The sequence below is a fragment of the Gordonia gummivorans genome, assembly GCF_022513585.1.
GTDB lineage: Bacteria > Actinomycetota > Actinomycetes > Mycobacteriales > Mycobacteriaceae > Gordonia.
Genome location: NZ_JAKWBF010000002.1, coordinates 114,233 through 171,641 on the forward strand (window position 1 = coordinate 114,233; position 57,409 = coordinate 171,641).

General features: G+C 66.2%; 54 protein-coding genes and 1 pseudogene (2 of these 55 cut by a window edge). 12 read left to right on the forward strand and 43 right to left on the reverse strand.

Translation table 11 applies throughout. The features are described from left to right. Positions 1-1,795, forward strand: partial view of a glucose PTS transporter subunit IIA gene (locus tag MKW15_RS02395; RefSeq protein WP_240855777.1) — the 3' portion only. 329 nt of this gene lie to the left of the window's left edge; 1,795 of the gene's 2,124 nt are visible here — the last part of the coding sequence; the start codon falls outside the window, past its left edge; its stop codon occupies positions 1,793-1,795. Positions 1,796-1,800: 5 nt separating this feature from the next. On the opposite strand, the gene MKW15_RS02400 is transcribed toward MKW15_RS02395, so the two are convergent. After that, entirely contained in the window at positions 1,801-2,208 is a 408-nt protein-coding gene (locus MKW15_RS02400; RefSeq protein WP_240855779.1) for a YchJ family protein, read from the reverse strand. 203 nt (positions 2,209-2,411) lie between these two features. On the opposite strand from MKW15_RS02400, the gene MKW15_RS02405 reads away from it, so the two are divergent. Both MKW15_RS02405 and MKW15_RS02410 read left to right on the forward strand, forming a co-directional pair. After that, positions 2,412-2,633, forward strand: a complete 222-nt coding sequence (locus tag MKW15_RS02405) for a dodecin (protein WP_240855780.1) — start codon at positions 2,412-2,414, stop codon at positions 2,631-2,633. A gap of 62 nt (positions 2,634-2,695) precedes the next feature. Then, entirely contained in the window at positions 2,696-3,538 is an 843-nt protein-coding gene (locus tag MKW15_RS02410; RefSeq protein WP_240856033.1) for an MBL fold metallo-hydrolase, read from the forward strand. Positions 3,539-3,555: 17 nt separating this feature from the next. Here MKW15_RS02410 and MKW15_RS02415 read toward each other — a convergent pair. Next, positions 3,556-4,391: pseudogene (locus MKW15_RS02415) on the reverse strand (SDR family NAD(P)-dependent oxidoreductase). Between the two features lie 47 nt (positions 4,392-4,438). Then, positions 4,439-5,284: an alpha/beta fold hydrolase gene (locus tag MKW15_RS02420; protein WP_240855783.1), complete on the reverse strand. Its 846-nt coding sequence runs from the start codon at positions 5,282-5,284 to the stop codon at positions 4,439-4,441. A gap of 70 nt (positions 5,285-5,354) precedes the next feature. Between MKW15_RS02420 and MKW15_RS02425 the strand changes: the two genes are divergently transcribed. Then, on the forward strand, positions 5,355-5,960 hold the full coding sequence (locus MKW15_RS02425) for a TetR/AcrR family transcriptional regulator (RefSeq protein WP_240855785.1): 606 nt from the start codon (positions 5,355-5,357) through the stop codon (positions 5,958-5,960). Here the strand turns inward: MKW15_RS02425 and MKW15_RS02430 are convergent. The 6 genes from MKW15_RS02430 to MKW15_RS02455 all read right to left on the reverse strand — a co-directional run bounded on the left by MKW15_RS02430 (position 5,942) and on the right by MKW15_RS02455 (position 12,631). Continuing rightward, positions 5,942-6,616 (reverse strand): TetR/AcrR family transcriptional regulator, encoded by a 675-nt coding sequence (locus MKW15_RS02430; RefSeq protein WP_240855786.1) that lies wholly within the window; start codon positions 6,614-6,616, stop codon positions 5,942-5,944. The two genes, MKW15_RS02425 and MKW15_RS02430, sit on opposite strands and share 19 nt — an antisense overlap. 250 nt (positions 6,617-6,866) lie before the next feature. Beyond that, positions 6,867-8,012: an acyl-CoA dehydrogenase family protein gene (locus tag MKW15_RS02435; RefSeq protein ID WP_240855790.1), complete on the reverse strand. Its 1,146-nt coding sequence runs from the start codon at positions 8,010-8,012 to the stop codon at positions 6,867-6,869. A 22-nt stretch (positions 8,013-8,034) separates the two neighbouring features. After that, positions 8,035-9,258, reverse strand: a complete 1,224-nt coding sequence (locus MKW15_RS02440) for an acyl-CoA dehydrogenase family protein (protein WP_240855796.1) — start codon at positions 9,256-9,258, stop codon at positions 8,035-8,037. Next, positions 9,255-10,955 (reverse strand): class I adenylate-forming enzyme family protein, encoded by a 1,701-nt coding sequence (locus MKW15_RS02445; RefSeq protein WP_240855798.1) that lies wholly within the window; start codon positions 10,953-10,955, stop codon positions 9,255-9,257. The genes MKW15_RS02440 and MKW15_RS02445 overlap by 4 nt, the downstream gene beginning before the upstream one ends. A gap of 105 nt (positions 10,956-11,060) precedes the next feature. Beyond that, entirely contained in the window at positions 11,061-11,810 is a 750-nt protein-coding gene (locus MKW15_RS02450) for an SDR family NAD(P)-dependent oxidoreductase (protein WP_240855800.1), read from the reverse strand. A 29-nt stretch (positions 11,811-11,839) separates the two neighbouring features. Next, entirely contained in the window at positions 11,840-12,631 is a 792-nt protein-coding gene (locus tag MKW15_RS02455) for an enoyl-CoA hydratase-related protein (RefSeq protein WP_240855802.1), read from the reverse strand. 1,648 nt (positions 12,632-14,279) lie between these two features. On the opposite strand from MKW15_RS02455, the gene eat reads away from it, so the two are divergent. From eat to eutC, 3 genes are read left to right on the forward strand one after another with little or no spacing between them, the layout of a single operon-like run. Beyond that, positions 14,280-15,722 carry an ethanolamine permease gene (gene eat / locus MKW15_RS02460; RefSeq protein WP_240855804.1) on the forward strand — a complete coding sequence of 481 codons (1,443 nt, stop codon included), beginning with the start codon at positions 14,280-14,282 and terminating at the stop codon, positions 15,720-15,722. Then, positions 15,719-17,128, forward strand: a complete 1,410-nt coding sequence (locus MKW15_RS02465; RefSeq protein WP_240855806.1) for an ethanolamine ammonia-lyase subunit EutB — start codon at positions 15,719-15,721, stop codon at positions 17,126-17,128. The genes eat and MKW15_RS02465 overlap by 4 nt, the downstream gene beginning before the upstream one ends. Next, positions 17,125-17,895, forward strand: a complete 771-nt coding sequence (gene eutC / locus MKW15_RS02470; protein WP_240855808.1) for an ethanolamine ammonia-lyase subunit EutC — start codon at positions 17,125-17,127, stop codon at positions 17,893-17,895. The genes MKW15_RS02465 and eutC overlap by 4 nt, the downstream gene beginning before the upstream one ends. Positions 17,896-17,954: 59 nt before the next feature. Here eutC and MKW15_RS02475 read toward each other — a convergent pair whose 3' ends face one another. Next, entirely contained in the window at positions 17,955-18,269 is a 315-nt protein-coding gene (locus MKW15_RS02475; protein WP_240855810.1) for an SHOCT domain-containing protein, read from the reverse strand. Positions 18,270-18,329: 60 nt separating this feature from the next. Then, the gene (locus tag MKW15_RS02480; protein WP_240855812.1) at positions 18,330-18,776 is read right to left on the reverse strand and encodes a DUF6325 family protein; all 447 of its coding nucleotides are present in this window, start codon (positions 18,774-18,776) and stop codon (positions 18,330-18,332) included. A 210-nt stretch (positions 18,777-18,986) separates the two neighbouring features. Between MKW15_RS02480 and MKW15_RS02485 the strand changes: the two genes are divergently transcribed. Continuing rightward, entirely contained in the window at positions 18,987-19,712 is a 726-nt protein-coding gene (locus tag MKW15_RS02485; protein ID WP_240855814.1) for a DUF998 domain-containing protein, read from the forward strand. Here MKW15_RS02485 and MKW15_RS02490 read toward each other — a convergent pair. From MKW15_RS02490 to hisD, 23 genes are all read right to left on the reverse strand, one after another. After that, positions 19,670-21,505 carry an AMP-dependent synthetase/ligase gene (locus tag MKW15_RS02490; protein WP_240855815.1) on the reverse strand — a complete coding sequence of 612 codons (1,836 nt, stop codon included), beginning with the start codon at positions 21,503-21,505 and terminating at the stop codon, positions 19,670-19,672. The two genes, MKW15_RS02485 and MKW15_RS02490, sit on opposite strands and share 43 nt — an antisense overlap. A gap of 518 nt (positions 21,506-22,023) precedes the next feature. After that, entirely contained in the window at positions 22,024-23,958 is a 1,935-nt protein-coding gene (locus tag MKW15_RS02495) for an ABC transporter ATP-binding protein/permease (protein ID WP_308221002.1), read from the reverse strand. 164 nt (positions 23,959-24,122) lie between these two features. Further along, positions 24,123-24,701: a hypothetical protein gene (locus MKW15_RS02500; protein WP_240855817.1), complete on the reverse strand. Its 579-nt coding sequence runs from the start codon at positions 24,699-24,701 to the stop codon at positions 24,123-24,125. A gap of 65 nt (positions 24,702-24,766) precedes the next feature. Beyond that, positions 24,767-25,642, reverse strand: a complete 876-nt coding sequence (locus MKW15_RS02505) for an acyl-CoA thioesterase (RefSeq protein WP_240855819.1) — start codon at positions 25,640-25,642, stop codon at positions 24,767-24,769. Positions 25,643-25,756: 114 nt separating this feature from the next. Further along, the gene (gene pyk, locus MKW15_RS02510; RefSeq protein ID WP_240855825.1) at positions 25,757-27,190 is read right to left on the reverse strand and encodes a pyruvate kinase; all 1,434 of its coding nucleotides are present in this window, start codon (positions 27,188-27,190) and stop codon (positions 25,757-25,759) included. A 131-nt stretch (positions 27,191-27,321) separates the two neighbouring features. Next, a complete protein-coding gene (locus MKW15_RS02515; protein WP_240855826.1) occupies positions 27,322-28,827 on the reverse strand; it encodes a glutamate synthase subunit beta in 1,506 nt (501 codons plus the stop codon). Next, a complete protein-coding gene (gltB, locus tag MKW15_RS02520) occupies positions 28,820-33,391 on the reverse strand; it encodes a glutamate synthase large subunit (RefSeq protein ID WP_240855831.1) in 4,572 nt (1,523 codons plus the stop codon). Before gltB ends, MKW15_RS02515 begins: the two co-directional genes overlap by 8 nt. A gap of 453 nt (positions 33,392-33,844) precedes the next feature. Further along, positions 33,845-35,680, reverse strand: coding sequence for a prolipoprotein diacylglyceryl transferase (gene lgt / locus MKW15_RS02525; RefSeq protein ID WP_276614534.1), 1,836 nt, complete (start codon positions 35,678-35,680; stop codon positions 33,845-33,847). Positions 35,681-35,782: 102 nt separating this feature from the next. Then, complete coding sequence (gene trpA / locus MKW15_RS02530) at positions 35,783-36,583, reverse strand: tryptophan synthase subunit alpha (RefSeq protein WP_240855842.1); 801 nt, start codon at positions 36,581-36,583, stop codon at positions 35,783-35,785. Then, positions 36,580-37,893: a tryptophan synthase subunit beta gene (gene trpB / locus MKW15_RS02535; protein WP_240855845.1), complete on the reverse strand. Its 1,314-nt coding sequence runs from the start codon at positions 37,891-37,893 to the stop codon at positions 36,580-36,582. The genes trpA and trpB overlap by 4 nt, the downstream gene beginning before the upstream one ends. Before the next feature lie 55 nt (positions 37,894-37,948). After that, complete coding sequence (gene trpC, locus MKW15_RS02540) at positions 37,949-38,767, reverse strand: indole-3-glycerol phosphate synthase TrpC (protein WP_240855846.1); 819 nt, start codon at positions 38,765-38,767, stop codon at positions 37,949-37,951. Between the two features lie 193 nt (positions 38,768-38,960). After that, positions 38,961-39,779, reverse strand: a complete 819-nt coding sequence (locus MKW15_RS02545; protein ID WP_240855848.1) for a TIGR02234 family membrane protein — start codon at positions 39,777-39,779, stop codon at positions 38,961-38,963. Next, on the reverse strand, positions 39,776-41,392 hold the full coding sequence (locus tag MKW15_RS02550) for an anthranilate synthase component I (RefSeq protein ID WP_240855850.1): 1,617 nt from the start codon (positions 41,390-41,392) through the stop codon (positions 39,776-39,778). Before MKW15_RS02550 ends, MKW15_RS02545 begins: the two co-directional genes overlap by 4 nt. Then, positions 41,389-41,568 carry a tautomerase family protein gene (locus MKW15_RS02555; protein WP_240855852.1) on the reverse strand — a complete coding sequence of 60 codons (180 nt, stop codon included), beginning with the start codon at positions 41,566-41,568 and terminating at the stop codon, positions 41,389-41,391. Before MKW15_RS02555 ends, MKW15_RS02550 begins: the two co-directional genes overlap by 4 nt. Positions 41,569-41,700: 132 nt before the next feature. Further along, positions 41,701-42,051: a phosphoribosyl-AMP cyclohydrolase gene (gene hisI, locus MKW15_RS02560; RefSeq protein ID WP_240855859.1), complete on the reverse strand. Its 351-nt coding sequence runs from the start codon at positions 42,049-42,051 to the stop codon at positions 41,701-41,703. An 18-nt stretch (positions 42,052-42,069) separates the two neighbouring features. After that, positions 42,070-42,843, reverse strand: coding sequence for an imidazole glycerol phosphate synthase subunit HisF (gene hisF, locus MKW15_RS02565; protein ID WP_240855865.1), 774 nt, complete (start codon positions 42,841-42,843; stop codon positions 42,070-42,072). Beyond that, complete coding sequence (locus MKW15_RS02570; protein WP_240855867.1) at positions 42,840-43,688, reverse strand: inositol monophosphatase family protein; 849 nt, start codon at positions 43,686-43,688, stop codon at positions 42,840-42,842. The genes hisF and MKW15_RS02570 overlap by 4 nt, the downstream gene beginning before the upstream one ends. Further along, positions 43,685-44,428 (reverse strand): bifunctional 1-(5-phosphoribosyl)-5-((5-phosphoribosylamino)methylideneamino)imidazole-4-carboxamide isomerase/phosphoribosylanthranilate isomerase PriA, encoded by a 744-nt coding sequence (priA, locus tag MKW15_RS02575; RefSeq protein WP_240855872.1) that lies wholly within the window; start codon positions 44,426-44,428, stop codon positions 43,685-43,687. The genes MKW15_RS02570 and priA overlap by 4 nt, the downstream gene beginning before the upstream one ends. Positions 44,429-44,478: 50 nt before the next feature. Beyond that, positions 44,479-44,751: a hypothetical protein gene (locus MKW15_RS02580; RefSeq protein ID WP_240855873.1), complete on the reverse strand. Its 273-nt coding sequence runs from the start codon at positions 44,749-44,751 to the stop codon at positions 44,479-44,481. Further along, positions 44,748-45,386: an imidazole glycerol phosphate synthase subunit HisH gene (gene hisH, locus MKW15_RS02585; protein ID WP_240855879.1), complete on the reverse strand. Its 639-nt coding sequence runs from the start codon at positions 45,384-45,386 to the stop codon at positions 44,748-44,750. Before hisH ends, MKW15_RS02580 begins: the two co-directional genes overlap by 4 nt. After that, positions 45,383-46,006 (reverse strand): imidazoleglycerol-phosphate dehydratase HisB, encoded by a 624-nt coding sequence (gene hisB, locus MKW15_RS02590; RefSeq protein ID WP_240855880.1) that lies wholly within the window; start codon positions 46,004-46,006, stop codon positions 45,383-45,385. Before hisB ends, hisH begins: the two co-directional genes overlap by 4 nt. Further along, positions 46,003-47,142, reverse strand: a complete 1,140-nt coding sequence (locus MKW15_RS02595) for a histidinol-phosphate transaminase (RefSeq protein ID WP_240855882.1) — start codon at positions 47,140-47,142, stop codon at positions 46,003-46,005. Before MKW15_RS02595 ends, hisB begins: the two co-directional genes overlap by 4 nt. Beyond that, the gene (gene hisD, locus MKW15_RS02600; protein ID WP_240855884.1) at positions 47,139-48,464 is read right to left on the reverse strand and encodes a histidinol dehydrogenase; all 1,326 of its coding nucleotides are present in this window, start codon (positions 48,462-48,464) and stop codon (positions 47,139-47,141) included. The genes MKW15_RS02595 and hisD overlap by 4 nt, the downstream gene beginning before the upstream one ends. A gap of 189 nt (positions 48,465-48,653) precedes the next feature. On the opposite strand from hisD, the gene MKW15_RS02605 reads away from it, so the two are divergent. Both MKW15_RS02605 and MKW15_RS02610 read left to right on the forward strand, forming a co-directional pair. Beyond that, positions 48,654-48,887, forward strand: coding sequence for a type II toxin-antitoxin system Phd/YefM family antitoxin (locus MKW15_RS02605; RefSeq protein ID WP_240855886.1), 234 nt, complete (start codon positions 48,654-48,656; stop codon positions 48,885-48,887). Further along, on the forward strand, positions 48,884-49,285 hold the full coding sequence (locus MKW15_RS02610; protein ID WP_240855888.1) for a type II toxin-antitoxin system VapC family toxin: 402 nt from the start codon (positions 48,884-48,886) through the stop codon (positions 49,283-49,285). Before MKW15_RS02605 ends, MKW15_RS02610 begins: the two co-directional genes overlap by 4 nt. Positions 49,286-49,387: 102 nt before the next feature. Here MKW15_RS02610 and nadC read toward each other — a convergent pair whose 3' ends face one another. From nadC to MKW15_RS02625, 3 genes are all read right to left on the reverse strand, one after another. Next, positions 49,388-50,287, reverse strand: a complete 900-nt coding sequence (gene nadC, locus MKW15_RS02615) for a carboxylating nicotinate-nucleotide diphosphorylase (protein ID WP_240855890.1) — start codon at positions 50,285-50,287, stop codon at positions 49,388-49,390. Further along, positions 50,280-51,341, reverse strand: a complete 1,062-nt coding sequence (nadA, locus tag MKW15_RS02620; protein ID WP_240855892.1) for a quinolinate synthase NadA — start codon at positions 51,339-51,341, stop codon at positions 50,280-50,282. The genes nadC and nadA overlap by 8 nt, the downstream gene beginning before the upstream one ends. A gap of 783 nt (positions 51,342-52,124) precedes the next feature. Next, on the reverse strand, positions 52,125-52,385 hold the full coding sequence (locus MKW15_RS02625) for a helix-turn-helix domain-containing protein (protein WP_240855894.1): 261 nt from the start codon (positions 52,383-52,385) through the stop codon (positions 52,125-52,127). Positions 52,386-52,468: 83 nt separating this feature from the next. Between MKW15_RS02625 and map the strand changes: the two genes are divergently transcribed. Then, a complete protein-coding gene (map, locus tag MKW15_RS02630; RefSeq protein ID WP_240855896.1) occupies positions 52,469-53,230 on the forward strand; it encodes a type I methionyl aminopeptidase in 762 nt (253 codons plus the stop codon). 38 nt (positions 53,231-53,268) lie between these two features. After that, on the forward strand, positions 53,269-53,982 hold the full coding sequence (locus MKW15_RS02635; protein ID WP_240855897.1) for an NUDIX hydrolase: 714 nt from the start codon (positions 53,269-53,271) through the stop codon (positions 53,980-53,982). A 43-nt stretch (positions 53,983-54,025) separates the two neighbouring features. On the opposite strand, the gene MKW15_RS02640 is transcribed toward MKW15_RS02635, so the two are convergent. The 6 genes in view from MKW15_RS02640 to MKW15_RS02665 are tightly spaced (at most 44 nt apart) and all read right to left on the reverse strand, a layout consistent with a single transcriptional unit that may run on beyond the window. Next, complete coding sequence (locus MKW15_RS02640; protein ID WP_240855898.1) at positions 54,026-54,244, reverse strand: GNAT family N-acetyltransferase; 219 nt, start codon at positions 54,242-54,244, stop codon at positions 54,026-54,028. Between the two features lie 11 nt (positions 54,245-54,255). After that, on the reverse strand, positions 54,256-54,915 hold the full coding sequence (locus MKW15_RS02645) for a DUF2567 domain-containing protein (RefSeq protein ID WP_240855900.1): 660 nt from the start codon (positions 54,913-54,915) through the stop codon (positions 54,256-54,258). A 2-nt stretch (positions 54,916-54,917) separates the two neighbouring features. After that, positions 54,918-55,157 carry a biotin synthase auxiliary protein BsaP gene (gene bsaP / locus MKW15_RS02650; RefSeq protein WP_240856037.1) on the reverse strand — a complete coding sequence of 80 codons (240 nt, stop codon included), beginning with the start codon at positions 55,155-55,157 and terminating at the stop codon, positions 54,918-54,920. 44 nt (positions 55,158-55,201) lie between these two features. Further along, positions 55,202-56,239 (reverse strand): biotin synthase BioB, encoded by a 1,038-nt coding sequence (gene bioB, locus MKW15_RS02655; protein ID WP_240855901.1) that lies wholly within the window; start codon positions 56,237-56,239, stop codon positions 55,202-55,204. Continuing rightward, the gene (gene bioD, locus MKW15_RS02660) at positions 56,236-56,985 is read right to left on the reverse strand and encodes a dethiobiotin synthase (RefSeq protein WP_240855905.1); all 750 of its coding nucleotides are present in this window, start codon (positions 56,983-56,985) and stop codon (positions 56,236-56,238) included. Before bioD ends, bioB begins: the two co-directional genes overlap by 4 nt. An 11-nt stretch (positions 56,986-56,996) precedes the next feature. After that, positions 56,997-57,409, reverse strand: the 3' portion of a protein-coding gene (locus tag MKW15_RS02665) for an 8-amino-7-oxononanoate synthase (RefSeq protein ID WP_240855907.1). Its footprint extends 853 nt past the window's final position; only the last 413 of its 1,266 coding nucleotides appear in the window; its start codon lies off the right edge, out of view; its stop codon occupies positions 56,997-56,999.

Here is a 57,409-nt window from a genome sequence, read left to right on the forward strand (position 1 = left end):
GTTCGAGTACCTGTCCGATTCCTTCCGACCGATCCTCGGCGCTCTGCTCGGCGCATCGCTGTTCATCACGTTCATGTCCCTGATGAGCACGCTCGACGTGATCCCGAACTGGTCGAATCCCGATGAGGCATCGCAACTCTCACCGTCTTGGCAGTTCGTCAACCTGTGCTGGCAATGCGTTTTCGTGTTCCTGCCCCTGATGATCGCCTACAACGCGTCGAAGAAGGTCGGCGCCGACCCGTGGGTCGGTTTCTCGGTGATGGCGGTGCTGATGCTCCCGCAGTTCGCCAACCTCGAGCAGTACACGCACAAGGTGACCGTCGCGGGACAAGAAATCCAGATCGTCGACGTCTTCGGGATCCCGCTGACCTTCTTCGACTACAGTTCGCAGGTGTTCCCGCCGTTGATCATGGCGGCAGTTCTCGGCTACCTGACCCGCTTCTTGAAGAAACTGATTCCCGACAATGTCCAGCTGATCTTTGTTCCGTTCCTCGCGATGCTGGTCATGATCCCGTTGACGGCATTCCTGATCGGGCCGTTCGGCGTCTACGTCGGTGCCGGTCTGGCGGACATCTTGAAGTCGATCAACGATTTCTCGCCGTTCATCTTCGCGATCGTGGTGCCACTCGCCTACCCGTTCATGGTTCCGCTGGGTCTGCACTGGCCGATCAACGCGATCATGCTGCTCAACATCCAGCAGCTCGGCTACGACTACATCCAGGGCCCGATGGGTGCATGGAACTTCGCCTGCTTCGGCGCGACGGCAGGCGTGCTCGTGCTCGCCTGGCGCCAACGTGACCGGCAGATGAAACAGACCGCGACGGGCGCGCTGGCCGCCGGTTTGCTGGGTGGCATCTCGGAACCGTCGTTGTACGGCATCCACCTGCGATTCAAACGGATCTACCCGCGATTACTGGTGGGCTGCTTCGTCGGTGGACTCATCATCGGCATCGGCGGCGGTGTCACGACCAACGCGTTCGTGTTCACCTCGCTGCTGACCATCCCGGCCTTCGACAGCGTGGTTCTCTATGGGATCGCCGTTGCCGCGGCGTTCTTCACCGCCATGGTTCTGGTGATGATCTCTGGTTTCCGCACACCCGAACAACAGGCCGAGTTCGAGGCCATCCGCGACGCGGAAGAGCAGGAACGAGCCGAAGCCAAGGGGACCTCTCCGGTCTCAGGACCGGACGGTGGAGGCGGTGGCGGCGCCGGGCTGGCGGCGGGAGCTGCGGCCGGGGCGGCAGCGACCACAGCGGTGATCGACAGGCCCGACAGCGCCACAGCGACGCTGTCCAAAGCAGACGCCGACACCAAGGTTGCCGGACCGGTGACCGAGATCGGCGCGCCACTCGAGGGTGAAGCGGTACCCATCAGCGACGTCCCCGATCCCGTCTTCGCCAAGGGCACGATGGGGAGTGGTGCGGCGATCAAGCCTTCCGGCGACACGGTGTACGCGCCCGCCGACGGCATGGTGGTGGCCGCACAGCCGACGGGTCACGCCTTCGGTCTCGTCCTCGACGGCGGAATCGAGTTGCTGATCCACGTGGGCATCGACACCGTGCAGATGAAAGGCGACGGCTTCGACGTGAAGGTCAAAGCCGGCCAGAAGGTCACCGCCGGAACACCATTGGTGACGTTCGACAAGGCCAAGATCGCGGCGGCCGGGTACTCCGACATCACACCCGTCGTCATCATGAACACGAAGAAATTCCCGTCGGTCACCCAGATCGGCACCGGCCAGGTGTCGGTGGGCGATCCACTCATCGCCGTCGAAAAGCCGGCGCCGAAGGAGTAGCCGGGTCAGCCGACCTTTCCGTCGACGTAGTACCAGCGCCCGGACACCCGCGTGAACCGACTGAGTTCGTGCAGGGTGCCCGGGCCGTCTGGCGTCCGGTAGTAGGCAGTGAATCCCACTTCACCCGCCGAATCGAAAGGGGTTCCGGCACTGACCGATTCGACGTCCAGTCGGTACCACCGCAGGTCGTCGGCGAGGTCGAGTTCCCTGGGCCGGGTGTCGGGGTGCCAGGTGTCGAGCAGGTAGTCGCGATCACCGCGGGCGAAAGCGGTGAAACGCGAACGCATCAGGGCCTGTGCGGTCGGTGCCGGCCGCACCCGGCTCAACAGTGGTCCACAGCATTCCCCGAAAACCAGTCCAGAGCAGCACGGACACCGCAGCGAATTCGGGTCGGGCCGATCGGTCGCGGTCATCTCGTGATCTTAGTGGTGCTGTTCATAAATTCGTCCGGGGTATTTGGACGGGGCCACTTGGGTCCGGCCGACGCCCGACCTCGCACTGCCGACATCGCGCAGCCGATTCGACGGCCATCATCGGGCCGACCTGGTAGACAAAATTCAGGAGTATCGAACAGGAACCGGATCGGGGCCGGCCGAGAAAGGAAGGCGGAATACCCATGGGAGACCACGTCTACAAGGTCGTGGAGATCGTCGGCTCGTCGACGTCGAGCACCGACGACGCCATCCGCAGCGCCATCGCCCGCGCTGCTGAGACACTCGACCACCTGGACTGGTTCGAGGTGACCGAAACACGCGGTCACATCGCGGACGGACAGGTCGCGCATTTCCAGGTGACCCTCAAAGTCGGCTTCAAGCTCGGGACCGCCGACGAGTCGTGAGCCAACCAACCCGACCGTCCGCCGGGTACGTCGAACATCGCTACGGCGGTGTCTCGGTCCTGATGGCCGACAACGGCGGAGCCGTCCCCTACGGCAACTCGGTCGTCGTGCATGGTTCGTCGGGGACGCTGGTGATAGATCCGTCGCTGGCACTGGACCGCGACCCGGTGGGCGCCGACGCGGTGCTGATCAGCCACGCACATGAGGACCACATCGCCGGGGTGCGCCATTTTGCGGCACCCACGTACACGCACGGACTCGACGCCGCTGCCGTCGCATCGCTCGAGGTGATGGTGGATCAGTACGGTCTCGACACGCAGGCCCGCGCTGAGATCGAGCAGTACATGGCCGACAGGTTCGAACTGGCACCCACCCGGCGGGTCGAGGGCATCGACGGCGGACACGTCTTCGACCTCGGTGACCGCACCGCGAGGGTGATCCACCTACCAGGGCACACCCCTGGTCACAGCGGAGTACTGGTGGAGCCCGACGGGTTCTTCTATGTGGCCGACATCGACCTCACATCGTTCGGGCCCATGTACGGCGACATCGGCAGCAGCGTCGACGACTTTTTGGCCTCCATCGCGGTCGCCGACGCGGTGGACGCCCGTTGGTTCGGGACCTTCCACCAGAAGGGTGTGATCGACGGCCGCGCCGAGTTCCGGACGCGGCTCGCCGCATATCGGGACAAGCTCCTCAGTCGCGAAGAGCGTTTGCTCGAGTTCCTGGACGAACCACGCACGATGGATGACATCGTCGGCCACCGACTTGTCTACCGCCCACACGTGCAGGCGCCCTACGTGCAGGCCGTCGAGACACGGACGGCGCAATTGCACCTGGAACGGCTGATCGGTGCCGGCGCGGTCGCCGAAGCCGAGCCCGGCGTGTTCCGGCGGGTGGCGTGACCCTGATCCGTCGGCGGTCAGATCCCGGCGGCCGCGACAAGCCGGTCGGCCAGCCGCGGTGACACGGCGGAGACCGCACGCAGCAAGCCGGCGTACGCGGGATACAGCTCGACCGGGCGAGTCGCGATGGCCCGCTCCACCCAGCGTGCGGCCTGGTCGGGAGTCAAGGTCGGCAGCGCGTCATAGTCGGCGGTCGGTGCGATCATCGGGGTTCTGACCAACGGAAAACCCAAGCTGGACACCGAGATCCCCGACTCGCGTTCTTCAGCACCGAGACTGCGCCCAACGCCGACAGCGCCGCCTTGGAAGAGTGATAGGCCGAGAACTTGGGCATCACCCCGCTGTGGTTCCCCACGTGCTGATGTTGATGATGTGGCCGGCTCCCCGTGCCCGCATCGCAGGCAACAGACCCAACGTCAGACGCACGGGGCCGAAGTAGTTGAGGGCCATCGTTCGCTCATAGTCGTGCACACGATCGGTGGCATCCCGGGCCCGTCGCCGTATCGATCGCCCTGCGTTGTTGATCAGGACGTCGGGTGAGCCGAACCGTTCGCCGATGGCGGCGACCAGGGCATCGATCTCGTCCGGTTTGGTCAGATCACAGGAGAACCACGATGCGGTACCACCATCGGCATTGATCGCGTCGCCACGTCGCAGTCAGTTTGTCGGGGTCACGCGCGACGAGCAGCAGCGTTGCGCCACGTGCGGCGAGTCGATGCGCGATCGCCTCGCCGATCCCGGAGGAAGCTCCCGTCAACACAATGGTGGTGCGGTTGAGTCGCGGTTCGCCACGAAATCCGGACAACATCGATCTCGGCGACGGGAGTGGGTTCAGAGCGAGGTCTTCGAACACCACCCCACGGTACGGGTCGACACCGCGTGTGCTCGGCGTCGGCCTCCTCAGGACGACGACGTCGGAATGGCGCTGAGGAACCTGCTCATCTCTTCCGCGACGATCTCCGGCTGATCGAGCATCGAGAGGACGGCGGCGTCGGGCACCTCGCGATACTGCGCCCCGGGGATGAGGCCGGCGAGACGGCGGCCGTGGTCGAGCGGCATCACCTTGTTGGCCGACCAGAGCACGAGGGCACGTCCACCGAAGCCCGCGAGTGCTTCCGTTTGGCGTACGAGGTCGGCGGCGTCGAACCTGGTGCGGAGGTAGGAACGCACATCGCGGCGGATCAGCTTGTCCCGCAGCACCGGGTCGGTCCATCGGCGCATCAGTGCGTCAGGTAGCGGGCTCGACGCCATCTGTCCGTACAGGACGGGCAGCCGACGCAGCCAGCTCACCCGCAGCGGTCGGATCCCGATCACCAGGCCACCCGGGATGCGCCCGGCGAGCGCGACCAGTCGACCGGGCAGCCCTGGCGGGAAGTTCTCGAATGCCTCGCACGGCAAGATGACCAGCTGGGCCACCCGGTCGTCTCGCCCCATCGCCGTCAGGAACAGACCACCTCCCCAGTCGGTGTGCACCAGGGTGACGTCGACGAGGTCGAGTGCCTCCAGAAAGTCGGCGACGAGTCCGGCCATGCCGGTCATCGAGAGATCCGCGTCCGCATGCATGGGGAGTCGGTGAGAGCCGAACGGCAGAAGCGGTCGGATGTACCGAAACCCGCTCGGCAGCAACGGCATCACCCGATCCCACAACGACTGGTCCATCAGAAGTCCGTGGAGGAGGACGACCGGCGGCCCGTCCCCGTCGACGAGATACTCCACCTGCCCACTCGGAACGTCGACGACCGGCATGCCCAGACCCTTTCAGCGGCGTTTCCCGACTAGAACGTCCATTCTAGAGTGTTCGTTCTAGGATGGGAAGATGAAGACCGAGGATCGCATCGTCGTGGCCATGGCGGAGATCATGCGCCGCCAGGGTTACAGCGGGACGGGGATGAAACAACTCGCCGAGGCGGCGGACGCGCCGATCGGCTCCATCTACCACCACTTCGCGAACGGGAAGCGCGACGTCGCCGCCGAGGCGATGCGTCGATCGGGGGCCGCCTACGGCGAACTCGTCATATCCCTCCTGGCTCCGCAGGGTGACATCGCCGAGGCGCTGATCGCGGCGTTCACACTCGCCGCCGAGACGATCGCCGAGAGCGATTGGATGAACATGTGCCCGGTGGGCACGGTGGCCGCCGAGATCGCCGACACCGAGCCCGAACTGCGTGGTGTCGCAGCGGGTGTCATGACCGGTTGGGTCGAGAGCGGCGCCGAACTGCTGCGGTCCCGAGGCCTCGGCGACTCCGATGCGCGCGCTTTGGCCGACGCCATCGTGTCGGGACTCGAAGGCGCGTTCATCGCCGCGCGCGTCCGCCGATCCACCGAACCGCTGCTGGCGACCGGCCGGGCCCTGGCCGCCTTCGCAAAGACTTTGCCGGTCAACGAGTCTCGACCGTCGGCCGATCACAGCTCGGCGAGGTAGGCATCCACCTTGTCGGCCTTCACGAGAGCCGGTAGGACAAAGCGCAACTGTGCGGAGATGTACTGGTCGAGGTCGAACCCGGGCGCGAAATGCCAGTGCTTGAGTGCCCATCCGTGGGCAAGCATCATCAGGTCGAAGACCACGAGGTCGACGTCGACGTCGTTCATCACTCCACTGCCGATGCCCGCGGTGATCGCGGCCCGCATGGGTGCCGACGTCTCGACCTCGAGTTCCTTGATGCGTTCGCGGCCCTCGGCGTCCAGAGTCCTACTCTCGCGGTACGTGAGGACGACGGCGTCGCGATTCTCGTCGACGATGGTCACGTATTGGCGAAAGCCGGCTATCAGTTGTTCCACCGGGTCGTCGCCCACGCGGTCCATGGCCGGCTGTAGTTGATCCCGGAACGTCTCCAAGATGTCGACGATCGCGGCCAGCAGGATGTCCTCTTTGCTGCCGAAGTACTTGTAGAACAGGCCGACGCTGACCTGCGCCTCCTCGGCGAGTGCCTGCATCGACATCTGATGAAACCCGGTGCGCCCCATGACGACGACGGCCGCGTCGAGCAGCTGCCGTCGGCGAGAGGACACGCGGACCGCGCGCACCGCATCCTCGACGGCCAGGTCTGCCGACGATCGTGCGGCCGTTGTCTTGGCCATCTGCCCTCCTCGGTTGCGGGATGAATCGACGTTCATTCACTATGACATGGTCAGCTCACCAGCGCCTTCGAGGCTCTCGGCTGGCGCCTCGAGCACCTCAGGCAGCGGGTGGAACCTCCAGTTTTCGACGCTCAGGCAGCGGGTGGGCGACCCGAGCACCTCAGGCAGCGGGTGGAACCTCCAGTTTTCGACGCTCAGGCAGCGGGTGGGCGACCCGAACACCTCAGCAGCGGGGGCGGGTTTCCGGAGATCAGATCCCGAGATCCTTGGCGACGATGGTCTTCATGATCTCGGTGGTCCCGCCGTAGATCGTCTGGATGCGGGCGTCGACGAAAGCCCGGGACACCGGGTACTCGCGCATGTACCCGTAGCCGCCGTGCAACTGCAGGCAGCGATCCGCTGTGCGCACCTGCAGCTCGGTTGCCCACCACTTCAACTTCGCCGCCCGCGCCGCGGTCAGCTTGCCGTCGACATGCTCGGCGATGCAGTCGTCGAGAAAGGTTCGTGCGATGTCGAGTTCGGTGGCGATCTCGGCGAGCACGAACTGGGTGTTCTGGAACGACGAGATCGGCGATCCGAAGGCCGTCCGCTCACGCACGTAATCCAGCGTTCGCGCGAACGTGCCCTCCGCGGCGGCAACCGCACCGATCGACAGCGACAGCCGTTCCTGTGGAAGGTTGCGGACGAGCTGGTAGAAGCCCTCGCCCTCGGCGCCGACCCGGTTGGCGACGGGCACCCGCATGTCACTGAACGCCAATTCGCTGGTGTCCTGCGCGTGCAGGCCGATCTTGTCGAGTTTGCGGCCACGCTCGAACCCCGGGGTGTCGGCCTCGACGACGAGCAGGGTGAGGCCCTTGTGCTTGTCGGTCCCGGTGCGGGTGGCCACCACGAACAGGTCGCCGTTGCGCCCATTAGAGATGAAGGTCTTGGACCCATTGACCACATAGTGGTCGCCGTCGAGAACGGCGGTGGTGCGGATACCCGTCAAGTCGCTGCCTGCACCGGGTTCGGTCATCGCGATGCCGAGGACGGTCTCGCCACTGACCACACCGGGAAGCCAGCGCGCCTTCTGCTCGTCGTTGGTCAGCTCGACCAGGTACGGCAGTACGACGTCGTTCTGCAGCGAGAAGGCGATCGCCTCGGCCGCGGCACCGGTTCGCGCAGTCTCCTCGATCACGATTGCGTGGTACCGGAAGTCGTCGACGCCGGGGCCGCCGAACTCCTCGGGTACGGGGAATCCGAGGAGCCCGTTCTTACCTGCCTCGGTGAAGAGAGTTCGGTCCCACTGGCCGACCTTTTCCCAGTCTTCGTGTGCGGGCGTGATCTGGTCGTCGACGAACTTCGCGACGGTCTCCCGGAAGTGCTTGTGCTCGATGTCGTGTGTGAGGGTGCTCATCAGTCGTCCTTAGTGGTGCTGTTCAGCGGAAGGCGTTCTCGCCGGTGAGGGCCTGACCGAGCACGAGCTGGTGCATTTCGGGTGTGCCCTCGTAGGTGAGCACCGATTCCAGATTCACCATGTGCCGGATCACGGGGTACTCCAAGGAGATTCCGTTGCCACCCAGGATGGTGCGGGAGGTCCGGCAGATCTCGATGGCCTCGCGGGTGTTGTTGAGCTTGCCGAAGCTGACCTGATCGGGGCGCAACCCGACGGTGTCCTTCAGCCGGCCCAGGTGCAGTGCAAGCAGCTGCCCCTTGTGCAATTCGACCGCCATGTCGGCGAGTTTGGCTTGCGTCAACTGGAATCCGGCCAGCGGACGTCCGAACTGGGTGCGCTGCACCGCATAGTCACGCGCTGCCTCCCAGGCCGAGCGCGCCGCACCGATCGCGCCCCAGACAATGCCGTAACGTGCCTCCGACAAGCTCGACAGCGGGGCCTTGATCCCCTTGCCCTTGTGGAGGTCGTCGTTGCCGGGCATCAGCGCGTCGGCCGGCAGCCGGACGTTGTCCAGAACGATCTCGCCGGTCGTCGAAGCGCGCAGGGACAGTTTGTGTTTGATCTCCGGCGTGCTGACTCCCGGGGTGTCGGTCGGCACGATGAATCCGCGAACACCGACGTCACCGTCGCCGAGATCGGTCTTGGCCCACACGACGGCGACATCGGCGATGGGCGAATTGGTGATCCACATCTTTCGGCCGTCGAGGATCCAGTCGTCCCCGTCGCGCCGGGCGCGGGTCTTCATCGACGCAGGATCGCTGCCCGCGTCGGGTTCGGTGAGACCGAAACAACCGATCGTGGTGCCTTCGGCCATCGACGGCAACCACCGCTGCTTCTGCTCTTCGCTGCCGTTGTTGTAGATGGAGAACATCGCGAGTGAGCCCTGCACCGACACCATCGATCGGATGCCCGAATCGGAGGCCTCGAGTTCCAGGCAGGCCAGCCCGTAATGCACCGATGACGCTCCACCGCAGCCGTATCCGTCGAGGTGCATACCGAGCACTCCGAGTTGACCGAACTCCTTGAACAGATCGCGGGCGATCGGGATGCCACCGTTCTCGAACCACTCCGCGATGTGCGGGGTCACGTTCTCGGCCAGGAATCCGCGAACCGAATCGCGCAGCGCGAGTTCGTCGTCGGAATATCCGAGGTCCAGATTCAGCGGATCGGCGACGGAGAACTTGGGTGTGGTGGTGACGGTGCTCATCGGGTGACTCCCTCGGTTGTCTGGGTTGCCTGGGTTGTCTTGGGCGCACTGAACGCGCCGGCGGCCATCTCTCCGGCCGCGGATTCGGTTGCCTTGTAGTGCAGCTTCTTTCCGGTGGCCGACACCGGCAGCGCATCGATGATGCGGTAGGCGCGCGGTCGCTTGAACTGCGAGAGCATCGGATGGTTACGGCAGTAACTGTCGAGATCCTCCGGTGTCGGCGCTGCTCCGTCGACCGGCAGAATGTAGGCGACGACGAGTTGGCCCCAGCGCTCGTCGGGTACCCCGACGACCAGCGAATCCGCCACGTCGGGATGGCCGTTGAGGGCTTCCTCCACCTGGACCGGATGCACGTTCTCACCACCGGAGATCAGCATGTCGTCCTTGCGGCCGACGATGGTGACGTACTCGTCGCTGTCCCAGGTCGCCAGATCGCCGATGTGCAGCCAGCTGCCGTGGTACTTCGCCTTCTCCTGCAGCGGCGAGTCGTAGTAGGCGGCAGCGCATTTCGGCGACCTGATGATCACTTCGCCAACCTCGTTGCCGTCGCGGGCGACGATCTCGTCGGGGTCGGCCAGATGCCCGTCGTCGTGCACCTTCACCACGCGGACGTCGTCGTCGAGGCACGCACGCCCCGCGGTGCCGGCATGATCGGGCAAATCGGTGGGACGCAGGAAGGTGTTCCAGAATCCCTCGGTACTGCCGTAGCCGTTAAAGATCCGCGGTGTGAGCACGTCCTGATAGTGCAGTGCGGCTTCGCGTTCCAGCGGCGCACCCATCGTGACGATGCCACGCAGGCTCGACAGGTCTCGTGGCCTCGCCTGCTGCACAGTGGCCAGCATCGCCAGGTTGGTCGGTGCCCCGATGAGGAAGGTCAGCCGGTAGCGCTCCACCCAGTCGAGTGTCTGCTCCGGGTCGAAGGTGCGCATCGGCACCAGCGACGAACCGAGGTAGAAGGTGGGATTGGGTCCCGCGCAGTAGAGTCCGCCGCGGTGGAACCACGGCGTCATGTTCAGCGTCCGATCCTCCGGCGACAGCGGGAAGTGCATGATCACGTCGTGCGCGGAGAAGATCTCGATGGCGCTGTTCATCGGCACCGCCTTGGGCATGCCGGTGGTGCCCGACGTGTAGAGACGGGTCGTCTCGTCGAACACCCCGCGCGCGACGGTCGGGACGGGGCCATCCGACGGCAGGTCGGTGAACCGGATGGACACCGAACCCGGTACCAGATCACCGGATCCGACGCCGACGAGGATCTCCGGTGTGTGGTCGGCGCGTTCGATCGCATCGGTGACCATCGCGGTGAAGTCGGTGTCGTACACGTAGACCTTGGGCCGGCTGACGTCCAGGATCACCGCGGTCTCTCCGGCCGCGAGCCGGAAGTTGACCGGGGAGCCGACCGCCCCGGCCGCCTGACAGGCGAGGTAGAGCTGCGCGAACTCCGGACCGTTGAGCAGCTGGTAGGCCACCACGTCGCCCTCGCTCACACCGCGCTGCGCCAAACCAGCGGCGATCGCGTCGACCGCGGCGCCGAGCTGGGCGTAGGTCCACTCGGTGTCGGTCAGCGGGTCGATCATCGCAATCGCATTGGCGTATCGGGATACGTTGCGGCGGAATCCGTTCAGATAGGTGAACTCGTGCTCGAAGAAGGCACGGTACTGGTGTGCGTCGTACACATACTCTTGTGTGTCGCTCATTGCTGATCTCCGATGATCGATCCGGTTGACGACTCAGCCGGTCTGTGTCGATGAGGATGGCCGGCTCGGCAAGTGCAGTTCTGATTGCATGTTCGTCACGTCCGCCTAGCCGGCCATGGTGAGTCCGCCGCTGACGCTGATCACCTGGCCGGTGATGAACGACGCCGCGGGTGAGGCGAAGAACAGGACGGGTGCGGCGACCTCGTCGGGCCGGGCGAGCCGGCGGAATGGAATCGCCTTGACGAGAGCCTCTTTGAGCTTGTCCGGCTGCGCCTGGAACAGCGGCGTGTCGGTCGGTCCGGGGCAGACGGCGTTGACGGTGATCTGATACCGCGCCATCTCGCGGGCGAGCGACTTCGAGAGCGCGATCACGCCACCCTTGGCGCCGGCGTAGATGCTCTCCCCCGCGCTTCCGACCCGACCCGCGTCGGACGCAAGGTTGATGACCCGACCGCCCTGCCAACCGTCGGACTTGGATGCCTCCACCATGCCGGGGAGGAACGCGCTGGCCATGTGGACCGGCCCGAGATAGTTGATCGCGACCACCTTCTCGGCGAATTCCGTTGTTGCGTTGAGGAACTGGTCGGTGCGGTCCCAGCCGGCCGCGTTGACGAGGATGTCGGGCACACCGACCTCCGCGTTGACGGCGTCGCGTAGTTCGTCGACCTTGGCGCGGTCGGCGACATCGACGGACATCGGGACGATGTTGGAGTTCTCGGCGGCGGTCTGCTTGGCGGCGTCGAGGTTCATGTCGGCCGCCACGACGGTGGTGCCCTGCTCGGCGAACGCGAGTGCGATGGCCTTGCCGATGCCCGATGCGGCACCGGTGACGACGGCGATGCTGTTGGTGCTCATGATGATTCCTTCTCGTTGGGTCGCAGCGGTCAGGCGCCGACGTACTTGTTGAACTCGGGCATACGCTTCTCCGCGAAGGCCGCGGCGCCCTCGAGTCCCTCGGGTGAGTGGGTGAACAGATCGAGCGAGCTCATCGCGAGGTTCGACAGCCCCGCCTGATGGTCGGTGTCGGCGTTGAAGCTCTGCTTGAGGAAGCGCAGTGTGGTCGGCGACTTCTCGGCGATCTCCGCGGCGATCTTCTTGGCCTCGTCGAGCAGGTCGGCGGCCGGGACGACCCAGTTGACCAGACCCCAGCGCTCGGCGGTCTCGGCGTCGTACTGGCGGCACAGGTACCAGATCTCGCGGGCGCGCTTCTCGCCGACGATACGGGCGAGGAAGGCCGAGCCGAAGCCGGCGTCGTAAGAACCGACCTTGGGTCCGGACTGGCCGAAGCGTGCGGTGTCGGCAGCGATCGTCAGGTCGCACAGCACGTGCAAGACATGCCCACCGCCGATCGCAAGCCCATTGACGGCGGCGATGACCGGCTTGGGGATGTCACGGATTGTCTTGTGCAGGTTGCCGATCTCGAACATTCCGCTCTCGCTCGGCCCGTAGTCGCCGGTCTCGGCGCGCTGCTTGACGTCTCCGCCGGTGCAGAACGCCTTCTCGCCCGCGCCGGTGAGGATGACCGCCTGCACGTTCTTGTCTGCCCAGGCCCGACGGAACGCGTTGATCATCTCCTCGACCGTCTTCGCCCGGAAGGCGTTGTATCGGTGCGGCCGGTTCATCGTGATGATCGCGGTCGGCCCCTCGACGGTGTAGTCGATGTCCTCGTAGTCCATGGTGGCGCTCCCTGCTGCTAGCGTTTGTGACTGACCCTTCATGGTGAATGAATGTATATTCACTCAACCGAGGTGTCAAGGATCACGCGGAGGCGAGCGCGGAACGCCGACGACGTCGGTGGGTGGTCGCTGATCCGAAGAGTACTGCGACCAACGCTCTGACCTGGGTTTACGTGGCGTCGGGGCCGCGAGGACCCCGCGCGTCGACAGGGACCTCATTTCTGGTCAGAGACCTTCGGAACTGCCGACGGTCCCTGACCACAAGTGAGGTCTCCGTGATGAATGGTCCGTTACGGCCACTTCGCCGACCCGAGGCGCGTCGCCGGCGAGTCGTGGTTTCAGAAACCGCGTGTCTGGTCAGAAACCCGAGGCGCACCAGCGGTTTCTGGCCACACCAGCGGTTTCTGGCGACCAATGCGGTTTATGCGACGAGGCCGCGCTCTTCCCGCCTCCATGATCGTCGGCAACGCCGACGGTGAGTCGCTGATCCGAAGAGTTCGGTGACTGGCGCTCTGGCCTGCGCATAAGCGTCCACCACCCCACCGCTCTCTGAGGTGCCCGAGGCGCCGGCCGAGGGATGCCTCGAAGGGCAGGCGAACGGGCCACGTCAGCGAGGCGCCGGACCACTGAAAGTAGGGGAAGGTTCTTCCCCTACTTTCTGCCCCTGCTTGTTGAGTCGTCCGCGAGAAAATTCGCGGGGAGGACTCCAGGGATAGGGGACGAGTTTCTTCCCCTATTTTTCGTGGATCATCGTCGCCGCGCCGCGCTCCACGGCCCTCTTCCCGCCTCCATCGCCGCCGCAGGCGGCGGGTGCGTCGCTGACTCGAAGAGTTGGGTCACCACCGCTCTGACCTGGGCAAATGTAGCTTTTCGAGGAGTCGCTCCTGACACTCTGTGTCCTGTTGGAGGATCTGTGTACTGCAGCACCCGGTTGACCTGATTCGACACAGGGTGTGGTCTGAGGCCACCCATGGCACATCACCGCCCAGAGCGGCCTCGGCTTCGGTCTGGCCGTGTCCCGCGTCGTCCTGCGAGAACTCGAGTTGAGTTGGAGAACGCGAGTGCTGCAGCACTCGCGTTCTCCAATTCGGCTCCAGTTGTCGCGGGCGCCAGCCGCGCGGAGGCCCCGGGCCTGATCCGAAGAGTTCGGTGACCGACGCTGTGACCTGGGAAAATGCGCGGCCAGCACCTATCATCCGACGACTGGATGGACGAGCTCACCCAGAGGTTGCAGTTTGACGCGGATGCCGCGTCAAACTGCAACCTTTGTGGGTACTCGTCTGCGGAGCGATGGGTTGGGTGACAATCGTGCCAAGGGTTGAGCCGTCCAGCCGACGTTGTAGCAGAAGGTGTCGCCTTCGCCGGGACGCGACGACCGACAATCGGTGACTGGGGTCGGGCCCGTCAGCCTCCGCTTCCGGGATGTTCCCGGACGACCACCGTCATGGGCCCGATCCTGCCCACCGGCCCTACCCCCCCACTTCCCGCCTCCATGATCGTCGACGACGTCGGCGGGTGGTCGCCGACTCGAGGAATTGAATGGACAGATCGCTCAAGCTCATCCATATGGCGAAGTCATGCGCACGTGCAGTTGCGGTCCTACACTGACGACACCTGACCGTCGGGGCCGTCGATTCTAGGAGTGACCATGGCGGTTGACGAACATCATGAGCATCATCTGGCCGGCGGCGTCGACAGCCACGATGAATCCGCGTCGTACCTGAGCAAGCGGCAACTGCAGAGCGGCAGTGCAGGCTGGCTTCTGTTGGCCGGCCTCGGCGTGAGCTACGTGGTCTCCGGTGATTACTCGGGCTGGAACTTCGGGCTGGGCGAGGGCGGCTTCGGCGGCCTGCTGATCGCCGCGGTCATCATCGCCGCCATGTACTTCGCACTGGTGCTGGGCATGGCCGAGCTGTCCTCTGCCCTGCCCGCGGCCGGTGGCGGCTACACCTTCGCCCGACGCGCACTCGGACCGTGGGGCGGATTCGCCACCGGCACAGCCATTCTCATCGAATACTCCATTGCACCGGCAGCGATCGCCACGTTCATCGGCGCCTACGTGGAGTCGCTGAACATATTTGGGATCAAAGACGGCTGGTGGGTGTATCTGGCGGCCTATGCGATCTTCATCGGCATCCACCTCGCCGGTGTCGGAGAAGCACTCAAGGTGATGTTCGCGATCACCGCGATCGCCCTCGTCGGACTGGTCGTCTTCTCGATTGCCGCGATCGGACACTTCGACGCCGGAAACCTGACCAACATCGCTCCCACCGATGCCGCCGGAGCGTCGGAGTTCCTGCCGTTCGGCTATCTGGGTATCTGGTCGGCCATCCCGTTCGCCATCTGGTTCTTCCTGGCCGTCGAGGGCGTGCCGCTGGCTGCCGAGGAGACCGCCAATCCGGAGCGCAATGTGCCGCGCGGCATCATCGCCGCGATGAGCGTCCTGCTGATCACCTGCGCTGCGGTACTGCTCCTCACAACCGGTGCCGGCGGTGCGAACGAGATGTCCGAAGCCGGAAATCCACTGGTCGAGGCGCTCGGTGATGGTGCCGCGGCCAAGGTGGTCAACTACATCGGCCTTGCCGGGCTCATCGCCAGCTTCTTCTCGATCATCTACGCGTACTCCCGGCAGCTCTTCGCCCTGTCACGCGCGGGTTACCTACCGACACAGTTGTCGGTGACCAACCGACGCAAGGCCCCGATGCTGGCGCTCATCGTGCCCGGCGTCATCGGGTTCGCGCTGTCGCTGACCGGCAAGGGCGAACTCCTGCTGAACATGGCCGTATTCGGCGCCGCGCTCAGTTACGTGCTGATGATGGTGAGCCACATCGTGTTGCGCGTCCGCGAGCCCAACATGGTCCGGCACTATCGCACCCCCGGAGGCGTGATCACCACCGGCTTCGCGCTGATCATCGCCGCGATCGCGGTGATCGCCACATTCCTGGTCGACGTGGTTGCAGCGCTGTGCTGTCTCGTGGTGTTCGCGCTGTTCATGCTGTACTTCGCCCTGTACAGCCGCCATCGGCTCGTGGCCAACTCCCCCGACGAGGAGTTCGCCGCGCTGGCCGAAGCCGAGGACGAGGTCCGATGAAGTTCAGCCAGACCATCTCGGGTACCACCTACACCTTCGATGGGCTCGTCGAACTGATGGCCAAGGCCACCCCCGCCCGGTCCGGCGATGAACTGGCCGGCTGCGCCGCCGACTCCGACGCCGAACGTGCCGCGGCCGCATGGCAATTGGCCGACCTGCCACTGTCGACATTCCTCGAGGAACTCGTTGTCCCCTATGAGTCCGACGAGGTGACCCGCCTCATCATCGACACCCACGATCGCAGCGCCTTCGGCGAGATCTCCCACCTGACGGTCGGCGGATTCCGCGACTGGCTCCTTGCCAACGTGACCCGCCCGGACGCCGCCGAACGGATCAGCTCCATTGCGCCGGCACTCACGCCGGAGATGGTGGCCGCGACGTCGAAGATCATGCGCAACCAGGATCTGATCCTGGTGGCCAAGTCGGCGACGGTCCGCTCGGCCTTCCGCACCACGATCGGTGTACCGGGAACCATCGCGACCCGACTGCAACCCAACCACCCGACCGACGATCCACGGGGGATCGCCGCCGCCACCCTCGACGGTCTGCTGATGGGTTGCGGCGACGCGGTCATCGGCATCAATCCGGCGACCGATTCGCCGCACGCCACCGCGGATCTGCTGCATCTCCTCGACGACATCCGGCAGCGTTTCGAGATCCCGATGCAGTCGTGCGTCCTCTCGCACGTGACGACCACCGTCGAACTCATCGAACAGGGCGTCCCGGTCGACCTGGTGTTCCAGTCGATCGCCGGCACCGAGGGCGCCAACACCAGTTTCGGTGTCACCGTGCCGATGCTGTTGGAGGCCAACGAAGCCGGGCGGTCGCTGCATCGCGGGACGGTCGGCGACAACGTCATGTACCTCGAGACCGGACAGGGCTCGGCCCTCTCTGCCGGCGCGCACCTGGGTACCGGCGGCAAACCGGTCGACCAGCAGACACTGGAAACCAGGGCCTATGCGGTGGCACGTGCGCTGGAACCCTTGCTGATCAACACGGTCGTCGGGTTCATCGGGCCGGAATACCTCTACGACGGCAAGCAGATCATCCGGGCCGGCCTCGAGGATCATTTCTGCGGAAAGATCCTGGGCCTGCCGATGGGCGTCGACGTCTGCTACACCAATCACGCGGAAGCCGACCAGGACGACATGGACACGCTGCTCACCCTGCTGGGTGTCGCGGGCGCGGCCTTCGTCATCACCGTGCCCGGTGCCGACGACATCATGCTCGGGTATCAGAGCCTGTCGTTCCACGACGCCCTGTACGTCCGCGAGGCACTTGGTCTACGGCCGGCGCCCGAATTCGAGGACTGGCTGTCGCGGCTGGGCATGGCCGACCGCAACGGACGCGTACTGCCCGTCGATCCGGCCACCTCTCCCCTGCTCTCGCTGGCGGCCCAACCATGACCGAGGATCGCCCGATCGAAGATGTGTGGTCGGATCTGCGGCGCACCACCCAGGCCCGGATCGGCCTCGGCAGGGCGGGTAATTCCCTTCCCTCACAACGCGTTCTCGAGTTCCAGGCCGCACACGCCGCGGCTCGCGACGCGGTCCACGACCCGCTCGACGTCGAAGCTTTCGTCGATAGTCTCACCGATCTGGACATCGGCGACGCCGTGCATGTGCGGAGCCGCGCGGAGACCCGCAGTGAGTATCTGCGACGCCCCGACCTCGGCCGCCTGCCCGACGATCTGTCGCAGGTGCCGACAACCGAGGCCGACATCGGCATCGTCTTGGCCGACGGCCTGTCACCCCGGGCTCTGGTCGATCACGGCCACGGAATGCTCGCCGCACTGATCGCCGAATTCGACGGAACGTATCGGATCGCGCCGCCCGTGGTGGCCACCCAGTCGCGCGTCGCGCTCGGCGATCACATCGGCGAAGCGCTCGGCGTACTGACGCTCATCGTCGTGATCGGCGAACGCCCGGGTCTGTCGGTGGCCGACAGCCTGGGCATCTACATCACGCATCGCCCCGAACCGGGCAGAACCGATGCCGACCGCAACTGCATCTCCAACATTCACCCACCCGACGGACTGGGTTACGAAGCGGCGGCACACATCACCGCGGGTCTCGTATCCGGCGCACGTCGGCTGGGCAAGTCGGGCGTGGCCCTCAAGGACACGTCTCGAGCGGCCGTCGAGGCGGCCGAGACGCTGACCGTCGAGGGTTGAGATCGGTAGCAATAGGAGGCGCTGGGCGCCATCTATTGCTACGAAGTCGGCGACGAACGTCAGGACGCGAGGATCTTGGCCTTCTGCGCAGCGAACTCGTCCTCGGTCAGGATGCCCTGCTGGTACAGCGCGGCAAGTTCCTTGAGCTGGTCGACGGTGCTTGCGGCCGGCGCGGCGGGTGCAGGTGCGGGCTGCTGGTATTGCGGCTGCTGGGGCTGGGCGTACTGCTGCTGCTCGTAGGCGGCGCGTGCCTCCTGGTCGTAGGCCTGCTGCGACCACCGATTGGCCTGTCGTCGCGACACACGGTTGCTGACGGCAGTGGCGGTACCGGCGATGACGGCAGTGCGGGCGACGCCGCGAATCAAACCTGGCATGTGGTTACTCCTGGTTGTGAGATGTGATGAAGGAAGAAAAGATAGGGTCAGGCGGAATGGTCAGGCACCGGCGGATTCGAGGCGCTCGAGGAGATCCTGAACCGGAATCCGGCCGGACGCGACGACCTCTCCCCCATTGTTGTGCACGGCGGTCGCGAACGGGGCTGCCCACAGGTTCTCCCACACCAAGATCGCTGCCGCCGTGCCCGGCGCGATGGCCGCCGCCGCCTCGGACACGTCGTCGTCACCGATCAGATCCGTTGCGGCTCCGTCGAATACCTCGAAGTCGGCACCGAGTTCGTCGAGCGCGAACCGAGTCACGATGCCGTCCTCCGACTTGGCCACGAACACGACATCGATCACTCGCACGATGCCGCGGTCGACGAGATCGATCAGATGCGGAATCGCTTCGCCGGTCGGTTTGCCGGAGGTCCACTCGATCACGATGTAATCGATAGGACCGAGATCGCGCTCGGGGGCGCCGTCTGTCACGTCGCTGGTGGTCACTGCTTCTCAGTGCTCCTCGATGTCTGGCCCGGCTCAGTCCGGGCGGATAGATCTTCCCCGATGATCACCACACGCGCTCGGCGCCGTCTGCTCATCGCGAGACCGGAATCGATTGTAGGCGCGCGTCCAGCACAGGTGCCCGCGATCGACCCAAGCCGATTCCGTTTCACCCGAGGAGGACGACATGGCGCGGACGGCTAGCCTGACGAGATGCCCCAACTCAGCCCACGTCGATGGTCCGCCCGCGCGATCGTGGTCGGCGTTCTCATCGCGGTGGCCGGGATCTGTTACTCGTCGTGGGTGCTCGAGTTCTTCTGGTCGAGCCCCCTGGATCCGATGCGGACCTTTCTCAGTGAGCTCGACGCGGCGCATCGACCTCATCGCCAGGTCTACGTCGCAGGTGACCTCACGACGAGCGCCTGCGCACTGGTCGCGGGCCTGCTGGGACTCGTCCCCCGACCGCTCGCCCACGGCAAGATCGCAGTCACGGCCTTCGTCGCGCTGGCCGCGTTCGGCGCGTCGACGATGGCCGACGCACTGCTTCCGATCGAATGCATCGCCGGCGTCGATCCCGGATGCCGGCCCGACCCGAGTGGCCTGCTCCCCCAACTCCACCACGTTCATGCCCTCACCAGCACCCTCGCGGTGTTCTCGATCTTCACCACGATGATCGCGGTCACGCTGGTCGCGCTGCGGAGTCCGTCGTGGCCGCTGATGCGCCGGGTCGGTGCGGTGGTGTTCGCGATCGTCGTTCTCGCCACAGCGTGGATGCTGATCGCCGACAATCTGTCCGGCAATTACCGTCTCGGTCTCGCGCAGCGCATCCAGGTGGGCGGGATGTCGGTGTGGCTGATCCTGTGGGGTGTCGCCGTCGCCTGTGAACGCATGGTTGCTCAGCGCAGGTCGATGACGATGTCGCTGACTTCCTCGTCGTAGAGCGCCACGATGTGCTCGGCGTACTTGTCCGAGATGGGCTTACGCCGCAGCTTCATCGTCGGGGTCAGCTCGTCACCACCCGGATCCCAGGCCGCGGGTATGACGGTGAACCGCTTGATCTGCTCCACCCGAGACAGTTTCCCGTTGCCCACCTTGACGGCCGTGATGATCTCCTCGACCACCTTCGGATGAGCCGACACCGTCGCCAGGTCGGCGTCGGACATGTCGTGCGTCTTCGCCCGTACCGCCGCGGCATCCGGATCCAGCACCACCAGCGCCGAGATGTACGGTCGGCCGTCACCGATCGCCACCACCTGACCGATCAACGACGACGCCGCCTTCATCGCATTCTCGATGTTGGTGGGCGACATGTTCTTTCCCGACTCGTTGATGATCAGTTCCTTCTTACGGTCAACGATCGTCACGAAGCCGTCGTCGTCGATGGTGGCGATGTCACCGGTCGCCAGCCACCCGTCGGGGTCGATCGTCTCGGCAGTCTTCTCCGGCTGATTCCGGTAGCCGCGCATGTTCACCGGGCCCCGGATGAGCAGTTCGCCGTCATCGGCGAGTTTCGCCTCGACACCCCGGACGACCTTGCCGACGCTGCCCAGCTTGATCGCGTCCGGTGTGTTCATGGTCGACACACCTGTCGTCTCCGACATCCCCCACACCTCGAGCACCGGTATGCCGAGTCCGAGGAAGAACGACAGCACCTCGGGCGGAATCGCCGCCGCACCGGAGCCGGCGAAGGTGATCTGGTCCATGCCGAGCGCGGCGCGCACCTTGTGGAGGACCAACTTGTCGGCCAGCCCGTGCTGGGCACGTGTGAGTGCTCCCAGCGGCTTTCCGTCCAATTGGGCCTGCGCCGCCGCTGCGCCGACACCCAGCGCCCAGGACGCGAGGTTCTTCTTGACCGGACTGGTCTCCTGCGCCATCTTGGCCTCGATACCGGCCCGGATCTTCTGCCACACGCGTGGCACTCCGAAGAAGAAGGTCGGGTGCACTTCCGGCAAGACGGCCGCGATCTCGCGCGGATCGGTCACCGTGGTCACCTGGATACCCCGCACCATGTTCGCCCCGTGCGAGGAGACGCGGTCGGCTATGTGTGCGGCAGGCAGATAGGAGATCACCCGATCGTCGAAACCGACCTCGACTTCGTCTGCGAGACAGGCGAGTTCGGCGATCATGTTGCGATGGGTGATCTCCACGCCCTTGGGTGGCCCAGTGGTTCCGGAGGTGTAGATCAGGGTGGCGAGATCACCCGGCTCGACGGCCTGCCAGCTTGCGGTGAAGTCGAAGCCGTCGGGCGCCGGTGTCTGCTCGAGATCGGCCAGCGAAACAGCATCCGACGCCACACCGTCGACCACGATCGTCGTCGTCACGTTGGTCGATGCGGCCTGGATCAGCGGCAAGAACACCTGCTCGGTGACGACCACCGCGTTGTCGGCGTTGCCGAACAGGTACTCGATCTGTTCCGGTGAACTGGTGTTGTAGATCGAGAACGGGATGGCGCCCAGATGTAGTGCGGCAGTGTCGACCAGATGGAACTCCGGCCGATTGGTCAGCATGATGCCGACGGTGTCGCCACGTTTCACTCCAAGCGCGGCGAGCCCCGCAGCGATGGTCTCCACACGCTGTCCGTACTCGGCCCAGGTGATCTCCTGGATCCCGCCGGCGGTACGTAATGCCACCCCGTCGGGGCGCACCGTGATGGTCTGTTGAAAGGCTTGCGGAAGGGTCGAGACCGCGACACCCGTCTCGTGGGGGAAGGTGATCAGCTCCGGATCGGACACGATGGTTGTCCTCGATTCTGCACATGCATCGGCCAGGTATGACGGCGAAGTGCCCCGTCGCTTCGCTCGTCCGTGCCTCACAGTACTGCGCGGACATCAGCACCGGAACGGTTCCGCGCAACCGGTAATCGAATGGTAAAGAACGCAGCTAGATCGGCTGTTCAGCGCAAGTCGACGACGATGGCGCTCGGTTCCTCGTCGTAGAGCGCCACGATGCGCTCGGCGAATTTGTCGGCGATGGGTTTGCGCCGCAACTTCATCGTCGGGGTGAGCTCGTCACCACCCGGATCCCAGGCCGTGGGAATGACGGTGAACCGCTTGACATGGTCAGGAACCCCTCGTCGTCCAGGGTCCCGATGTCACCGGTCGCCTCGACGCGCTGTCCGTACTCGGCCCAGGTGATCTCCTGGATGCCTCCGACCGTGCGCAAAGCGACGGCGTTCGGTCGCACGGTGATGGTCTGCTGGGGAAAGCCTGCGGGAGGGTCGAAACCTCTACCCCGGTGTCATAGCGGTGCGCTATCGCGCCACCGGTGACAGCGTCCAGTCACCGGCACCGATGAGTTCGAGAACCTCGGTGTGATGCTGATCGGTGGTGCTGCGATGGCTCACCGACACCAGGATCACTTCCGGCAACTCCGAGCGGATCAGCGAGTAGAGCGCGTACTCCAGACCCTCGTCGACCGCCGATGTGGCCTCGTCCATGAACACCGCCCGTGGCCGGGTCAGCAGAATACGGGCAAAGGCCACACGCTGCTGCTCGCCCGGCGAGAGTACCTTCGCCCAGTCCTCTTCCTCGTCGAGGCGGTCGACGAGGTGCGGCAGGAACACCGCCTGCAGCGCCGTGCGGATCGCGTCGTCGCCGATCTCGGTGGGCAGCGCCGGGTAGGCGACGACGGTCCGCAGATCGCCGAGCGGAATGTAGGGCATCTGCGACAGGAAAAGGGTTTCGTTTCCGGCGGGGCGGGTGAATTGACCTTCCGCAAATGGCCACAGCCCCGCCAGGCCACGCAGCAGCGTGGACTTCCCGGCTCCCGATCGCCCCTTGACGACCAATGCCTCGCCGGGGGTCAGCTCTAGGTTCAGTGCTCGGATCAGGTCGGTGCCATCGGGGGTCGCGATGCGTACGTCGGCCAACTTCACGGTGCGATCGCCGTCGAGCGTCGCCATCGCGGGAAGTTTCCGAGACTTCGCGTCGGCGTCGGCAAGACCGTCGAGACGGATGATGGACGCGCGCACCTCGGTGAATTCGTCGTAGGAGTTCCGGAAGAACGACAGGGCGTCGTGCATCTCGCCGAACGCCGAGGCCGTCTGAGTCATGTCACCGAGCTTGATCTGACCGGTGAAGAAGCGCGGCGCCTGCACGATGTACGGGAAAACCACCGACAGCTGACTGACACTGAAGTTCCAGCCGACGAAGCCCAAGTTCACGTAGACGATGCGCCAGAAGTTGTCGACGACAGCACGGAAGCGCGCCATCAGTCCGACATGCTCAACCTGCTCGCCGCGGTAGAACGCGACGTTCTCGGCACCGTCGCGAACGCGGACCAACGCATAACGGAAGTTCGCGGTGAGGCGTTCCTTCCAGAAGTTGAGGCGGATCAGCGGTCGGCCGATTGCGAAGGCGACGACGCTGGCGACCAGAACGTAGATGAGGACCAGCCACACCATCATGCGTGGGATCTCGATGCCGCCGAGCGTGATCGGACCGGACAGGTCCCACAGGATCATCGAGAACGCGACGATCGAGGTGGTGGCCGAGATGACACCGTTGGTCGACGACCCGCCGTACCCCCAGAACAGTCGTTGTCCGGTCTCGGCGAGGTTGGTGATGTCGGCCTCGATGCGCTGGTCCGGATTGTCGACCCCGGGGTGGATGTCGTGCCGTTTGCCTCGGGTCTTCAAGAACTTCGACGGTCCGAGGTCGACGAATCGATTGCGATAGAACGCCCGACCTTCGAGCCAGTCTTCGGTGGCGTGCTCGGTGAGCCACCAGCGCAGTTTGATCTGGAATGCCGAACCGGCGTAGATCTCCACCATGGTGCGAAGGACGTGCAGCGTGGCGAGAATGCCGAACACGATCATCGAGTGCCAGAACCCGGTTTTGCCGGCGTCGACGTTGGCGGCACCTTCGGGTCCGCCCTGACCGAGTCCTTCGGCGACGATCTGGAGCGACGTGTACAGGTCGTTGCTCCAGTACGAGAAGAGAATGGTGACCCGCACGCCGAAGAGCGTGAGCAACGTCAGTGCGACGACGAGCAACCACGCCATGACTCGGGTCTCGCGATCATGGAAGAAGCCGCCGATCACTCGCCACAACGGTTTGCCCCACCGGCTGAAGCGCACCAACAGCGCTCCGACGATGGCCACGCTCAAAACAGTGATGCCGAAGGCCTTCGCCATCCACCACAGACTGGCCCAGACCTCGTTGCCCCAGTCGATGCTGTATTCCACTCCGGAAACCCTTCACGTTCGCGCGCGATCGGACCGACCGGCGAATGTGCGCGGTCGTGGTGTCGCGCTATTGCAGCTCCCCCAGAAAGCGAGATCGCAGTCTAACCCGGCCAAGAATCCGCGTCGCGCCGACTCGCGCGTCGACCGGAGGTCAGAGTCGTCGGTCAGAGCGGACGCAATACGACCCCGGCCGACAGCGCACTCTCGGACACCGTCTGGGTGTACACGCTGCCGATCTGGACCACGAAGTCGCCGCCGGTGGAGTCGACGTCGCGCACCTCGAACGGCAGGGTGCAGGTGCTGCCGTCACGATCGATGGTGCCCAACTGGGTCTCGCCGACCGATCGGCCCCGATCGTCGTAGATCCGCACCGGTGTGCCCGCGCTGATGATTCCGCCAGGCGTGGTCGCGGTCTTGGTGGTGCAGTCGACGGCGACGCCGCCCTTCGCGTCGAACGCACTCGAGAGCAGGTATCCGACGAGAAGCGCGAGGATCGCGATCGTCGCGAAGATGGTCGCCCCGATGGCGCTGGCCGCGATGATCCACGGGCGTGTGCGACGCTGCCACGTTCGTCGGGGCAACGCGGGCCCGGGGTCGAGCCAGAACTCGGGAGCGACGGTGGGTTGTGGTGCCCAACCCATGGAGGAACCGAACTGCGGCTGGGCGCCGGGATATCCGGCCGCGGGAAAACTGCCCGTGCCGTGTTGACCCGAGGCTCGTTGATCGGTGGGGCCGGTCGTCATGGCGACCAGTCTGCCAAAGCGAGCCGTCGTGATGCGCCGGACGGGTGGCCGGTCGGTTCTGCCAGTTAGTTCTTCGGGGGGAAGTATTTGATGAGGGCTTCCTGGACCACCGACGTCGCCAGGGTCCCGTCGCGCATCCAGAACCGGCCCGAGCCCATGCCGCGCGACCCGGTGGCGACCGGGGAACGGGTGGCATAGAGCAGCCAGTCGTCGAAGCGGAATTCGCGGTGGAACCACATCGAATGGTTGACCGTCGCGGCGAACAATCGGTCGATGCCCCAGGACAGCCCGTGGGTGGTGATGATCGAGTCGAGCACCGTGGTGTCCGACGCGTAACACATCGCCGCGACATGCATGATCGGATCGTCGGGCATCTGGCCGTCGGCCTTCATCCAGACCCGGTTGTCCTTGAGGGTCTCCCCCGCCTCCCGCACCTTCCACGTGGGGTCGTTGGCGAAGCGAATGTCGATGGGGTGCAAGGCATTCACAAAGGTCGCGATGCGATCCTCGAATCCTTTGAAATGCTCGCCGAGCGGTGGCAACTCTTCGGGATAAGGCACCTGCGGGATCTCGACGGCGTGTTCGAGGCCGGCCGCGTTGTCCTGGAATGCGACGAGCATCGTGAAGATCTCCTCGCCCTTCTGGATCGCGGTGACCTGACGATTCGCGAACGACTTGCCGTCCCGGAAACGGGCGACGTGATACTCCATCGGCAGAGCGACATCGCCGCCGCGGATGAAGTGGGCATGCAGAGCGTGAATGGGCGGATTGCCGCGCGTGAGCGTACGTGCGGCGGCGACCACACCCTGGCCGAGAAGTTGCCCGCCGAACGTGCGCGCCGTCTTCTGTTCAGGATGCTGCCCGAGGAAGAGGTTCTCGTCCCGCCGTTCGACGTCGAGCAAGGCGAGCAGCTGTCCGAGGTCGTCGGATTGGTCGGTCATCCCCCAACCCTATGGTGCGGGCGCCACTTCACGGCCTGCGGCCCGCCGTTGTGGGGCACGGCCAGGGAAACACACGATGGAGGCGGGAAGACTCCCCAGGGAGCGGATGGAGACTCAGTGGTCCTGTTCGCCGATGCGGTGCACGTGGATCATGTTGGTGGAGCCGACGGTGCCGGGTGGCGCGCCGGCGACGATGACCACGACGTCACCTTCCGCGAGCCGCCCGATGCGCAGCAGTTGGTGGTCGACCTGATCGATCATGTGGTCGGTGGTGTCGACATGGTTGACGATGAAAGTCTCGGTGCCCCAACTCAAGGCGAGCTGGCTGCGTACCGCCTGCGTCGGGGTGAACGCCAACAGGGGCAGTCGGGAGTGCAGCCGGGCCAGGCGTCGAACCGTGTCACCGGACTGGGTGAACGCCACGAGGGCCTTCACCTCGAGCCGCTCGCCGATGTCGCGTGCGGCATACGAGATGACGCCGCGCTTGGTGCGCGGGACGTGTGAGAGCGGCGGAACGTCGCGAGGTCCGCCTTCGACGGCGCGGGCGATCTTGTCCATCGTGCGCACGGATTCCATCGGGAACTTGCCGACCGACGTCTCACCGGACAGCATCACCGCGTCGGCACCGTCGAGCACCGCGTTGGCGACGTCGGAGGCCTCTGCGCGAGTCGGGCGCGAGTTCTCGATCATGGAGTCGAGCATCTGGGTGGCGACGATCACCGGCTTGGCGTTCTCGCGGGCCATCTGGATGGCCCGCTTCTGCACCAGCGGCACCTGCTCGAGCGGGAGTTCGACGCCGAGGTCACCACGGGCGACCATGATCGCGTCGAAAGCCAGCACGATGGCCTCGAGGTTGTCGATGGCCTCCGGCTTCTCCAGCTTCGCGATGACCGGGATGCGACGGCCGACGCGGTCCATCACCTCGTGCACGAGTTCGATGTCGGACGGGCTGCGCACGAACGACAGCGCGATCATGTCGACGCCGAGCTTCAGTGCGAACTCGAGGTCGGCGATGTCCTTGGCCGACAAGGCAGGCACCGAGACGTTCATGCCGGGCAGCGAGAGCCCCTTGTTGTTGCTGACGGGTCCGCCCTCGGTGACCGTACACAGCACGTCGGGTCCGTCGACCGAATCGACGACGAGACCGACCTTGCCATCGTCGACGAGGAGTCGGTCGCCGGGGCTGGCATCGCGGGACAGTTGCTTGTACGTCGTCGACACCCGGTCGTGGGTACCGACCACGTCGTCGACGGTGATGCGGACCTTTTCGCCGGTGTCCCACAGCACTTCGCCGTTCAGGGCGCCGTCATCCTCGAACTTGCCGAGCCGGATCTTGGGGCCCTGCAGATCGGCGAGGATGCCGACAGCCTTCTCGGTGGCGTCGGAAGCCTTGCGGACACGCGCATACACCTCGGCGTGGTCTTCGTGGCTTCCGTGGCTGAAGTTCATGCGTGCCACATCCATGCCGCATTCGACGAGTTCCTTGATGCGCTCGTCGGTCGCGGTGGCCGGGCCCAGGGTGCAGACAATCTTGGTTCGCCGTGTCACAACCTCACCTTAGTCCCGTCGTCGGTGCTTCTCTATGCATGCGGATAACGGTCACCGTTCGTGCATCTGGTGTTCGTGCTGGTAGAGCGGCCATCTTGGCTGACCGGAGAAATCAACGAAACCGACGCGGGTCAGCGCACCGACAGCGGCAACGCGGCGGGCCGGACCGGCGAAGGCAGATCCGACGCCCCCATCAGGAACTTGTCGACCGCGCGCGCAGTGGATCGCCCTTCGGCGATCGCCCACACCACCAGAGACGCACCGCGATGGGCGTCACCGCACACGAACACGCCCGGCGCGTCGGTCTGCCAATCGCTTCCACAGGACAACGATCCCCTCTTGTTGGGTTCGATCTGCAGATCCGTCAGCAACGGCGAACGCCGCACACCCGCGAAACCGATTGCGAACAAGGCGAGTTCGCATGGGATCTCGAACTCCTCGCCAACCGGTGTGACCACACGACGACCGTCGGGCTCACGCTGGACCGCCACCTCGGCGAGCACCATCGTCTTCACGTTGCCCTGCTCGTCACCGTCGAATCGCTGCACGGCCACCTGGTAGCGCCGTTCGCCGCCCTCGGCGTGTGCGCTGGATGTGCGCATGATCAGCGGCCAGGTCGGCCACGGCGACCGATTGTCGTCGCGGTCGCTGGGCAACTCGGGGTTGTAGTCCAACTGCACCACCGACGCCGCACCCTGCCGGTGCGCGGTGCCGAGGCAGTCGGCTCCGGTGTCGCCGCCACCGATGATGACCACGTGTTTGCCGGCCGCGGTGATCGGCGACGGACCGTCGCCCTCGCATTCCTTGTTCGCGGGCACGAGGTGCTCCATGGCCAGGTGCACGCCGGCGAGGTCGCGTCCCGGCACCGGATTGTCACGGGCTTCCATCGCGCCGATCGCGAGGACGACCGCGTCGTGGCGGGACTTGAGCTCTTCGACGGTGAGATCGGTACCGACGTCACAGTTGACGACGAATTCGGTTCCCTCTGCCCGCATCTGGGCGATGCGGCGGTCGATGTCGGACTTCTGCAGCTTGTACTCGGGGATGCCGTAGCGCAGCAGTCCGCCGAGCCGGTCGTCGCGCTCGTAGACCGTCACGTCGTGGCCGGCTCTGGTCAGCTGCTGGGCGGCGGCCAGTCCGGCCGGACCCGATCCGACCACTCCCACCGAACGCCCCGACTTGGCGGCGGGCGGCTCGGGCCCGATGATGCCTTCGGCCCACGACTCGTAGGCGATGGTCTTCTCGATGCGTTTGATCGTGACGCTGCCACCGGTGGTGGGCTCGGAGATCGACAGCACGCAGGCCGCCTCGCACGGTGCCGGACAGACCATCCCGGTGAACTCCGGGAAGTTGTTGGTGGCATGCAGCCTGCTGCTGGCCGCGTCCCACCGACCACGACGCACCAGGTCGTTCCACTCGGGGATCAGGTTGCCCAGCGGGCACCCCGCAGTTCCGGAGTGGCAGAACGGAATTCCGCAGTCCATGCAGCGTCGGGCCTGCGTGGACACCTCGTCGAGGATCTGCAGCGGGTTCTCCGCGTGCACGTAGACGTCGTCCCAGTCGGCGACGCGCTCGGTGACCGGGCGGTACTTTGCTTCTTTCTTCCGGATCTCCAGGAATCCGCGCGGGTCAGCCACGTGCCGCCTCCATGATCGCTGAATCGACGTCGCGTCCCTCGGCCTCGGCCATGCGGGCCGCGTCGAGTACGCGCTTGTAATCGGTGGGCATCACCTTGGTGAAGGCGAGGCATCGTCGTGGCCAATCGGCCAGCATCGACGCACCGATCGCCGAGCCGGTGAGCTCGGTGTGCTTGGCGATGGTCTCGCGTAGCCACCCCAGATCGTCGGGGTCGGGACGCATCAACTCGACCATCGCCTTGTTCACCTTGTCCGGGTCGAGGTCGTAGACGAAGGCGATCCCGCCCGACATGCCGGCCGCCATGTTTCGGCCGGTCGGGCCGAGAATCACCACCCGGCCGCCGGTCATGTACTCGCAGGCGTGGTCGCCCACACCCTCGACGACGGCAGTCGCACCGGAGTTGCGCACGGAGAACCGCTCGCCGACCCGCCCGCGCAGGAACACCTCGCCCGACGTCGCACCGTACAGAATCGTGTTGCCGGCAATGACCTGGTCCTCGGCGATGAACCAGGCGTCGGGATCAGGCGCGACGACGATCTTGCCGCCGCACAAGCCCTTTCCGACGTAGTCGTTGGTGTCACCGCTGAGTTTGATGGTCACGCCCGGCGGGAGGAAGGCACCGAGGGACTGCCCCGCCGAGCCGTTCAGCTTCACCGTGATGGTGTCCTCGGACAGGCCTTCGGCACCGTATCGACGAGTCACCTCTGAACCGAGCAGCGTGCCGACGGTGCGGTTGACGTTGCGCACCGGCAGTTCGAGCGTCACCGGATGCGCGTCTTCGAGCGCCCCTTCGGCCAGTTGGATCATCGTCTGGTCGAGCGCCTTGTCGAGGCCGTGGTCCTGGCCGCGCACGCGCCGACTCGGCCCCTTGTCCTCCACCTTGCGGAAGATGGGACTCAGATCGAGTCCCTTGCTCTTCCAGTGCGCGAGCGCGGTGTCGGTGTGCAGGCGCTGCGACTGCCCGATCGCGTCGTCGAGCGTCCGATACCCCAACTGCGCGAGGTACTTACGAACATCCTCGGCAATGAAGCGGAAGAAGTTCACCAGATGCTCCGCCTGTCCGGTGAAGCGCGACCGCAACACCGGATTCTGGGTGGCCACACCGACGGGACAGGTGTCGAGGTGGCAGACCCGCATCATGATGCAGCCGGTCACGATCAGCGGCGCGGTCGAGAAGCCGTACTCCTCCGCCCCCAGCAGCGCCGCCATGATCACGTCACGGCCGGTGCGCAGGGCGCCGTCGCACTGGACGGTGATGCGGTCGCGAAGTCCGTTGAGCATCAGCGTCTGTTGCGCGTCGGCCAGCCCGATCTCCCACGGGGTGCCCGCATGCTTGAGCGACGTCAGTGGTGATGCGCCCGTACCGCCGTCGTGGCCGGAGATGAGCACCACGTCGGCGTGCGCCTTCGACACACCGGTCGCCACCGTCCCGACACCGACTGCGCTGACCAGCTTGACGTGGATACGTGCGTCGGAGTTGGCGTTCTTCAGGTCGTGGATCAGCTGCGCCAGGTCCTCGATCGAGTAGATGTCGTGATGCGGCGGCGGTGAGATCAGCGCGACACCCGGCGTCGAGTGACGCGTCTTGGCGATCCACGGGTACACCTTGTAGGCCGGAAGCTGGCCGCCCTCACCGGGTTTCGCGCCCTGCGCCATCTTGATCTGGATGTCGGTCGCATTGGTGAGGTAATCACTGGTCACGCCGAATCGGCCGGACGCCACCTGCTTGACGGCACTGCGGCGTTCCGGGTCGTACAGGCGGTCGACGTCCTCGCCGCCCTCACCCGAATTCGACCGCGCACCAATGCGGTTCATCGCGATGGCGATGGTCTCGTGCGCTTCTGCGGAGATCGAACCGTAGCTCATCGCGCCGGTGTTGAACCGCTTCATGATGTCTTCGGCGGGCTCGACCTCGTCGAGTGGGATCGGTTCGCGCGCAGCGAGATCGAATTCGAAGAGGCCGCGCAGCGTGCCGCCTTCGGCGGATAGTTTGTTCACCTCGTCGGAGTACTTCTGGAAGACCTCGGTCTGTCCGGTCTTGGTCGCGTGCTGGAGCAGGAAGATCGTCTCCGGGGTGAACAGATGGAGCTCGCCCTCGCGACGATACTGATACTCGCCGCCCACCTCGAGCCGGCGGTACACCTGCTCGGTGGCGTTCTCCGGGAAGGCACGATGATGGCGCAGCCGCACCTCCTCGGCCAGTTCGTCGAGCCCCACACCCTCGATCCTCGAGACCGTGCGGGTGAAATACTCTCGCACCACCTCAGACGACAACCCGACGGCCTCGAAAGCCTGTGCGCCCGTGTAGGAGCTGATGGTCGAGATACCCATCTTGCTCATCACCTTGAGCACGCCCTTGCCGAGCGCCTCGACATAGTTGCGGACCGCCTTCGACGGCGCCACCCCGATGAGTTCACCCTCGGCGATGAGATCCTCGATGGTCTCCAGCGCCAGATACGGGTTCACCGCGGCAGCACCGAATCCGATCAGCAGCGCGATGTGGTGCACCTCGCGGGCATCACCGGATTCGACGACCAGCGCCACCTTGGTCCGCTCCTTGGTGCGGACCAGATGATGGTGGACCGCCGACGTGGCCAACAACGACGGGATCGGTGCGTGCTCGCGGTCGGTATGCCGGTCCGAGATCACCAGCGTCGTATGGCCTTCCGCGATCGCCTGGCTCGCGCGGTTACGGAGATCCTCCAGCGCAGCAGCCAGACCCGCGCCACCTTCGGCGACCTCGTAGAGACCGCTGAGGACCTTTGCGGACAGACCGGGGTTGTCGCCGTCGTCGTTGATGTGGACGAGCTTGGCGAGGTCGTCGTTGTCGATCACCGGCCAGTGCAGCAGGATCTGCCGGCACGACGCGGCGGTCGGGTCGAGAAGATTCTGCTCGGGCCCCATCACGCGTGCCATCGAGGTGACGATCTCCTCGCGGATCGCATCCAGCGGCGGGTTGGTGACCTGCGCGAAGAGTTCGACGAAGTAGTCGTAGAGAAGCCGGGATCGCTTGGACAGCACGGCAACCGGCGTGTCGGTACCCATCGAACCGAGCGGTTCGTAGCCGGAGGCGGCCATCGGGGTCAAGAGGACGCGCAGATCCTCCTCGGTGTAGCCGAAGGACACCTGGCGTCGGACCACCGTGTCGTGGTTGGGCTTGTACACCGGACGGTCCGGCAGGGTGGCGATGTCGAGCAGCCCTGCGTGCAGCCACTCGTCGTAGGGCTCGGCGTCGATCAGGTCGCCCTTGACCTCTTCGTCGGGGATGATCCGGCCCGCCACGGTGTCGACGAGGAACATGCGGCCCGGTTCGAGGCGGCCCTTGGAGATCACGTCGTCGACCGGCACCTCGAGCACACCTGCCTCCGACGCCAGGATCACCCGTCCGTCGCGGGTCTGCCACCAGCGTCCTGGGCGGAGTCCGTTGCGGTCGAGGACGGCGCCGACGACGCTGCCGTCGGTGAAGGTGACGCACGCGGGACCGTCCCAGGCCTCCATCAACGATGCGTTGAACTGCAGGAACGCGCGGCGCTTGGGGTCCATGTCGGGGACGTTCTCCCATGCCTCGGGCACCATCATCATCACGGCATGCGGCACGCTGCGGCCGCCGAGCACGAGCAACTCCAGCACCTCGTCGAGCGATGCGGAGTCCGATGCCTCCGGCGTGCAGATGGGGAACGCGCGGGCCAGGTCGCCTGGGATGAGCCCGGTGTCGAGGAGCGCTTCGCGGGCGCGCATGCGATTGCGGTTGCCGCGCACGGTGTTGATCTCGCCGTTGTGGGCGACGAACCGGAACGGGTGTGCCAGCGGCCAGGACGGAAAGGTGTTGGTGGAGAATCGGGAGTGCACGATCGCGATGGCGCTCCAGCAACGCTCGTCACGCAGGTCGTCGTAGTAGAGAGGCAGCTGCATCGTGGTGAGCATGCCCTTGTAGACGATCGTCCGGCTCGAGAGCGACGGGAAGTAGAGGCCGGTGCCGGCTTCCTCGATCTCCGGGGTGACGCGCTCGGCCTGCTTGCGGAACGGGTAGATGAACCGGTCGAGGTCGATGCCGGCGAGTCGCGTGCCTCCGGGGGCCGGCTCGACGGTCACGAAGAGTTGCATCATGTGCGGCATGCAGCCGAGCGCGGTTTCGCCGATGTCGGCACGCACGGCATCCACCGGAAGCTCGCGCCAGCCGAGGATCGTGACACCCTCGGCGTCGGCAAGCGCCTCGACCCGCTCGATGGCCAGTTGTCGAAGACCGGCGTCGGCGGGGAGGAAACAGATGCCCGCGGCGTAGGTGTTGGCGCCGTCCGCCGATGGTGCGGGAAGGTCGAAGCCCGCGGTCTCGCGAAGGAGTTCATCGGGGAGCTGGATCAGGATTCCCGCGCCGTCACCGCTGTTGACCTCGGCTCCGGCCGCGCCGCGATGTTCCAGATTCTCGAGGGCAAGCAGACCGTCGGCGACGATCGAATGAGAGCGGCGGCCGTGAATGTCGGCAACCATTGCCACGCCACAGGAATCGACCTCGGCTTCGGGGTCGTACAGGCCCTGCTTGGCCGGAAGCGCAGAAAACAGCATCACTACCTCCACACTCGATCCGAGACGAATCGCACGCTGGATGTCCGTTGGGACAGCGTTGGCCCGTGGAGCACATAAGCGTCGCGCAGGCGACCGGCCGATGACATGGGCTGCATCGAGGTGATCGTCGCGCGTCGCGAAATTCAAGTCTATCTGAACCGAACCCGAGACGTTGGAACTGCGGATCGGGGTCGCACGTGGGACGCGTGTGATCTTGGCGACCGAGCCGATGTCCGTGCTCACGGCGACCCACCGTCGACGTCGTCGGCGCCGCGGGCCTGTCGGGCGCAAGAAAGTAGGGGAAGAAACTTCTTCCCCTACCCTTGGTGTCTTCCCTCAGAAATTTCTCGCGGACGACTACGAACCCCGGGGAAGAAGTTCTTCCCCTAGATTTTGTTGGCGGACCCGAGCACATTTGCCCAGGTCAGCGGGTCGGTTGCCCGCCTCATCGGATCAATCAGCGTCGGACTTGGATTGCGCTTCGTTCGTATCCGTCGAGTCCGCGTCAGCCTCACCGGCATCGGCCTCCGGGGCGACATCACCGGCATCGGCCTCAGCGTCAGCCTCACCGGCATCGGCCTCAGCGGTGGGCTCATCGCAGACGTCGGGGGTGTCGCCTGCTTCCTCGTCCACCTCGTCCGGTTCCGGTTCGACGCCTTCGGTCGCACTGGAGCTGTCGGGTTCGTCGCCGGACTCCCCTGTCGCCTCAACCTCGTCCTCGTCCTCGTCCTCGGCGATCTCCTCGGCGACGTCGTCCTTGGTCTCGGCGTCGCTGTCGGTCTCGGTGTCTGCGTCGGTCTCGGTTTCCCCGTCGGTCTCGGTTTCCCCGTCGGTCTCGGTTTCCCCGTCGGTCTCGGTTTCCCCGTCGGTCACCTCGGGCTCGTCGGTGGCCTCCTCTTCGAGATCGTCGCCGACCTCCGCCTGCTCGCCATCAGACTGCTCTGCCTCGTCCTCGTCTGCAGTGGTGACTGCCGAGTCACCATCGTCGGCGGTTTCGTCCTCGGCCGTGCTGCTGGCGGTTTCCTTCGCGCCATCGGTTTCCTCCGCGGCGCCGACAACGTCCTCGGGTTCGTCCTCGTCGCCGTCTTCATCCGCTGAAGTCTCGGCGTCGGCGACTTCGTCACCGTCACCATCGTCGGTCTCGTCTTCGGCGTCCTCGGCAACTTCGGCGTCCCTGGTGTCGGCGTCCTCGGCGACTTCGGCGTCTTCGGCAACAGACTCATCGTCGGCCTTGTCACCGTCGTCGTCGCCGACCAGCGCCGCCGTGCCAACGACCGCTGCGCCGGCGACTGCCGCACCGGCAACTGCCGTGCCGCGATCATCTTTGGTCTCGTCGATGTCGTCGAGGTCTTCGTCGTACCAGTCGTCGACGTAGCCGGCGATGCCGCGCTCTTCGAGTTCGGCCGCGCGTTCGGGGTGGTACATCTCCAGGCCCTGCTCACGACCGCGCGGTGCGATCACGAAATAGGCGGCAGCACAGGCAAATACGATTGCCGCGGTGAACACGTTGATCCGGATTCCGCCGATCAGGGTGGCCGGATCGGAACGCAGCAGTTCGACGCCGAAGCGACCCAGGCAGTAACCCGCGACATAGAGCGCGAACAGTCGGCCGTGGCCGATGCGGAAATGCCGATCGATCAGTACCAGCGCGATGACCAGCACGACGTTCCACAGCAACTCGTACAGGAACGTGGGATGGACAACCGCAACCACGTCGCCGTTGGAGACACCGGAGATCAAGCCGGGGTCGCGGTGGCCCGCGGAGTCCACGCGGTCGTAGATCTCCAGGCCCCAGGGCACCGTGGTTTCTCGGCCGTACAGTTCCTGGTTGAAGTAGTTTCCGAGGCGGCCGATGGCCTGGGCCAACAGGATCGGCGGCGCGATGGCATCACCGAACGCGGTTAACCGGATGCCGCAGCGTCGCGCACCGATCCACGCGCCCAGGGCACCGAAGAACACCGCACCCCAGATCCCGAGACCACCGTCCCAGATCTTCACGGCGTCGATCGGCGACTTGGGTCCGTCACCGAAATACGTCTGCCAGTCCGTGATCAGGTGATAGATCCGACCGCCGATCAAGCCGAACGGCACCGCCCAGATCGCGACGTCGAGGACCTCACCGTCCTGGCCGCCGCGTGCGATCCACCGTCGATTGCCCCACCAGACGGCGACGACGATGCCGACGATGATGCACAGCGCGTAGGCACGGACTGGGAAAGGACCGACGTACCACACACCCTGAGGTGGGCTCGGTATGTACGCCAAAATCGTTGTCGTCGGCCCGTCCAGGGCGGTCGGCAGCGTCACGCTGTCACCCTAACCGACACTAGAACACAGCCTCACACCATCCTCGGCGATGTCGGACGAACAGCGCGCGCAAGTCGGCAATGGTCACCGAGGCGATCGAACGCCCTCGGCGAGTTCGGTGACGAGGTCGGCAAGATGGTCGTCACCGGCGTGAGCGGCGGTCACCAGGGCCGAACCGACGATCACGCCGTCGGCGTATGCGGCGATCTCGGCTGCCTGCTGGCGGTTGCGCACGCCGAGACCCACGCCGATCGGGATGTCGGAGTAGGCGCGCACGCGGGCACACAGTTCGGGTGCGGCATCCGAGACCGCGTCGCGTGCGCCGGTCACACCCATCGTCGACGCGGCGTAGACGAATCCGCGCGATGCGTCGACGGTCAGCGCGATGCGCTCGGTCGTCGACGACGGTGCAACCAGGTAGATCCGGTCGAGTTCCTGTTCGTCGGACGCCGCATGCCATGCCGCGCCCTCTTCCGGGATGAGGTTCGGCGTGATCAGACCGGCGCCACCGGCATTGGCCAGATCGCGGGCAAACCGGTCCACCCCGTATTGCAGGACCGGATTCCAGTAACTCATCACCACCGAGTGGCCACCCGCGTCGGCAATCGCCTCGACAGCCGTGAACACGTCGCGCACCCGGACCCCGTTGGTCAGGGCGAGGTCGGCGGCGTCCTGGATCGTGGGTCCGTCCATCACCGGGTCGGAATACGGCACGCCGATCTCGATGATGTCGCAGCCCGCGTCGACCATCGTGCGGAACGACGACAACGAGCCGTCGACCGTCGGATAGCCCACGGGGAGATAGCCGATGAGGGCGGCACGGCCTTCGCTGCGACATTGCGCGAACACCGAACCCAACTTCGACGGCGGGGCGGTGACGGTCATCGGGCGGCTCCCGGTTCGGCGGCTTCGTCCTGCGAGGGTGGCGGGTCGAACAGATGGAACCATCGGGCTGCGGTGTCGACGTCCTTGTCGCCGCGCCCGGACAGGCTCACCACGATGATCGAGTTCTCGCCGAGTTCGCGTCCGAGCTTGAGTGCGCCGGCCACCGCGTGCGCCGACTCGATCGCCGGGATGATGCCCTCGCGTCGACTCAGCAGAGCGAGCGCGTCCATTGCCTCGGTGTCGGTGATCGGCCGGTAGTCGGCACGACCGGTGTCCTTGAGATACGCGTGCTCGGGGCCCACCCCCGGGTAGTCCAGACCCGCTGAGATCGAATGCGATTCGATGGTCTGGCCGTCCTCATCCTGAAGTAGGTACGAGTAGGCACCCTGGAAGGCCCCGGGTGTTCCGCCCGTGAAAGTGGCTGCGTGCCGCCCGGTCTCGACTCCGTCGCCGGCGGCCTCGTAGCCGGCCAGGCGCACCGAGGCGTCGTCGATGAACGGGTGGAAGATGCCGATGGCATTGGAGCCGCCGCCCACGCACGCGACAACGGCGTCGGGCAGTCGCCCCGCCGCATCGAGGATCTGTGCCCTGGCCTCGAGCCCCACGACGCGCTGAAGATCGCGGACCATGGTCGGGAACGGGTGTGGCCCCGCTGCCGTGCCGAAACAGTAATAAGTGTTGTGCGCGTTGGTGACCCAGTCGCGCATCGCCTCGTTGATGGCGTCCTTCAGGGTGGCCGAGCCGTTGTCGACGGCAACCACCTCCGCGCCGAGCAGACGCATGCGGGCGACGTTGAGCGCCTGCCGATCGGTGTCGACACGGCCCATGTAGATGATGCATTCCATGCCGAACAGGGCACACCCGGTCGCGGTCGCGACACCGTGCTGACCGGCACCGGTCTCGGCGATGATGCGGTTCTTACCCATGCGCCGCGCGAGGAGAAGCTGCCCGAGCACGTTGTTGATCTTGTGCGAACCCGTGTGATTGAGGTCTTCGCGTTTGAGGAAGATTCGTGCGCCACCCGCGTCGTCGCGCAGGCGAGTCGCCTCATACATCGGCGACGGCCGTCCGACGTAATCGCGCTGCAGGCGGTCGAGTTCGGCGAGGTAATCCTCGTCGCTGCGCATCTTCTCGTAGCCGGTGGTGACCTCGTCGATCACGGCCATCAGCGCCTCGGGCACATGCCGACCGCCGTAGACACCGAAGTGCCCGCCCTCGTCGGGCTCGATCGAGGTACGACTGGTCAGGCCAACGCTGGCGGCCGGCACCTCGGTTTCACCGCGGATCGATGAATGCTGTTGAGCTGTCACAAGATCTCACAGACTCTCGGGCTCACACGGCGTAGGGCACCCCCCACCACCGATGTCAGCGAACAGGTTTCGGACAGGAAGGGTGGGTACCCGCGGTGACCAGCTCGCTGACCGCCGCACGGGGATCGCCGCTGGTGACCAGACCCTCGCCGACGAGAACGGCATCGGCACCGGCGCCCGCGTAGGCCAGCAGGTCGGCTGTGCCACGCACCCCCGACTCGGCGATGCGGATCACCTCGGTAGGCAGCCCCGGGGCGATCCGCGAGAACGAGTCGCGGTCGACCTCGAGGGTCTTGAGGTTGCGGGCATTGACGCCGACGACCGAGGCCCCCGCCTCCAGGGCACGGTTGGCCTCTTCCTCGGTGTGCACCTCCACGAGCGCGGTCATGCCCAGACTTTCGGTGCGGTCGAGCAGTGCCGCGAGGACGTTCTGCTCCAGCGCCGCGACGATCAGCAGGATGACGTCGGCGCCGTGCGCGCGGGCCTCGTGGATCTGATACGGGCCGACGATGAAGTCCTTGCGCAACACCGGGATGTTGACCGCGGCGCGCACGCTGTCGAGATCGGCGAGCGATCCGCGGAAGCGGCGTTCCTCGGTGAGGACGCTGATGATGCGCGCCCCGCCAGACTCGTAGGCGCGGGCCAGTTCGGCCGGGTCGCCGATCGTCGCGAGATCGCCCTTCGACGGACTTGCGCGCTTGACCTCGGCGATGACACCGATACCCGGCTTGCGCAGCGCGGCCATCGCGTCCTTGGGTGCGGGCGCCTTCGCTGAGGCCGCCTTCACTGCCGCATAGTCGAGAACTGCTTCACGCGCTGCGACATCGGCTTTCACTCCCTCGATGATCGAATCGAGGACGGTGGGCGTGCTCACGGCGAATGGCTCCCTTTCGCTCGTCGTGTGTTCCTCAGGGTAGCCCGCGGGCCTGCGACACCTGATCTCGGGTTGGCCGAAGCATCGACGCCGGTCTCCAGGCCCCGGTCTGCCCTTCGTGTGTCGAGCAGATCACCTGTGGTGCATATCGTCGGCGTCGCTCAAAGCGCTACCGACATCGCAGGACACGGTCTTATTTGCTGTCGAGATCCGTCGGATCGATACCGGTGTCGAGTGCGTCCCACATCATGCGTTCATTGGCTGGTGCGCCGTGAGGGTTCGGATCGTCGGACTTGGTCTGGACATCGGGCTTTGTCGCATCGTCGGGCTTGGTCTGGACGTCGGGCTTGGTCGCGTCGGCATCCGAGGTGGCTGCATTGCCAGACGGTCCGGACGGCGTTTCCGCATCCGTGCGGTTCTCGTGGTCTTTGCGTTTCTCGTAGTCGGCGAAGATCTTGCGTTCGAGTTCGTCGCGTCGCGCCGCCGGCGTCTGATACTTCGACGACATCGCCGAGCCGTTGACCACCCGTAGGAGCGCCACCGCAGCGGCCACCGAACAGACGGTGCCCACAAGGACCACCGCGCCTGCCCAACTGTTGGTGGTCACCAACAGGATGCGGTACTTGTCGGGGATGCCACCGGCCTTGGCGGCATAGATCGCGTCGGCACCGTTGACGATCAACGACAACGCGGGGAACGCCGCGAGCACACCACCGGCCGCGATCACGATCGCCAGCACGCGCAATGCCCAACCCCGCAGGGAGAACGCGGCCGCGATCGCCGCCAGCATCACCAATGCCAGTGGCGTCAGCCACGGACTCCAATCGGCACCCTTGACCACGAAGTCTCGTTGCGGTGCGAGCCCGTCTTCGGCGGACGCCGTCGCCCAGGTCATCCTCGATGCGGCCCAGAACGCCAGCGCCGCCGCCACGAGCAGGAGCGCCGCCAAGCCTTGACGCCGCCGAACCGATTTGCGCCGCAGTGCCTCGACGTCTTCGTCGGTGAGTTTCACGACTGTGGGTTTCGCGGCTGGGACCCACCGCCGGTAGATGGTTCGACGCGACGCATCGTCGCAGCCGCGGCGACCGCGCTGAGCACCGTCTTCGCCTTGTTGCGGGCCTCGTTGTACTCGTACTCCGGTTGGCTGTCGGCGACCACTCCGGCGCCGGCCTGGACATATGCTCGACCGTCGACCATCAGCGCGGTCCTGATCGCGATGGCGGTGTCGGCGTTGCCGGCGAAGTCGATGTATCCGACGATGCCGCCGTAGAGGCCGCGGCGGGTCTTCTCGTGTTCGTCGATCAGCTCCATCGCCCGTACCTTCGGCGCGCCGGTCAGCGTCCCGGCGGGAAAGCAGGCCGTGACGGCATCCAGCGCGTGCTTGTCGTCGCGGAGAACCCCCGACACCGTCGACACGAGGTGCATCACGTGGCTGTATCGCTCGACGTGGCGGTAGTCACCCACCTTCACGGTGCCCGGCACGCACACGCGCCCCAGATCGTTGCGGGCGAGATCGACGAGCATCAGGTGCTCGGCGTTCTCTTTCTCGTCCTCGAGCAGATCCTTGCCCAGCAGCTGGTCTTCTTCCTCCGTGGCTCCGCGCCAGCGCGTCCCGGCGATCGGGTGCGTGGTGGCGAGACGGTCGGACACCGTCACGAGTGCCTCGGGACTGCTGCCGACGATGGTGAACGCCGTCTGCCCGCCCGAACCCGTGGCGTCGGATTCCGCGCCGGGCATCCGCAGCAGATACATGTATGGGCTCGGGTTGGAGGCACGCAACGCGCGATAGACGTCGATCGGGTCGGCGTCGGTGTCCATCTCGAAGCGCATCGACGGCACCACCTGAAAGGCCTCGCCCGCCTCGATCTCGCCGACCAGGCTGGTGACGATCTCACCGAACTCCTCCGGGGTTCGCTGTTCGGTGAACTCGGGAGCGGGCCGCGAGAACCGCGACACGGTCGAGCGCGCCGGGGCGGCCAGCGCCTCGGTCATCTTGTCGAGGCGCGCGACGGCGTCGACATAGGCTTCTTCGGCGCGGTCGGCGGAGCCGTCCCAGTTGATGGCGTTGGCGATGAGCGTGATGGTGCCTTCGTGATGGTCGACGGCGGCCAGGTCGGCGGCCAGCACCATCATCATGTCGGGCAGGCCGAGGTCGTCGACCGTCGTCTCGGGTAGCCGTTCGAGCCTACGGACCATGTCGTAGGCGAGGAAGCCGACAAAACCGCCGGTGAGCGGCGGCATGTCGGGGAGCGGGTCGGTCGCCAGCAGCCGGAGTGACTCGGCGAGCGTCTCGATCGGGTCACCACCCTCGGGCGCCCCGGCGGGCACGGTGCCCCACCAGCGGGCCTGTCCGTCGACGACGGTGAGCGCCGACGGCGATCCAGCACCGATGAACGACCACCGCGACCAGGAGCGGCCGTTCTCGGCGGACTCGAGCAGAAAGGTGCCGGGCCGTTCGCCGGCGAGTTTCGCGAAGGCCGACAGCGGGGTCTCGGAGTCGGCAAGAACCTTGCGCGTCACCGGGACGACGCGATGGTCGCGGGCAAGGTCGAGGAACTCTGCAAGCGTGGTGGTGTCGGCCTCTGCGTGTGGGTTCGAACTGTCGGGTTCCGAAGCCGTGCTCATCCGAGCGGCTCGCCGCCGACACCCCACTGCTGACGAGGAATCTCGTTGATGGTGACCCAGACAGAGTCCGGGTTCTTACCGGTCGCTTTGGCATACGCCTCGGTCACGGCCGCGATCGTCTCCCGCTTGATCCGGTCACTCAGGCCTGGGGTCTGCGAGATCTGGATGAGTGGCATGGATGCATCGCCTTTCTGCTCGGTATCCGACGGCCATTGTTCGCCGTCTCCCATTGTCGCTCGCGGCCGGGGTCGCGCGGTCGGGCGCACGGTCAACGGTTTGGGACGCCCAGTCAACGGTTTGGGGTCGGGTCAGGTCGGGTCGGCCAGCGGGAGCGGCTCGGTGTCGAAGCAGCTGTGGTTGCCGGTGTGGCAGGCAGCACCCACTTGGTCGACGACGAGCAGCACCGTGTCGCCGTCGCAGTCGAGCCGCACATCGTGCACGCACTGGGTGTGGCCGCTGGTCTCGCCCTTGACCCAATACTCCTGCCGCGACCGCGAGAAGTACGTCGCGCGACGAGTGGCGAGGGTGCGCTCGAGCGCGGTGTCGTCCATCCACGCGACCATCAGCACCGTCCCGGTCTCGCGCTCCTGGGCGACCGCGGTGAACAGGCCGTCGGCGTTGCGTTTCAGACGGCTAGCGAGGTCGGGGTCAAGACTCATCGCGACACTTCCTTTCCTTCATCGCACGGTGATTCCCGCGGACTTCATGGCCGCCTTGACGTCGGGAATGGTGAGTTCACCGAAGTGGAACACCGACGCGGCGAGCACCGCATCGGCGCCGGCTTCCACGGCCGGCGCGAAGTGCTCACGCGCTCCGGCACCACCGCTGGCGATGATCGGCACCGACACCGCGGCACGCACTGCGGTCAGCATCCGAAGGTCGAAGCCCTGCTTGGTGCCGTCGGCATCCATCGAGTTGAGCAGGATCTCCCCGACTCCGAGCTCTTGGCCGCGACGAGCCCACTCGACCGCGTCGATCCCGGTTCCCTGACGTCCACCGTGGGTGGTGACCTCCCAGCCCGACGGCGTCGGCTTGCCGTCGGCGGGAACCGTCCGGGCGTCGACCGACAGCACGATGCACTGCGAGCCGAACCGGCGACTCATCTCGCCGAGGACCTCAGGGCGAGCGATGGCAGCGGTGTTGACCGAGACCTTGTCGGCACCGGCGCGCAACATGGCGTCGACGTCGTCGACGGTGCGGATGCCCCCACCCACGGTCAACGGGATGAAGACCTGATCGGCGGTGTGCTTGACGACCTCGATCATCGTCGACCGACCTGCGCTCGACGCGGTCACGTCGAGGAAGGTGAGTTCGTCGGCGCCTTCGCGGTCGTAGCGTTCGGCCAGCTCGACCGGGTCCCCCGCATCGCGGAGATTCGTGAAGTTGACGCCCTTCACCACTCTGCCGGCGTCCACATCCAGGCAGGGAATCACTCGGGTCGCAAGGGTCATCGGGGTCCTCCGAGTTCTTCTGGTCGCGTCTCCCATTCGTCGCCGACGGTCTCGGCGATGACCGCCATCAACTCGTCGTGCAACCCGGGAGACCCGGTGACGATTCCCACCGATCGCGCTGTCCAGGGTGTCCCACCCAGATCGGTGGCGACGCCTCCGGCGGCACGCACCAGGGCGGCTCCGGCTGCGTTGTCCCAGGCATGACGCCCGAAGGCGATGGCACCGCCGAAGATCCCGGCAGCTGTGTAGGCGAGGTCGACCCCGGTGCTGCCGGTCATCCGCAATCGGGCGGCCCGACTGCTCAGTGCCCGGATCACGTCGGCGCGGCGCGCACCGGCGTAACGACCGCCGTGCGACGCGTTGAACGGCCCGTAGGCAATGGCTTCCCGGGCCAGCTCGGCGTCACGCAGCGGCGGTGCGGGCCGACCGTCGACCAGCAACGGACCGTCGACGTGACCCGCGTACCGCACCCCTTGAAGCGGCAGCCATGTGAGACCGAGGACCGGATGACCGTCGACGAGCAACCCCAGCAGGATGCCCGTCAGCGGCACACCGGTCGAGTAGTTGTAGGTGCCGTCGATGGGGTCGAGCACCCACACCACGCCCTCGTCGACCGGTGGGCCACCGAACTCCTCGCCGTGTACCGGCAGTCCGGTGGTCTCGGCGAGCTCAGCGGCTATCCGGCGCTCGAGGTCGAGGTCGACCTGGGTGGCGAAGTCGGTGGGACTCTTGGTGACCGCGCTGGGAGCGCCCACTCCGGCCACGAAATCGTCGGCCGCCGCGTCGAGCACCGACCCGGCGACGTCGAGAAGCCTCGGGTAGTCGAGGGTGGCGACCGAGGTCATGTGCCCGAGACGGCCGACAATGCCTCGGGCAAGGTGAACCGGCCTGCGTAGAGGGCTTTGCCGACGATCGCGCCCTCGACGCCCTGGTCGACGAGCCCGGCGATGGCCACCAGGTCGGCGACCGCCGACACCCCGCCGGAGGCGACGATCGGCGCCGAGGTGGCCGCGGCGACCTCGGACAGCAGGTCGAGGTTCGGGCCCTTCAGGGTGCCGTCCTTGGACACGTCGGTGACGACATAGCGCGCGCATCCGTCGCGGTCCAGCCGGGTCAGCACCTCCCAGAGGTCGCCGCCGTCGGTGACCCATCCCCGACCGCGCAGCCGGTAGGACTCACCCTCGCGGATCACGTCGAGTCCCACCGCGATCCGATCACCGTGTTCGGCGATGGCGCGGGCGCACCACTCCGGGTTCTCCAGCGCAGCGGTGCCGAGATTGACCCGGGTGCAGCCGGTCGCGAGCGCGGCCGCAAGGGAATCGTCGTCGCGGATGCCGCCGGAGAGTTCCACCTTGACGTCGAGTTTCCCCACGACCTGCGCCAGCAGTTCGCGGTTGTCGCCACGCCCGAACGCGGCGTCGAGATCCACCAGATGAATCCACTCCGCACCGTCGGCCTGCCAGGCGAGCGCCGCGTCGCGCGGGGACCCGTACGAGGTCTCCGAGCCGGCCGCGCCCTGCACCAGACGGACCGCCTGCCCGTCGGCGACGTCGACTGCGGGAAGGAGTTCAAGGGTGGTGCCCATCGGTGTCGGTTGTCCTGTCTGTCGTGTGGTTTCGAATGTCCGGGTGGCGGTCACTGCGCGTGCGGAGGGTCGACGCGGGACGCTTCGTCGAGCGCTGCCAGATGCTCGTCGCGCACGGCGTTGACCATGCGCGTTGACACAGTACCGATCGCGGCGATCACGGCGACAACCGCGAGGAGCACGGCGACCAGACCGGCGATCGGGTTCCAGTGTGCGGCCAGCGCGATGATCGGCACGGAGACCACCAGGACGATCACCCCGGCACCCAGCGAGTAGAAGGCGAGTTTGGCGATGGAGAAGCGGGGACGGGACCGGTCGGTCATGACAGCGAGGTCACCCAGTTGAGCAGTAGTTGCGCGCCGGCGTCGCCGGACTTCTCGGGGTGGAACTGGGTCGCCGACAGCGCACCGTTCTCGACCGCGGCGAGGAATGGCCCACCGTGTTCGGCCCAGGTCAGCTTGGGCGAGGCCAGCGGCGAGCCGACGTTGTCCATCTCCCAGGTCTGCGCGGCGTAGGAGTGCACGAAGTAGAAGCGGGTGTCGGCTTCCATGCCGGCGAACAGCACAGAGTCTGCGGGTGCCTCGACGGTGTTCCAGCCCATGTGCGGCAATACGGGTGCCGGCAGTCGGCTGACCGTGCCGGGCCATTCGCCGCACCCGTCGGCCTCGACCTCGAATTCGACCCCGCGGTCGAAGAGGATCTGCATGCCGACGCAGATGCCCAGCACCGGGCGCCCGCCGGCGAGTCGTCGTCCGACGATGCGGTCGCCCTTCACCGCGAGTAGGCCCTCCATGCATGCCGCAAACGCTCCGACGCCCGGGACGACGAGTCCGTCGGCGTTGAGCGCGGTATCGAAGTCGGAGGTCACCGTCACGTCGGCACCGGTCCGTTCGAGCGCCCGCTGAGCCGAGCGCAGGTTACCCGACCCGTAGTCGAGGATGACGACGTTTGGGCTCACAGGGCGCCCTTCGTCGACGGCACGCCGCTGACTCGTGCGTCGTATTCGGTGGCCGCGCGCAACGCCCGCGCGACAGCCTTGAACTCGGCCTCGGTGATGTGGTGCTGATCGCGGCCGTAGAGGACCCGTACATGCAGCGCGATCCGGGCGTTCAGCGCGATCGACTCGAACACATGCCGGTTGATGACCGTCGAATACGGCACACCGGGATATCCGCCGATGACCGCGGCAAGCATGTGGTCGGGTTCGCCGGTGTGCACGCAGTAGGGCCGGCCGGACACGTCGACGACGGCCTGCGCGAGGGTCTCGTCCATCGGAATCCAGGCGTCGCCGAAGCGGCGGATGCCCTTCTTGTCGCCGAGCGCCTCGCGGAGCGCCTGACCGAGCACGATCGCGGTGTCCTCGATCGTGTGGTGGCCTTCGACGTCGACGTCGCCCTGCGCCTTGACGGTGAGGTCGAAGCTGCCGTGCTGGCCGAATGCGTTGAGCATGTGGTCGAAGAACGCGATACCGGTGGAGATGTCGGTGACACCGGTGCCGTCGAGGTTGAGTTCGACGGAGATCGACGACTCCTTGGTGGTTCGTTCGACCTTCGCGATGCGCGGTGGGCGGCTGGTCACGTCGTTGTCTCCAGATCTGCTGTCGCCAGCTCGCGGCTGACGTCGAGGAAGGCGTCGTTCTCGTGGGCCAGTCCGATCGTGACACGCAGGTATCCCGCGATGCCGACATCTCGGATCAACACGCCGTGGTCGAGGTAGCGCTGCCACGACGCCGGGGCATCGCGGAACCGCCCGAACAGGATGAAGTTGGCGTCGGAGTCGATGACGTCAAAACCCGCCGCGGCCAGTTCGGCGGCGACCCGTTTGCGTTCGGCGACGATTGCGGCGACCCCGGCCAGCGTCTCGCCGCTGTGCCGCAGGGCTGCCCGCGCGGCCGCCTGTGTGAGCACCGACAGGTGATACGGCAGTCGCACGAGCAGCAGTGCTTCGACGATGGCCGGCGACGCGGCGAGGTAGCCGAGGCGTCCGCCGGCGAAGGCGAAGGCCTTGCTCATCGTCCGGCTCACGACCACCTTCGTGGGGTAGGAGTCGATGAGTTCGACTGCGCTGGGCTGCGCGGAGAACTCGCCGTAGGCCTCGTCGACGATCACGATGCCGGGAGCTGCCTCGATGATGCGGCGCAGGTCGTCGAGAGCGATCGAACCGCCCGTGGGGTTGTTCGGCGAGGTGACGAACACAACGTCGGGGAGGCGGTTGACGATCTCGGTGACCGCGTAGTCGACGTCGAGCGAGAAGTCCGACGCCCGCGGCGCCTGCAGCCAGGTGGTGTCGGTGCCGTCGGAGATGATCGGGTGCATCGAATACGACGGCACAAAGCCCAGGGCACTGCGTCCGGGACCGGCGAAGGCCTGCAGCAACTGCTGCAGAATCTCGTTGGAACCGTTTGCCGCCCACAGGTTTTCGACCCCGAGCTGCACACCGGTGGCACGACTCAGATAGGCCGCCAGATCGGTGCGTAGCGCGAGCGCGTCCCGGTCGGGATACCGGTGCAGTTCGGCTGCCGCCGTGCGCGCCGACTCGGCGACGTCGTCGATGAGCGCCGGCGTCGGCGGGTGCGGATTCTCGTTGGTGTTGAGAATCACCGGAACCCGCAGTTGCGGTGCGCCGTAAGCACTCTTGCCGCGGAGGTTGTCCCGCAGGGGCAGGTCGCCGGCGCTGATTCCGCCACCGGGTACGACCACCGGCGAGGCGCTCACGCGGTATCTCCCGCGAAACGCTGTTTGATCGCGTCGCCGTGTCCGGGAAGATCCTCGGCGTCGGCGAGCGTGACGACCTTGTCGGCGACCTCGCGCAGCGCGGCCTCGTCGTAGTCGATGACGTGCACACCCTTGAGGAAGGTCTGGACTGAGAGGCCCGACGCGAAACGCGCCGAACCCGACGTCGGCAGAACGTGATTGGACCCCGCGCAGTAATCGCCGAGACTCACCGGCGCATACGGTCCGACGAAGATCGCGCCCGCGTTGTGCACCCGGTCGGCGACAGCGGCGGCGTCGCGGGTCTGGATCTCGAGGTGTTCGGCGGCATACGCGTCGACGACGGCGAGGCCCGACTCCAGATTGTCGACGAGGACGATGCCGGACTGGCTGCCGTTCAGTGCCGTGGTGACGCGCTCGCGGTGTTTGGTCGCTGCCACCTGCAGCGTCAGCGCTTCGTCGACGGCGTCGGCGAGTTCCGCGCTGTCGGTCACCAGCACCGACGCGGCGAGCACGTCGTGTTCGGCCTGCGAGATGAGGTCGGAGGCGAGGATGCCGGCATCCGCGGAATCGTCGGCGAGGATGGCGATCTCGGTCGGCCCGGCCTCCGAGTCGATGCCCACCACACCCCGGCACAGACGCTTGGCGGCGGTCACGTAGATGTTGCCGGGACCGGTGATGAGGTCGACAGGATCGAGGACATCTTGATCCGTATCCTCACCGCCGTAGGTGAGCAACGCGACGGCCTGCGCACCGCCGACCGCCCACACCTCGTCGACGCCGAGCAGCGCGCACGCGGCCAGGATCGTGGGGTGGGGCCAGCCGCCGAAGTCCTTCTGCGGGGGCGATGCCACGACGAGCGAGCCGACGCCGGCCTCCTGCGCGGGCACGACGTTCATGATCACGCTCGAGGGGTAGACGGCGTTGCCGCCGGGCACATACAGCCCGACGCGGCGCACCGGGATCCACTTCTCGGCGACCACGCCGCCGTCGACCACCTGCGTACGGGTGGTCTCGCGCCGCTGGTCGGCGTGCACCTTGCGAGCCCGATCGATCGACTCACGCAGGGCGTCGGCGACCGCGGGATCGAGTCGATCTAGTGCGTCGGCGATCACGGCGGCGGGTACTCGCACCGACGCAGGCTTGACGCCGTCGAACTTCTCGCCGTATTCCAGGGCCGCCTCGGCGCCGCGCTGCGCCACCGCATGCACCACCGGCTCCACCGTGTCGAGTACGGCGTTGACGTCGGTGCCTCCACGCGGCAGCGCGCGGCGCAACTGCGCCAGCGTCGGGGTGCTACCGCGCAGGTCGGTTCGGGCGAGCATGATCACTCCTGGTTGTGGTGGCATTTCGATTCCAGGATATGGGGTCGCACCATTGGTTTTCGAATCCGGTCCTCGGGCAGTCGAGCGGGTCCACCGCAAAGCCGCTCCAGGCGAGGCGAATTGATCATGCAGTTCACCACCAGCAAAAACGACTAGTTGGACTAGTCAATCTGGAGTAGGGTCGAGTTCATGAAGACCATTTCCAGTACCGAGGCAAAGACGCGGCTCAATGCCCTGCTTGCGGAGGTCGAGCGATCTGGTGAGTCGGTCACCATCACCAACCACGGCCGGCCCGTGGCCGTCATCAGTCCGGTCACGATGCGTCCGAGGACCTTCGGCCAGCTGCCCGCCATCGCGGTGCCAGACACCTTCGATGACCCGCTCCCGGACGCCGAACTGGCACCGTGGGAGGGCAGTCGGTGACCGCGATCCTGTTGGACACCAACGCACTTCTCTGGCTTGTGTCCGCGCCGGACAAGATCTCGGATGCAGCCCACACCATGTTGGCGGACCAGTCCAACGAGTTGTTTGTCTCTGCCGCGTCGGCCTGGGAGATCGCCATCAAGACACGTCTCGGACGGTTGGACGGCGAGCCACTGCTGTCCGCGTGGGGCGAAACACTCACCGCGATGAACACCAACGACCTCGCGATGGACTCCGCCGACGCCACCCTGGCGGGCCGACTCAACTGGGACCACCGCGATCCGTTTGATCGGATGCTCGTAGCGCAGGCCGTGCGCCGTGGCTTGACGATTGCCACGAGCGACGACGTCATCGCCGACTGTGCGTTGACGCCGGTTCTCGACACCACCCGCCGGTGAGCGCGCGGCTCCTCGGCGGCCGTCGAAGAAGTTCTTCTAGATTTGCGCGCCGGCCCCGGACAATTTGCCCAGTTCAGAGTGCTGGTCACCGAGTTGTTCGGATCACGGAATGTCGAGACCCAGGTCCAGCACCGTCACCGAATGCGTGAGAGCCCCCACGGCGAGGTAATCGACACCGGTGCGGGCATAGTCGGCGGCGACGTCGATGCTCAGACCGCCGGAGCTTTCCAGCTTGGTCTCCGGCGAGCGGGTGTCACGTCGCTGAACGGCCATCTGGGTCTCCCACGGCTCGAAATTGTCGAGCAGCACGAGCTGTGGTTTCAGGGCGAGCACCTCGTCGAGTTGGCTCAGCGAATCGACCTCGACCTCCACCGGCAGATCCGGCGCAGCTGCGCGCACGGCCTCCAGCGCAGCGCTCACCGATCCCGCCGCAGCGACGTGGTTGTCCTTGATCAGCGCGGCGTCACCCAGGCCCATCCGGTGGTTGACTCCCCCACCCGCGCGCACCGCGTACTTCTGCAGATAACGCATGCCGGGCAGGGTCTTTCGCGAATCACGGATCTTGGCGTCAGTGCCCTCGACGGCGGCTACCCAGGCGGCGGTCGCCGTCGCAATGCCGGACAGGTGGCAGATCAGGTTGAGCGCGGTGCGCTCGGCCGTCAGCAACGCCGCGGTCGGCGCGCGCACCGCAAGCACCACATCGCCGGGCGCAACATGGGTCCCGTCGGGCACCGAGGCGGTGACCTCGTAGGCGTTCGGGCCGATCACCTCGTCGAAGACGGCCATGACCACCGGCACGCCCGCGATCACACCGTGGGCGCGGCTCACGATGGCGGCGTCGGTCACCGCATCGGCGGGCACCGTGGCGGCCGATGTGACGTCGGGTCCGTAGCGGAGATCCTCGTCGAGCGCGGTGCGGATCAGCGCCCGGACCTCGTCGGTGATCGGAAGGTCGAGGGTGTCGCCGGCGACGGCCTGGCCGACGAAACCGACCTCACTCACCGGAGCCGGGGTTGCCGATCGCGATCATCCGCTCGACGCTGCGTCGTGCGCGTTCGGCGACGTCGTCGGCGACGAATACCTCGTCGCGACCCTCGCGAAGCGCACGCAGCAGAGCGGCCGGCGTGATCATCTTCATGTAGGGGCACGACGCGCGGTCGTTGACGGCCTGGAAGTCGATGCCGGGCGCGGCCTTACGCAACTGATGCAGCATGCCGACCTCGGTCGCCACCAGGACCTGCTTGGCGCCCGTCTCGCGTGCAGCGTCGATCATGCCGCCGGTGGAGAGGATCTTGACCCGGTTGTCGGGCACCGCGCCTTCGCCGGCGAGATAGAGAGCCGATGTGGCGCAACCGCATTCGGGGTGGATGAACAGGTCGGCGTCGGGGTGGCTGGCGGCCTGCTCGGTGAGTTCGTCACCGTTGATGCCCGCGTGCACGTGGCACTCGCCGGCCCAGATGTGGATGTTGTCGCGGCCGGTCTCGCGCTTGACGTGGGCGCCGAGGAACTGATCCGGCAGGAAGAGCACGTCACGGTCGGGGTCGATCGAGGCGACCACGTCGACGGCGTTCGACGACGTGCAGCAGATGTCGGTGAGTCCCTTCACCTCGGCCGTCGTGTTCACATACGACACGACGACGGCGTCGGGGAACTCGGCCTTCCACTCGCGCAGGTCGTCGGCGGTGATCGAGTCGGCCAGCGAGCAACCGGCCCGCGCGTCGGGGATGAGGACGCGCTTGTCGGGGCTCAGGATCTTGGCGGTCTCGGCCATGAAGTGCACACCGCAGAACACGATCTCGTCGGAGTCGACCTCGGCGGCGATGCGCGACAGTGCAAGCGAGTCACCGACGTGGTCGGCGACGTCCTGGATGGCGGGCAGTTCGTAGTTGTGCGCGAGCAACGTGGCGTTGCGTGCCCGAGCGAGTCGTCGGACCTCGTCGGCCCACTCCTGGGTTGGCTCCACGCCGGCATAGCCGGCCGGGGTGTCGTACCACTGTGCGTCCAACAGTCCCGGGGTGCTGGTCAGCCCGGCCGGGCGGTCGCTGATGATGCTCATTGCCACTCCTGTCGCCTGCCCCGGATTCCGGGGCGGGTTCCCGGTACACGGTCCGCATCCCGGGAGGTTTTCGACTGGTGATCGAAAACGCTGTTCATCGTAACACTCGCCACACTTGGGCCATTCCCGGCAACCGCGGCGGTCGTGCAAATCGGGAGACGTACGGCCGCGTCGCGCAGAAACCGCGGGTGTGGCCAGAAACCGCTGGTGCCCCTCGGGTTTCTGACCAGACACGCGGTTTCTGAATCGCGACAACCAGTGCCGAGTTGGAGAACGCGAGTGCTGCAGCACTCGCGTTCTCCAACTCAACTCGAGTTCTCGCAGCTCGACGCGCGAAGTGACCAGACACAAGCCCAGGCCGCACCCGACCTGGTGCCGGCCGAGCATTTCCCCAGGTCACGACGTTGGTCACCCTAACTCTTCGAGTCAGCGTTTCTCCGTCGGCGTTGCCGACGATCGTGGAGGCGGGAAGGTTTGGAGGTTGGGCCGGTGGCCAGGATCGGGCCCCTGACGGTGGTCCTCCGGGTATATCCCGGAAGCGGACGCTGACGGGCCCGATCTCAGTCACCGATTGCCGGTCGCCACATTCCGCCGACGGCGACGCCAGGAACATACGCCCACAAAAAGTCGGGGAAGAAACTTCGTCCCCGACCCTTGGTGTCTTCCCCCCGAAATTTGTAGGGGACGACCGTGAACCTCGGGGAAGAAACTTGTTCCCCTAGATTTTGCGGGCACAGTATCGTGTTTCCCCAGGGCAGAAGGCGGGTCACTGAACTCTTCGGATCAGACAGCTGCCGCGCGATCCCCGTCGAGGACGCGAGCGAGATCGTCCAGCGAGGCGTCGAGAGCCCGAGCGAGAGCGGCGATGGTCGCGAACGCGGGTGTCGGCATCCGACCGGCCTCGATCTTGCGAAGTGTCTCCGGCGAGATGCCGGCCGCCGCAGCGACCCCGCTCAATCCTCGATCACCGCGCAGTTCTCGCAATCGGGCGCCAAGTCGTCGGCCGGCAGCCTTCTGTTCAGGCGTCAGCGGATTGCGAACCATGACCACAACGTAGTCGGTCTGGTATATAAATACCAAGCAGTGTCGGTATTTTTATACCGCGCCATCGTCGAGAAAGGAACCACATGGTCGAGCTGAAATCCCGCGACGAGGTCGCCGCCATGGGCGTGACCGGTTCCTTCATCTCCGACCTGCTCAGCGACCTGGTCGCAAAGGCCGACGTCGGCGTCAACCTGCTCGACCTCGAGCATCGCGCGCGCGACCTGATCCGCGACCGCGGCGCGGTGTCCTGCTATTGGGACTACGCACCGTCCTTCGGCCGCGGCCCGTTTCGCAACGTCATCTGTCTGTCGGTGAACGACGCCGTGCTCCACGGCTTGCCGCACGATCACGAACTACGCGACGGCGACCTCCTGTGCATGGACATCGCCGTGTCCATCGACGGATGGGTCGCCGATTCGGCACGCAGCGTGATCGTCGGAACCCCGCGACCCGAGGATCAACGGCTCATCGACGCGACGGAGCAGGCACTGACCGCGGCCATCGACCATGCCCGCGCCGGAAATCGCCTCGGCGACATCTCCGCCGCGATCGGAGCAGTTGCGGCGTCGCATGGTTACCGGGTGAACAACCAGTTCGGCGGACACGGTCTGGGTCGGACGATGCATGAGGATCCACACGTCGCCAACACCGGGCGAGGCGGGCGAGGAATGCGGCTGCGCCCGGGTCTCACCCTTGCGCTCGAGCCGTGGTTCACCTTGGGTACCGATCGCATCACTTACGACCCCGACGGCTGGACCATCCGCTCGGCCGACGGCTCACGCGGCGCCCACAGTGAACACACCATCGCCATCACCGACGGCGACGCGCTGGTCCTCACGCGCTGACGCTCATCCGACGACCGGTCACCCCTACAATCGACGCCATGTCCGCCGAGGGATCCGATTCGTCAGCCGGCGACGGATCCGTGGGGCTTCGCGTCGAAGTGCTCAGTGTTGTCTTTCAGGTCCGCGAGACGCAGCCGGACACCGCGCCGGCGCTCTGCGTGCTCCTGACGAAATCCTCCGACGCCTGGGCCCTGCCCGGCGGCGACGTCGGTGCCGCGGAGACGCTCTCGGAGAGTGCGCGACGACTGCTCGCCGACAAGATGGACGTCCGCAAGGTCGCCCACCTCGAGCAGCTGTCGGTGTTCTCCGATCCTCACCGAGTACCCGGGATCCGGACGATTGCCTCGACATATATCGGGCTGGTCCCCACCGACGCACCCGCTCGTCTCCCGGCAGAGGCCGCCTGGCACGAGGTCGACGCACTGCCATCGCTGGCCTACGACCACGCCGACATCATCGCGGCGGGCCGCCATCGCGTGGCTGCCAAGCTGTCGTACACCAACATCGCCTTCGCGCTCGCACCGGCCCGCTTCCCGATGTCAGAACTGTCAGAGATCTACTGTGCAGCACTGGGTTACGCCGTGGACACGACAAACCTGCTGCGCATCCTGAGTCGACGGGCCGTGGTGGTGTCGACCGGCACCGTCGGCAAGACCGGCCGCACCGGCGGACGCCCTCCGGCACTGTATGCGTTCGCCGACAACGAATTACGCGTCACCGACGAGTTCGCGACGCTACGTCCGCCGATGTGACCCGTCGTCGAACATCCGCCGAGTGATACCGAAGCACAGCGAATCACGCAGTCGTCGTCGCCACCAGGACGCGTCCCTCGGTCGCGGCCATCGCACGGTTGAGGACATCCCGCGACTCGTCGATCGTGTTCGGACCCCAAGCGGTGAACTCCACCACGCGCGGATCGGAACCGATGACATGCACAGCGTCGAGGTCGTCGAAGGCGAAGTCGGTCAGGCGAACCCGGGGTCCGCGCGCATGGACGATCTCAGTGGTCGGCATGCACGCGGATGCTACCGAGGCCCGCGCGTCGGATCACCCGGATTTCCCGAGGGACCGATCGCGTCCTGTGGGCCGGCGGGCTGTGCATAGGCGACCCGATCATTCGTCGCGTCGGCTGCGATGTATTCGTGTCGTCGGTCATCGAGATCCCCGACACCCAGATCGGCTGTGCGCGAGGAGAGTACGCAAACGAGGTAGACCAGGGTGAGCGCAAACGGCGCGCAGATCAGCAATGTCCACGGCTCGGCGGCGCCATGTGCGGTACCGCCACGCAGCCACAACCGCGGAACGAGTTCGACGGTGTCCCCCAGCGCAATTCCGGTCCGATCGCCGTATAGCCAATCGGTGATCCACATCCCGACCTCGATGGCCAACGCCGACCCGCCGATGGTGGCCGCCAGTACCGCGCCATAGCCCAGCAGTCCGCGCCATGTCCGTGCGACGAACCAGGCGACCAGTGCCGCGATCAGCCCGTACACGGCCATCGTCAGGCCGAAGACGGCCACACCGCTGAACGCCTTGGCCGTCTGCTCGGCGGGGAGGGTGAAGCCTCCGTCGACGCGTGTCGCGGTGACGGTGGGCGTGATGGCCGCCCACGTTGCACCCGCGACCGCACCTAGCAGGACCACGACACCGACGACGGCGAGCAGAACCCCCAAAGGTCGGCGCACCCTCACCGTCGGCCCAGTTCGGTGGAATCGACGACCCCGTGCCGAGAACAGCGCGCATGCCAGCCGTCGGGCCGTACCTGAACGACCATGCGCCGACCGCACTGACCGCAGAACCGCGGTGGTTCCAGGCCCAGGCGGGCCGCAGGTGGGATCGCGTCGGGCGACTGCAGTTCCAGCTCGAGTCCGGTGTACACGCCGTAGCGGCATGGCTCGGCAAGCGGGCCGGGGACGGTGTCGATCATGTCGGGCACGCCTTCGATGGTGTCACGCACGCGGTGGCGGCGTGTCAGATGGTGTCGTTGAGGGTCTTGATCGGCATCGACAAGTCGGTCAGCAGATCGAGATCGTCTTCGGCAGGGCGACCGAGAGTGGTCAGGTAGTTACCGACGATGACGGCGTTGATGCCGCCGAGGATGCCCTGCTTGGCGCCGAGGTCACCAAGGGTGATCTCACGGCCACCCGCGAACCGCAGAATGGTCCGCGGCAACGCCAACCGGAACGCGGCAACCGACTTCAGCGCCTCGGAGGCGGGCAGCACGTCGAGGTCGCCGAACGGGGTTCCCGGACGCGGGTTGAGGAAGTTGAGCGGCACCTCGTCGGGCTCGAGAGTGGCGAGATCGGCGGCGAACTCGGCGCGCTGCTCGAGGCTCTCCCCCATGCCGAGGATGCCGCCGCAGCAGACCTCCATGCCGGCCTCGCGCACCATCCGCAGCGTGTCCCAGCGCTCCTCCCAGGTATGGGTGGTGACGACGTTCGGGAAGTGACTGCGCGCGGTCTCCAGGTTGTGGTTGTACCGATGCACACCCATGTCGCGGAGCTGGTCGACCTGTTCCTGGGTGAGCATGCCGAGGCTGCAGGCGATCTGGATGTCGACCTCGTTGCGGATGGCCTCGATACCCGCCGCAACCTGGCTCAGCAGGCGCTTGTCGGGACCACGGACCGCGGCCACGATGCAGAATTCGGTGGCACCGGTCTTCGCGGTCTGCTTGGCCGCCTCCACCAGTGACGGGATGTCGATCCATGCACTACGGACCGGCGAAGCGAACAGGCCCGACTGCGAGCAGAAGTGGCAATCCTCCGGGCAGCCACCGGTTTTCAGCGAGATGATGCCCTCGACCTCGACCTCCGGCCCACACCACTGCATGCGCACGTCGTGCGCGAGCTGCAGCAGTTCGGTGAGTCGTTCGTCGGGAAGCCGAAGTACGCGCAGGACCTGATCCTGGTCGAGCCCCTCGCCTCGTTCGAGAACCTGCTCACGCGCGATGGCGAGAATGTCGTCGGAATCGCGAACGCCGGTGTCGGCGGCGACGGTTGCCTGGGTCACGAAAGCACTCCTTGCTTGATGTTGTTCAAAGTTTGGCCAGATTGCGACAATTCGGTGCGCAGCCAATGGGCGTCCAGCCATCCGGGTGCGGCCGCACGGAAGTGCGTGGCGTCCAGCGCGCTTGCGCCGGAAGGGATCACGCCGACGACCGGTACGCCGGTCAGGCGCGGCAGATCGTCGCGATTGCAGCGCATCGCGAGATCGGGATCGGCCGGCCACCATCCGATCACCAGACCGGCCGGTCGCAGGCCGCGCGCCCGAAGGGCATCGACGGTGAGTTCGGCGTGATTGAGCGCCCCGAGGCCGGGCTGCACCACCACGACGACGCCTGCCTGCGTATCCGCGGCGACGTCGGCGATCGTCAACGACGGTGCGAGACGGACCATCACGCCGCCGGCACCCTCGACGAGAGTCAACTCGTGGGTCATGGTGAGGGCATCGACGGCCGCCGCGATGTCGGCGCGGTCGACGCTCGGCAACCCGGCGCGACGGGCCGCGGTTTCCGGGGCCAGCGGTTCGGGATACCGCGCACATTCGACGGTGGTGAGGTGACCCGCGAGGGCGACGATCGTCGCGAGGTCGCCGGCCTCACCGGGAGCCACACCGGTCTGGACCGGCTTGCAGACTGCGACATCCGCGCCGAGAGCTTGCGCCGAAACAGCGAGCGCCGCAGTGACAATCGTCTTTCCGACGTCGGTCGAGGTTCCGGTCACCGCGAGGACGGCTCCGCTGGTCGGTGAGCTCATCGGGCCCGTATTCATCGAACACCGACCTCGCGCAGTGCGGCATCGACGACGTCGGCCACATGATCGACGGTCGCGTGGTCGAGGTCGGCCCGCACGGTGATACGCAGTCGAGAGGTGCCCTCGGGCACCGACGGTGGACGGAAACACCCGATCAGTACGCCGCGATCCCGGCAGGCCGCCGCGGCAGCAACCGCTTGCTTCGGGTCGCCGATGATGATCGAGATGACCGCTGCAGCCGGTTCGGCCGCGCCGCAGCGCTGCGCAAGGCGACGCGCGTTGTCGCCCAGCGTGATCGGAAGGTCGGGGTTCGCGCTCAGCAGGGCAAGTGCCGCACTGGCCGCGCCGACCGCAGCCGGATTGAGCCCGGTGTCGAAGATGAAGGTCCGCGCGCAATCGATCAGATGCTCCCGAACGGCCCGCGTGC

Excerpts from the sequence above, each read along its gene's own strand:
- trpA (WP_240855842.1), bottom strand. The coding sequence starts at position 36,583 with ATGACCGTCACCGCCCCGCCGTCGAAGTTGGGTTCGGTGTTCGCGCAA.
- MKW15_RS02405 (WP_240855780.1), top strand. The coding sequence starts at position 2,412 with ATGGGAGACCACGTCTACAAGGTCGTGGAGATCGTCGGCTCGTCGACG.
- gltB (WP_240855831.1), bottom strand. The coding sequence starts at position 33,391 with ATGCTGTTTTCTGCGCTTCCGGCCAAGCAGGGCCTGTACGACCCCGAA.
- MKW15_RS02410 (WP_240856033.1), top strand. The coding sequence starts at position 2,696 with ATGGCCGACAACGGCGGAGCCGTCCCCTACGGCAACTCGGTCGTCGTG.
- MKW15_RS02580 (WP_240855873.1), bottom strand. The coding sequence starts at position 44,751 with ATGACCGACCGGTCCCGTCCCCGCTTCTCCATCGCCAAACTCGCCTTC.
- MKW15_RS02605 (WP_240855886.1), top strand. The coding sequence starts at position 48,654 with ATGAAGACCATTTCCAGTACCGAGGCAAAGACGCGGCTCAATGCCCTG.
- MKW15_RS02550 (WP_240855850.1), bottom strand. The coding sequence starts at position 41,392 with ATGAGCACGGCTTCGGAACCCGACAGTTCGAACCCACACGCAGAGGCC.
- MKW15_RS02455 (WP_240855802.1), bottom strand. The coding sequence starts at position 12,631 with ATGGACTACGAGGACATCGACTACACCGTCGAGGGGCCGACCGCGATC.
- MKW15_RS02475 (WP_240855810.1), bottom strand. The coding sequence starts at position 18,269 with ATGCCAGGTTTGATTCGCGGCGTCGCCCGCACTGCCGTCATCGCCGGT.
- bioD (WP_240855905.1), bottom strand. The coding sequence starts at position 56,985 with ATGAGCTCACCGACCAGCGGAGCCGTCCTCGCGGTGACCGGAACCTCG.
- MKW15_RS02570 (WP_240855867.1), bottom strand. The coding sequence starts at position 43,688 with ATGACCTCGGTCGCCACCCTCGACTACCCGAGGCTTCTCGACGTCGCC.
- MKW15_RS02435 (WP_240855790.1), bottom strand. The coding sequence starts at position 8,012 with ATGAGCACCCTCACACACGACATCGAGCACAAGCACTTCCGGGAGACC.
- priA (WP_240855872.1), bottom strand. The coding sequence starts at position 44,428 with ATGGGCACCACCCTTGAACTCCTTCCCGCAGTCGACGTCGCCGACGGG.
- MKW15_RS02450 (WP_240855800.1), bottom strand. The coding sequence starts at position 11,810 with ATGAGCACCAACAGCATCGCCGTCGTCACCGGTGCCGCATCGGGCATC.
- MKW15_RS02505 (WP_240855819.1), bottom strand. The coding sequence starts at position 25,642 with ATGACCGACCAATCCGACGACCTCGGACAGCTGCTCGCCTTGCTCGAC.
- bsaP (WP_240856037.1), bottom strand. The coding sequence starts at position 55,157 with ATGATCGACACCGTCCCCGGCCCGCTTGCCGAGCCATGCCGCTACGGC.
- hisI (WP_240855859.1), bottom strand. The coding sequence starts at position 42,051 with ATGAGTCTTGACCCCGACCTCGCTAGCCGTCTGAAACGCAACGCCGAC.
- MKW15_RS02625 (WP_240855894.1), bottom strand. The coding sequence starts at position 52,385 with ATGGTTCGCAATCCGCTGACGCCTGAACAGAAGGCTGCCGGCCGACGA.
- MKW15_RS02485 (WP_240855814.1), top strand. The coding sequence starts at position 18,987 with ATGCCCCAACTCAGCCCACGTCGATGGTCCGCCCGCGCGATCGTGGTC.
- MKW15_RS02555 (WP_240855852.1), bottom strand. The coding sequence starts at position 41,568 with ATGCCACTCATCCAGATCTCGCAGACCCCAGGCCTGAGTGACCGGATC.
- nadA (WP_240855892.1), bottom strand. The coding sequence starts at position 51,341 with ATGAGCATCATCAGCGACCGCCCGGCCGGGCTGACCAGCACCCCGGGA.
- MKW15_RS02635 (WP_240855897.1), top strand. The coding sequence starts at position 53,269 with ATGTCCGCCGAGGGATCCGATTCGTCAGCCGGCGACGGATCCGTGGGG.
- MKW15_RS02465 (WP_240855806.1), top strand. The coding sequence starts at position 15,719 with ATGAAGTTCAGCCAGACCATCTCGGGTACCACCTACACCTTCGATGGG.
- MKW15_RS02640 (WP_240855898.1), bottom strand. The coding sequence starts at position 54,244 with ATGCCGACCACTGAGATCGTCCATGCGCGCGGACCCCGGGTTCGCCTG.
- hisF (WP_240855865.1), bottom strand. The coding sequence starts at position 42,843 with ATGACCCTTGCGACCCGAGTGATTCCCTGCCTGGATGTGGACGCCGGC.
- map (WP_240855896.1), top strand. The coding sequence starts at position 52,469 with ATGGTCGAGCTGAAATCCCGCGACGAGGTCGCCGCCATGGGCGTGACC.
- MKW15_RS02500 (WP_240855817.1), bottom strand. The coding sequence starts at position 24,701 with ATGACGACCGGCCCCACCGATCAACGAGCCTCGGGTCAACACGGCACG.
- eat (WP_240855804.1), top strand. The coding sequence starts at position 14,280 with ATGGCGGTTGACGAACATCATGAGCATCATCTGGCCGGCGGCGTCGAC.
- MKW15_RS02445 (WP_240855798.1), bottom strand. The coding sequence starts at position 10,955 with ATGAGCGACACACAAGAGTATGTGTACGACGCACACCAGTACCGTGCC.
- hisD (WP_240855884.1), bottom strand. The coding sequence starts at position 48,464 with ATGCTCGCCCGAACCGACCTGCGCGGTAGCACCCCGACGCTGGCGCAG.
- MKW15_RS02425 (WP_240855785.1), top strand. The coding sequence starts at position 5,355 with ATGAAGACCGAGGATCGCATCGTCGTGGCCATGGCGGAGATCATGCGC.
- MKW15_RS02400 (WP_240855779.1), bottom strand. The coding sequence starts at position 2,208 with ATGACCGCGACCGATCGGCCCGACCCGAATTCGCTGCGGTGTCCGTGC.
- MKW15_RS02420 (WP_240855783.1), bottom strand. The coding sequence starts at position 5,284 with ATGCCGGTCGTCGACGTTCCGAGTGGGCAGGTGGAGTATCTCGTCGAC.
- MKW15_RS02440 (WP_240855796.1), bottom strand. The coding sequence starts at position 9,258 with ATGAGCACCGTCACCACCACACCCAAGTTCTCCGTCGCCGATCCGCTG.
- eutC (WP_240855808.1), top strand. The coding sequence starts at position 17,125 with ATGACCGAGGATCGCCCGATCGAAGATGTGTGGTCGGATCTGCGGCGC.
- MKW15_RS02430 (WP_240855786.1), bottom strand. The coding sequence starts at position 6,616 with ATGGCCAAGACAACGGCCGCACGATCGTCGGCAGACCTGGCCGTCGAG.